Source organism: Roseiflexus sp. (assembly GCF_057785375.1).
In genome coordinates this window covers 57672-115342 of record NZ_JBYNRX010000035.1, presented here as the reverse complement: position 1 = coordinate 115342, position 57671 = coordinate 57672, and the positions used below count along the sequence as shown (strand labels likewise).

Genomic DNA, 57671 nt, shown 5'->3' with positions numbered 1-57671 from the left:
CGCACAGAGGATCTGGCGCGTCTCAAAATCAACATCGCGCGCAATGCCATCGAACCAGCGCGGGTCCTGTTCAACATCATTAACGATCTGACCGATGCCATTGGTTGCCACCCAGCCGGCAATGCCACGATCAAGCGGAATGTGAAACTCGCGCCGCTCACCGGTGTGCGGGTCGGGCAACTCCAGCACCAGTTCGCGGGTTTGCTCATCGAGCAGCATAATCGAGCAGCGCTCGGCGCCCATCGCCTCCGGCACCCGGCTGCGAATATCGTTCAGCAGGCTGGAGAGATCGAGGTTGCTCGCCAGCGCCTGCCCCACCTGGTAGAGCAAATGGAGTTCGCGCAGGTCCTGTTCGGCGCGGCGCAGGCACGCCAGCTTATCGGCTTCTCCGCCAATCGCGCGCACCAGCAGCATGGCGAGGTCCTCATCAGGCGCAGGAGATGGACGTTCCGTCTCGGCGTCGAGCACCACCAGGTGCAAAAGACCCACCGTCTGTGAACTGGTTGACAGCGGAAGTTCGAGCAGTTTCCGTTCATCGTCGAGCGTGTAGTATCCGATGGTCGGTTCACGCCCCTCTTCACGACGGGCGAACGTTTCGCGCGCCTCGGCTATCAGGGCGCCAGCCTCGTTGTCGATCACCCCGTGGTGCAGCCGAATGACTTCGCCGTGCGGCGCGTGGTAGAGCAACGCGCCTCCCTGCGCGGGCCAGAAAGCGACCAGCCGCTCCAGCGACGCCTGAAGCAATTCGTGCACATCCTGATATCCGCCAGCCGAAATAAGCTGACTCAGGGTTTGTAACTGACGCTGATCGACGAGCAGTGGCGCCATGGCGAACCTCACAACGGTAGAATTGCACGTACTGTACGGCATTGCCTGCCCTCTGTCAACGCAACGCCGGTGTTGCGTATATCATACATCATACCGGAAGAGTATGACACTGAACAATTCTTCATCATTCCCCTGGATACAGTCAATCGACACCTCCTTGCGACATGCTGTCAGACGGCACAATGGCCCGTATTGACCGCCTTGCGGCAGACGCTGGCTTCGACAGGCTCAGCCAACGCCCGCTGCTCTCCGTCCCTTGATTGTCCAGGTTTTGGTTGATCGCTCTATTGGCGAGGGCTTCACCCGAGCAATACGGCGTTTCGTGACCCATTATGACAGCACCTCACGCTCATACTCATGCGCGGTCATTTGGACCACACTGGTTTTTGAGCAAATAATCCGGCATCGCCCGGTGCAGCCCGCGCAGGCGGGCTTGACAACCGTAGCCTGCGGCTTCAGCCGGGCGGACTGCGGTCCACGACACGCCTGCCGGGGCGCGTTGACCGTTGCGCCTCGCCCAACGCGTGAACATCTGGTCTGACCGAACGTGATGGAGTATCAGATCCCCCACACGCCTCATGCTTCTCGTGGTATACTGAAATCATCTCTGATACCGACCGCGTGTCTGGCTCTTCCTAGTTCTCAGTTCTCGGTTCTCAGTTCTTGGTTCTCAGTTCTCGGTTCTCAGTTCTTGGTTCTCAGTTCTTGGCTCTCAGTTCTTGGCTCTCAGTTCTTGGTTCTCAGTTCTTGGCTCTCAGTTCTTGGTTCTCAGTTCTTGGCTCTCAGAAATCATCTCTGATACCGACCGCATGTTTGGCTCTGCGGTCAACACTCCGCACACTGACGCAACACCGGGTGAAGCAATGCCAGCATTATCATCTCATGTCGATGTTCTGATCGTCGGCGCCGGGCTTTCCGGCATCTGCGCCGCGTACTACCTGCAAACGCGCTGCCCGACGAAAAGGTACGCCATCCTGGAAAGCCGCGACACGATTGGCGGCACCTGGGACCTCTTCCGCTATCCGGGGGTCCGTTCGGATTCGGACATGCATACGCTGGGGTATAGTTTTCGCCCGTGGCGCGGGTTAAAATCAATGGCGGACGGGCCATCGATCCTGCAATATATCAAAGAAACAGCGCAAGAGTATGGCATCGACCGCCAGATTCGCTTCGGCTATCGCGTCCAGCGTGCGGTATGGTCATCGGTTGAGGCGCGTTGGACGGTAGAAGCCATGCGAATGTCGGATGGCTCACCGACGCAGTTCACATGCTCCTTTCTCTTCATGTGCACAGGGTACTACGACTATGCGCGTGGATACACACCCGACTGGCCTGATATTGATCGTTTCAGCGGACTCGTCGTTCATCCCCAGCAATGGCCCGACGATCTCGACTACGCCGGGAAGCGCATGATTATCATCGGCAGCGGCGCCACGGCAGTGACGCTGGCGCCGGCGCTGGCGGAGCACGCGGCGCACGTGACCATCGTTCAACGTTCGCCAACCTATGTGGCGGCCCTGCCTGCTGAAGACCCTGTCATGCGTCGATTGTACCGAAGATTGCCGCCTGGCATCGCCTATCGCCTCTCACGCTGGTGGTCGATTGGGGTTGGAATGTACTTCTATACGCTGGCGCGCTGCCTGCCCGACGCCACACGACGAAATCTGCTCAAGCAAGCTCAGGCGTACCTTGGTCCTGATTTTGACGTCGAGACCCATTTCAATCCTCGCTACAACCCGTGGGATCAGCGGCTCTGCGTAGCGCCCGACGGCGACCTCTTTCGGGCAATCAAAGCCGGCAGAGTATCGATCGTGACCGATCAGGTGGAGCGTTTTACCACAACCGGCATCCGGCTTGCTTCCGGCGCCGAACTCGATGCAGACATCATTGTCACAGCCACCGGTCTTGTGCTGAAACCGATGGGCGGTGCACAGATCGTCGTTGATGGCGTTCCGGTCGATCTCGGAAAAACGCTGACCTATCGCGGCGCTATGTTCAGCGATGTGCCCAACCTGGCGCTGGCATTCGGCTACACCAATGCATCGTGGACCCTGAAGTGCGAACTGATCGCGCAGTATGTCTGCCGCTTGCTGAACTACATGGATAAACATGGCTACGTTCAATGCACCCCGCGGCGACCAAACAGGCTCTTGCCCGTACAACCGGCAGTGACGCTGACTTCCGGCTATATCAAGCGCGCCCTCGACACTATTCCGCGCCAGGGGAGGCACGCCCCCTGGAAAGCGCATCAGAACTATCTCCGTGATATCCTGAGCCTGCGCCTCGGTCGCCTGAACGACGGATCGCTGGAATTCATCCGTCCAGGTCAACAACCGGCGCCTGCGGTACGAGGAGCACAATAGTGACACGGCGGATGCAACTGGCAAACCGGACGGCAGTCGTCACCGGTGCAGCGAGCGGCATTGGTCGGGCAATTGCCATGTCACTGGCGCGCCGCCGCTGTCACCTTGCGCTGGCGGACATCGACGAAGCGGGCATGGCGCACACAGCAGCCATGATCGCGTCGCACGGGATACGCGTCAGTTGTCATCACCTCGACGTTGGCGACGCAGAAGGGGTTGCCGCCTTGCCCGACGCTGTGCGTCGCGTGCACAACGGCGTCGATCTGCTGGTCAACAATGCTGGCGTGGCGATGTGGGGCGCCTTCGATCAGGTCAGCGACGCCGACTTTGAATGGCTGTTCAACATCAACTTCTATGGTCTCGTTCGCTTAACGCGCGCATTCCTGCCACTGCTGAAAGCGAGCGATGATGCGCGTCTGGTGAATATCTCGAGCGTCTTCGGGCTTGTGGCGCCATCGGGGCAGGCGGCATACGTCGCCAGTAAATTTGCAGTGCGCGGATTCTCCGAGGCGCTCCGGCACGAACTCGAACCCACGTCGATTGGCGTGACGGTCGTTTTTCCCGGCGGCGTGGCCACAGCCATTTCCGAGCGAGCACGCCGGCCAGCGGCAGTGCCCCGTGAAGCGATCGAACAGGGATTGGCGCGATCACGCCGATTGCTGAAACTGCCTCCCGAAGTCGCCGGCGAAACCATCGTCAAAGGGGTCGAGCAGCGCAAAGCGCGCATTCTGGTCGGGCGCGACGCGCATATGCTCGACCTGCTCGTGCGCCTGGCGCCCGTTTCGTACTGGAACATCATGCGGCGTGCGATGGGACGATAAGACCAAGGGTTAGCGATTCTTAACACTTCCCTCTTGCACTGCATCAGTTCACGTAGTACAATAGAACAACAGTATACGAAGATGTTAAGCCTCTGAATCATCATTCGTAGCCTGGAAAGGACGACAAACGTGGTTCATACCGTTTGCGGCCCTCACGGTTACGGAGACGCGAATACCGCCGTTGTTGTTCGTTGACGACAAATGAAGCCCTCACCCGCCTGACGGCGGTTGGGGGCTTTTTGCATCCTTCGCAGCAACGATGCTGCGCATCAACCGTTGTCGTCCGCCTGTCACAGGTACGGGCAGTGATGCAGGAGGTCAGTATGAACCTGATCGTAAACAGCCGCAATGGCAAACTCTCGGATCGCCAGCGCCAGCACATTGAGCAAAAACTCTCGCGCCTTGATCGGTACCTTGATCGCATTGACAAAGTGACGGTCGAGCATATGGAAGAGATGCGGCGCAACGAGGGGAATGTCCACCGCGTGCAGGTGACGGTTATCGGCGATCATGGGGTTCTGGTGCGCGCCGAGCGACGCGCGCCGGAATTGTATGCGGCGATCGATGAAGTGTACGACACGCTCCAACGCCAGATCGAGCGTTACAAGGATAAGCACTGGCGGCGCGGCCGGCTGCGCCGTCAGGGAGGTCAAATTGTCGAGGCGCTGCCGGAACCGACCGCCGCCGCTCCCGCCGAAAGCGTCGAGGAAGAGCAACGACCACACATCGTCCGCACGAAGGAGTTCCAGATCAAGCCGATGTACAGTGATGAAGCAGTCGAGCAGATGGAACTCCTTGGACACAGTTTCTTCATCTTCCAGGATGCCGAAACCGGGAAACTGAACGTGCTCTATCGCCGCCAGGACGGTAACTACGGGCTGATCGTGCCGGAAGTGACCGGCTGACCGCGCAGCGGCAGCGGAGAACCGAAGGGGCAGGTCTGAGACCTGCCCCTTTGGCTGGGCAGGTCTCAGACCTGCCCTTACGCTGCCAGTCCCGCCGACCTGCCCGGACCGGTCCCCGCGCTGCCGCCTGCCCCGCCGACCTGACAGGTCTCTTCCTGTGCGCTCCTCACGCTGTCTGCCAGATCGCCGCCGCTCCGTACCCGACGACCCACGGCGCATTGTGTTCGACATCGCCAGAGGTTCCGTAGTGCAGAATGGTGACCTGATCGGCGCCAAGAGCACGGCAAGCCCACAACACGGCAGCGATCGCGCCGCTGCCGCAGGCATATCCAACGCCTTCCAGCTCAGCGGCAATTACGGCATCGGGATCGAACGCCGCGACCCGCCGCAACAACTCCGCATCGAGCCGGCGCGCAACCGCTTCTGGTTCATAGTGCGAGAGGTCCGAACTAGCGATCAGCAGAACGTTTCGCCCCTGCACGGCTTCTGCCAGCGCCGCGCCGAGTGCAGCAGCCGTCGCTGCCCGCTGATCCGCCAGCATCACCGGCAGCAGGCGGAATGGTCCGAGGACGCACTGAAGAAACGGCAATTCGATTTCGATGGCATGCTCATCGTCGTAGCGCCGCCGCGCCAGACCAACCCCCAGTCGCGCGCGCAATGCGTGGTCGAGCCGTGCGACCGCATCAGCATCGACTTCGACGATGCCCAGCGGCGTCTCATACGCCGCGTGCCCGGCGGTGATCAGTGGTGTTTCACCGCCACGGTGCCACGGCGACGCAATCACGACAATATCCGGCGTACCGCCACGCACACAGGCGAAAGCCCATGCTGCAACCGGGCCAGAGTAGCGTAAGCCAGCATGCGGCGCCAGCAACCCCCACACCCTGCCCGGCAATGCGGGAGGGGTCGCCTGTTCCAGATAGCGCTCGACCTCGCGCCGTAAACGCGCCGGGTTCGAGGGATGCCAGCTGCCGGCAATGGGTGATGGTCGGATATCCACGATCACCTCCTCCGGGGAGCGGTTAGGGGTTAACCCCTCTGACCGTCACCTGCAACCTTCCCACCTTTGCATCCTCGCGCCTGCCCACGTGCAACGTGCCGCTACAACCACCCGCGCCGCTTGAAGATCGCAATCAGCAGCAGACTGACCGCCGCCATCAGACCGAGCGCGAAGGGATAGCCCCAGGGCCAGCGCAACTCCGGCATAATGTCGAAATTCATGCCATACACGCCAGCGATCAGGGCCGCCGACATCAGAATGATCGAGGCGATCGTCAATGTTTTGACAACCTGGTTCAACTGATTCGACTGAAGGGACAGGAACGCATCGAGGGCGCTTGACAGCAGATCGCGGTAGGTGTCGATGCTGTCGGTAATGCGAATCAGGTGGTCGTACACATCCTGAAAATAGGCGACCATGTCGCGCGGATAGATCGGCGCTTCGCGACGGATGAGCACATTCAGCACATCGCGTTCCGAAGCGACAATTTTGCGCATCAAAAGCAGTTCCCGTTTGAGTGCGAAGATCTCCTGGAGCGCTTCGGGACGAAAATGATCGAAAATCTGCGCCTCGACCTCCTCGACTCGCTCGATCAGGGCGTCCAGAATAGGGAAGTATTCATCAACAATGGTGTCGAGCAGATGATAGAGCAGTTCGGCGACATCCTCGTCAAAATCATGGTCATACCGCTGCCAGCGCCGGATTGTTTCGTCAATTGCGGTAATCGAGTCCTGATGGATGCACACCAGATAGTTCGATCCGATGAACAGACTGACCTGCTGCGAAGAAGCCTGCTTCTGCGTTTCATCATAGCGCAGGGCATAGAAGAGCAGAAAATAGTATCCGTTGTACGAATCGATCTTGGGACGTTCGTGCGAGTGGGTCGCATCTTCGATTGCCAGAGGATGGAACCCAAACTCCTCGGAGAGCAGCGCAAGATCTTCTGGGCGCGGATCGAGCAGATCCACCCAAACAATCTGATCCTTCTGCTGGATCAAGTCACTGATCGCAGCGGCTTCGACCGTGCTATCGAACCGCCCGTCGTGCTGGCAGACAACCAGATGGCGGACGGGGGCGCGAGATGTCGTTCGCTGTCGCGAGGTGCGGATCAGACGAGCCATACTACTGAAACCGCTCAGCGAGCAACGCTTCACGGTCGCGATATGCCAGGGCAATCACCTGATCACCCGCCTGGATAACCGTCTCTCCCGAAGGAAGAATGACATCATCGCCGCGCAGGATGGCCGTCAGCAAACAATCGGGCGGCAGTCGCAACGAAGCGACAGTCTTTTCCACCGCGCTCGACTCGGCTGAGACCGTGAATTCAATCAGTGAGATTCGCCCCTCACGCAGGCGAGTCAGTTGCACAATCGCGCCGAGGTTAATGTCGGCTTCCAGCCCACGCCCAATCGTCTGTGCTGTATCGATCGGCAGATCGACCCCCATACGACGGGTGAACAGCCAGGCATTCTTCGGATTATTGATACGCGCAGCAACGCGATTGACGCGAAACTCGCGTTTGCACAGCACCGCAATGACCAGATTGTCCTCATCGTCGCCAGTGACCGCAGCGACGGCATCAGCAAACTCGGCGCCCGCATCGCGCAGCACCGAAGGATCGCAGCCATCCCCCTCAACCACCCGAATATCCGGCAACATCCGCATCAGCGAATACGCCACCTGCTCCTGCTTCTCCACCAGAGTGATCGAATGGCGCCCCTCGGTCGTCAGGAACATTGCCAGATTACGCCCAATTTTGCCGCCGCCGACAATCAGTACATTCATGGCATTCCGCAGGGTTACTGGATCATCGAGTCGAGCAATCCGGTTGCGGTTGCAAGCACTGCAACATGCACCACATCACCATCTTCGAGCAGCACGCCGGGGGTTGGCAGAAATGCTCGCCCACGCCGCACGATAACCACCGGCATGATCTCGCCGGGCACCGACAGATCACGCACAAAGTGACCGACGAGCCGTCCACTGATGGTGACTTCTGCAATCTCCACTTCGCCGCTGCCGAATTGGACCGATGAGACGGTCTCATCACCGTGAAGAATCCGGCGGATTGTATGAACCGCCCAACTGGTCGAACTGATCGTGCGAATGCCGAGTTCCCGGTAGATCGCCTCACGCTGTGGGTCATAGATGCGCGCCACCACATTCGGCACGCGGAAAACATCGCGTGCGACCGTCGCGGTAATGTAATTCGAGTTGTCGCCGTTCGTCACTGCTGCAAGCGCATCGGCGCGTTCGACGCCCGCCTCGCGCAGCGTATCGCGGTCGAACCCGACGCCAAGCACCGTCTGGCCGTGAAATCCGCGCCCGAGACGCTTGAACGCCTGCGGATTCTTATCGACCACTGCAACCGAATGTCCCTCGGCAGCCATCTGCTGCGCCAGCAGACATCCGACGCGACCGCATCCGACGACGATCAGATGCATAGGCTTCCTCTACAATCCAAGCAGGGTCAGGATCAGCGCTTTCTGAACGTGCAACCGATTCTCCGCCTGCTCGAAGACCACCGACTGCGGACCATCGATGACATCAGGCGTCACCTCTTCGCCGCGATGCGCCGGGAGACAGTGCATAAACAGCGATCCTGATCGGGCGTGCGCCATCAATGCTGCATTAACCTGGTACGGTTGAAACACCGGCCGGCGTCGGGCTGCTTCGTGTTCCTGTCCCATCGACGCCCATACATCCGTGTAGACCGCATCCGCTCCGGCGACCACTTCCAATGGCGATGGCATCACCCGGATCGAAGCGCCATTCTCAGCGGCGCGCTGCTCCGCAAGCGCCAGAATATCCGGGTCGGGGCGATAATCGAGCGGACAACCGATACGCACGTTCACCCCCAGCGTTGCTCCCAGGAGCATCAATGAGTGCGCCACGTTGTTGCCATCGCCGACATACGCCAGCGTCAACCCTTCGAGACGGCCATAATGTTCGCGCAACGTCAGCATATCCGCGAGCGCCTGACAGGGATGCTCGCGATCGGAGAGCGCATTGATGACCGGCACAGTGGCATAGCGCGCCAGGGTCTCAACGGTTGCGTGGCAAAAGACGCGCGCTGCAATCGCCTGCACCCAGCGACTGAGGTTGCGTGCCACATCGGGAACGCTTTCGCGCCCGCCCATGTCGATGTCGTTTGCCGACAGGTAACTGCCATGCCCGCCGAGTTGGGTCATACCGGCTTCGAAGGCGACGCGCGTGCGCAGCGATGGTTTCTCGAACACCAGCGCCAGTGTTTTGCCCTGGAGCGGCAACACACCGCTCGCATCGCGCGCGTGCCCGCCATTGCGCCATTCCGCCTTCAACGCTTGCGCCCGATCCAGCAACGCCTCGGCATCGGCGCGCGTCAGATCGGCAGCGGAAAGAAAGTGTCTGACCATACCTGTTCTCGCCATCTATTCCGTGTCGAAGACCGCGTCAACACTGACGGTAAAACCTGCGAGCAGCGCCGATGTCGCCTGCGTGCCGCGCCCGAACGTCCCATGTTCCACATACGCATCGTCCGCCAGTCGCAAGACTGTAATGGTCTCGTCGCGCGGGTCGACGATCCAGTATTCGGGGATGCCCCCTTCGGCGTAATCATGGCGTTTTTCGACCACATCGCGCACAGGTTTATCCTGACCGACCACTTCCAGCACAAGATCGGCGCCGATCCAGAAGCGATCCTGCCGGCGCATATCACGCGCCGAACGCACCAGCAGCAGATCGGGTTCACGATACTTTCCCGAACGAATGCGAAGGCGCAATGGCGCAATCAGCACTTTGCCGCCGGCTAATTCAACCGCCGCGAAGAAGAGACGGTACAGAAAGAGAAGGATTGATTGATGACGGTCGGTCGGCATCGGCAACACTTCGATAGAACCGTCAGTCAATTCGATCAGCACGCTCACACGTTCGCTCAACCACAGATAATCCTCTTCGCTCCACTGCCCCTGACGCGGCGCAGCGTCGAGTACCAGGGCTTCGAGTTCTTCCTGCGACGCGGTGATCATCGACTGGCGGGAAACAGACATCATCCTGCGCTCTCGAATGTGGATGTGATAATGTATGTTTGTGCTATGCGCATTGTACCACAGGGTTCGGGGTTAGGGGGAGATCACTGAGCATGTTGGAAAAAGGCAATTGGGTGTTACTCATCCTGCTGCTGACCTCTTTTCCTTTTCGTGTACTATGACCTCGTCGTTCACCAAGAACCTGTGACTCTCTGGTTCTCATAATGCGCGGTCATTTGGACAATGCTAGTTTTTGAGACAAGAATCCGGCATCGCCTGGTGAAGCCCGCGCAGGCGGGCTTTGCAACCATAGCCCGCGGCTTCAGCTGCCGGGCGGACGGCGGTCCGCGGCATGCCTGCCGGGGCACGTTGACCGTTGCACCTTGCAAAACGAACGCTCGAACATCTTGTCTGACTGAACGCCACCTGGTATCAGTTCTCAGTTCTCGGTTCTCGGTTCTCAGTTCTCAGTTCTCAGTTCTCAGTTCTCGGAAGGAGAAAACCATGTGGGGAGGTCGCTTCGATGAGGGGATCGACGCGCTGATGGCGCGGTTCAACAACTCATTTCCGTTCGATCAACGAATGTGGCGTGAGGATATTCGCGGGAGCATGACATGGGCGCGTCAACTCGCGCAGGCCGGAGTCATATCGGCGGAAGAGCGAGACGCCTTACTGGCAGGACTCGAGGCGGTTTACGCCGAGTTCGACGAAGGACGCTTCGCAGCGCTTCCGGCTGATGAAGATATTCATACCGCCGTCGAGCGGCGACTGGGGGAACTCGTCGGCGCGGTTGCGGGCAAACTCCACACCGGACGCAGCCGGAACGATCAGGTGGCGACCGACGTGCGGCTCTGGACGATGGGCGCGATTCGGCGCATCGACGACGGCGTGCGCGCGCTGCAACAGGCATTGCTGGCGCAGGCTGAAGGCGCAGGCGATGCCGTGATACCCGGCTATACCCACCTGCAACGCGCCCAACCGGTGCTTCTCGCGCACTGGTTGCTCTCCCACTTCTGGCCCCTGCAACGCGACCGCGAGCGCCTGGCGGATTGTGCGAAACGAACGGCAGTGCTCCCGCTCGGCTCAGGCGCGATTGCCGGAACGCCGCTGGCAATCGACCGCACGGCACTCGCCGCTGACCTGGGGATGGCAGCGATTTCCCCCAATAGCATCGATGCCGTCAGCGACCGTGATTTCATTGCCGAGTTTCTATTCTGTGCAGCGTTGATCGGCACGCACCTCAGCCGCCTGGCGGAAGACATGATCATCTACAGCAGCGCCGAGTTCGGTTTCGTCGTTCTCGCCGACGCCTACAGCACCGGTTCGAGTCTTATGCCGCAGAAAAAAAATCCCGATTCTTTCGAACTGCTGCGCGGCAAAGCAGGTCGGCTCACTGGCGATCTGGTCACCGTGTTGGCGGTGCTCAAAGGGTTGCCATCCGCCTACGACAAAGACCTGCAAGAAGACAAAGAGCCGCTGTTCGACGCCGCTGACACGCTCGAACTGGCGCTGCCGGTTGCCGCCGGGGCGGTAGCAACGGCCCGCTTCCGCCATGACCGCATGCGTGCAGCGCTCGACGATACGATGCTGGCTACCGACATCGCCGATTACCTGGTGGCGCGCGGCGTCCCGTTTCGCGAAGCGCACCATGTGGTTGGCAGGCTGGTGCGTGAGGCGGAGCAGCGCGGGGCGCCGCTCTCGGCGCTGCCACTCGACGTTTTTCTCGCAGCGCATCCCGCCTGCAGCAACGACATTCTTCAGGTGTTAGACATTGATCGTTCCGTAGCACAGCGCCGTGTGCCCGGCGCAACGGCGCCAGAAGCCGTGCGCCAACAGATCACCCAGGCGCGGCGTTGCATCGAGGAACATCGAACGTGAAAAGCAGAGACGTTGCACTGCAACGTCTCGAAGCAGTACGGATTACAGGTGGTCGTTGAATGCTGCGTATCGAACGTTACACATGTACCAGGCGCCGGTTGCGTCGCGGCGCCCGCAAAGGAGTTGAAGGTATGAGGGTTCCCGGTAGAAGGCGGGAAAGGTGACGTTCAAAGGTTGAAGGGTGCAGGGGAAGAGAGAGCCGTTGAACGTGAAGTGTTGAATGTGGGCAGTCGGTTCTCATACGAACTTGCGGTCAGTCAGACAAGATGTTCGCGTGTTCATTGTTCAAGGCGCAACGGTCAACGCACAGCATCAGTCGGGGCGGTATGACCGCGCATCGTCATCAGTAGCCCCAGCGGGGCTTTCACTTGCGGTGAGCATGGTCGAACCGCGTGCGGTGAGCATGGTCGAACCGCGTCCTCAGCGAGGGCTTTCGCCCGCAGCGCCCCGGCAGTATTGTACGAATGACCACGCATCGGCATCAGTTCTCGGTTCTCAGTTCTCGGTTCTCAGTTCTCGGTTCTCAGTTCTCGGTTCTTGGTTCTCGGTTCTTGGTTCTCCTAACCCCTAACCTCTGCCAGCGCAATCTGCGATGCCTGCATGGGAAGCCAGAACGTCGCCGTCGTACCGCGTCCTGGCGCGCTCTCAATAGTCAACTCGCCACCCATCAACTGGCAGTAATGCTGACTGATCGCCAGTCCCAGCCCCACGCCACGTTGCTCCCGCCCGATATTCTGCTCGGCAATCGCAAATGGCTCAAACAAATGCACCATCTGTTCCGGTGCAATTCCCGGTCCCGTATCGGACACCTGAAACTGGATGCGTGACCGAGAATCATCACCTGTGTGCGCGATCCGCACCACCACTTCGCCGTCTGTTGTAAACTTGGCAGCATTACTCACCAGATTGAACAGAATCTGGCGCACCCTGGTCGGATCGCCCAACAGTTCCCCTGCCTCCTCGACACCCTCGAGCCGCAAGCGATTCCGGTTGCGTCTGAGCAACGGCTGCACCGTCATTACAACATCATGCACCACATCCGCCACATTGAATGGAACCACATGCAGATCGGACCGTCCGGTTTCGATCTGCGCCATTTCCAGCACGTTGTTCATCAGATAGAGGAGGTGACCGGCGGCAAGGTGGATCGCTTCAATATCGCTGCGCGTTTGCGCCAGGCTCTGGCGTTCGAGACCCGCCTCCAACAACTGGCAATATCCGATGATCGCAGTGAGCGGCGTGCGGATTTCGTGGCTCATATGCGCCAGAAAGGCGCCTCTGGCGCGGCTGCCCGCTTTGGCGGCGTCCCGTGCTGCGATCAACGATCGCTGCGCTTCCAGGAGATGCTCATTGTTGCGTTGCAGCTCCTCACGGATACGGCGCTCCTCGGTGACATCACGCCAGACGAACAGCCGCCCACGACAGACGCGCCGCGTGTCGTAGATCGGCGAGATACGCACATTGAACCAGCGCCGCGACTCGTTGACGTCTACTTCGAGTTCTTCCGCTATCTCGGTCACATCCTGATAGTGATCGACAACGTCATTCCAGCGCGTCAGCGCCTCGCGCGCGTGTCTGCCGAGAATCTGCGACACGGGCAGCCCGATCAATTCTTGCGCCGCGCGGTTTACCTCGATGATCCGCCCCTGGTCATCCACTGCGATAACGCCATCGACCATGCTTTGCAACACCATATCGCGCGCAATCGGACGAATATCGAGCAGACGCCACCGGAATGCACTCCACGCGAAAATCCCCAGCGATACAGCAAATGCCAGCGCCGTCAGATCAGGGATGCTCTTTGGAATGACGCCTGTCAAACGCAGCAGATTCACCGCCCACGGCACTGCAACCGCAATCAGGATGGCCACTGTTTGGAAGAAAAACAACCTGACCGTTTGCCGAGCAAAACGGACAATGGCATAAGCGCCAATAAACACACACGTATAAGAATAGGCAACATGCACCCAGAACCAGGGTCCGTATCGAGTGTCGATGCCGAGACGAAGTTGCTTAACTCGCGGAGTGATCGATGTCCAGAACAGCGAGTGATAATCGTTCGTCAGCAAAATCAACATCGTTATCGCCGGTATGATTGCCAGAAGCCATATGTGGCGGCGGTGGAGCCAGGGCAGCGAGCCGGTGTACTCAGCGGCAAACCAAAGCCACATGACTGGAAGAGCGACTATGCCAATGAACTCGAATCTAATCCACCAGATCATTGAGGCGAAGGTCTGAACGGTCAGTTCCATATGTTGACCAATCAGCCAGACTGCAACGCTCATGCTAAGGAAAGTAAGCGACAACGCGCCAGGCATAACCCGCCTGCGCCACGCATAGACGGCGATGGATATGGCAACGATACTGAGTAAGAGTAGGACGCCGGTGTAGAACGTGAGTGGTCGATCCACAGAAGTCTCACATTTTCGCCTGTAATATGGCTTTCAGATGCAAGAGCAGGGACTACTGCCTGCAACACGGTAACAAGGTCGGTCGCGCGCGATGATGGCTCCCATGCTCACCTCGTTGCAGACCCGTCGGTCAGGGCATGAATACGTCGCATCAGACGGTCGAAATCAATCGGCTTGAGTTCGTAGGCATCGCACCCGGAAGCCAGCCCTCGGATCCGATCTTCGGGCAATGCATAGGCGGTCAGCGCAATGATGGGAATGTGGCGCGTCGCCTCTTCGCTTTTGAGCTGACGGGCGACGTCCCAGCCGTTCTGCTTTGGCAACCCCATGTCGAGCAGGATCAGATCGGGCATGTTGGTGCGGGCAAGATGAAGCGCCTCCAATCCATCAACGGCGAGCGAGATCGTGAAACCTTCCCAGCGCATACGTCGCGCGATCATGTCGCGGTTCATGGCGTCGTCTTCAGCAATCAAAATGTGCATAAGATGCTACTTCCCGGTAGTATAGACAGCGGCTTGCATGCATCGATGCTGTCAATGCTTCTTCCTTGCAGTATTATACGTTCACTACATATCCAATTCGTTGCCAGGAAGATGAAGCTCTGTTCATTTCTGTAGTGCACACTATATGCCCTCGTGATACCTATGAAAAATGAGATCCTGATCCTGATCGTCGGCGCTGCCGACACCGGACGTGCGCCGCTCGCCGCCGCACTGCTTCGCCGACACCTGATGCACCGCAGCATCACTGCGCAGGTTGAGTCCGCCGGGGTGCTCGGGCACGACAACGATCCCGCCAGCCCGGATGCACTGGCAGTTGCAGAGCACATGGCGCTCGATCTCAGTGCGCACCGGGCGCGCAGCCTGAGCGATCACCTGGTTGATGAAGCGACACTGTTGCTGACAATCGACAGCGGAACCGCGCGTGTGGCGCGCCTGCGCTTTCCGACGGCGGCAGCGCGCATTCATACCCTGGGCGAACTTGCCGGACGTGATCGCGACATTCCCGACCCCTTCAAGATGCAGATTGGTCCCTGGCTGGTCTATGCCCGGGAAATCGACCAGATGCTGCAACAGGCGCTCCCTCGCATTATGACGTTCCTTCCCAAACCATCAGCGCCCCCGGTAGAAGCCGGAACTGAGAACCAGGAACCGACCCGCCTCACGCCACGCCTTCCCGAACTATCAGCGCCTCCGCCGTCATCCGAGATCGTTTCGCCGCCATCGCCGTCGGTAGCGGAAGAACGGCGCGCCGCCGCTGAACGGACTGCACAGATCCTCGACCTGATGATGCGCATTCCCGACATTGTCGAATGGACCGCAGCGCGCGAGCAGATAGAAGTCGCCATTTCCGTCGCACAGGCGCACCCTGCCGGCGCAACGGATCAGATCGCAGCGTACTGCGCGCTGCTGCGCGCTGCGCTTGCGCTAACGCCTGCCGCTCCGGGAGCAGCGCATGTCGCGGCGCTGCGCGACGCTCTTGCACGGCTCGATCAACCGGTTGGAGCGGGCGATATCAGTGCTCTGTCGGCGCGTCTCAGCGATTGGACATCGCTGCATTGAACAACCTTTCCTTCACATTCGTTACTCCTTGCGTTATAATGCAAAACAGTTCGTAAAACTCTTCCCAGAGATTCAGGTGATACACTTCACTATATCAGGGGTTGGACAACCAACCTCTCGATACAGTGAGAGCGAGAGAGTCTATGACTATGAAGTTCCGGCTCTTTGGTCGTCACCCACCGTTCCTGCGGCGCCTTCGGCACAACCCGGTTTCTGCACATTATCCTGGAACCTTTCGGTTTCGCATCAGCGAGATCCAGTTTATGTTTGTTGACCGTACTACCTAATCGAAATCTCTAGAAGGAAGCGATATGGCAGCAGCATTGACGCTTTACCGCACAACGATCGGCAAGAAAGCAGTGATGGCGATTACCGGCTTTATCGGCTACGGGTTCGTTATTTTGCACATGATCGGCAACCTGAAGATTTTCGAGGGCGCGGAAGGTTTCAATGAGTATGCCCACTTTCTGCGCACCGTCGGGTACCCGATGGTGCCGGAGCGCGGCATTCTCTGGGTCTTGCGCGTGGTTCTCCTGGCATCGGTGATCCTGCATGTCACTGCCGCCATCCAGCTGACGCGCCTCGATTGGGCGAGCCGCCCGAAAGGGTACCGCGAAACGCGACGGAAACAGGCGACCTTCGCCTCACTCACGCTGCGCTGGAGTGGTCTGGCGATCTTCCTGTTCATCGTCTATCACCTGGCGCACTTTACCTTCGGGCTCGGCATTCCCAACTTTGGCGGTCACGAAACGGCATACCAGAACGTTGTGGCAGGATTCTCGAACCCGATCAATGTTCTGCTTTACATCGCCGCTGTCGGCGCGCTTGGTACGCACCTGTACCACGGCGTCTGGAGCATGTTCCAGACCCTGGGGCTGAATGGCCCGCGCACCGATGGTCTCTGGCGCGGTCTGGCGGTTCTTTCGGGGATTCTGTTGTTCCTCGGTTTTTCGACCGTGCCGGTTGCGGTTATTACTGGACTGGTGCGCTGATGTGCGCAACGTATGCATGCGCCGTTTCGCAGTGAAGCACACTAGAAGAGAGGCAAACCTATGACCACCACGGATACCAGGCCAACAACAACCCGGCCCTCAACGGAATATCTCGACCCAAAACTCAATTCGAGAATCCCGGAGGGGCCTATTGAGCGTAAATGGGAGCGCCATAAGTTTGAAATGAAACTGGTCAGCCCGACAAACCGCCGGCGCTACACGATCATCGTCGTCGGTTCGGGCCTGGCGGGCGCCTCGGCAGCGGCAACTCTGGGAGAAGCCGGGTACAACGTCAAGTGCTACACCTACCACGATAGTCCCCGCCGCGCGCACAGCATCGCCGCGCAGGGCGGCATCAACGCCGCCAAGAATTATCGCAACGACGGCGACAGCGTCTACCGCCTGTTCTACGATACGGTCAAGGGCGGCGACTTCCGCGCGCGTGAGGCGAATGTACACCGCCTGGCGGAAGTCAGTATGGCGATCATCGATCAATGCGTCGCACAGGGGGTGCCATTCGCGCGCGAGTACTCCGGCTATCTGGACAACCGCTCGTTCGGCGGCGCGCAGGTGGCGCGCACCTTCTACGCCCGCGGGCAAACCGGGCAGCAACTGCTGCTCGGCGCCTACCAGGCGCTCAGCCGCCAGATCGGGCTTGGGCAGGTCAAGATGTTCTCACGCACCGAAATGCTCGACCTGGTCGTCGTCGATGGTCGAGCGCGCGGCATCGTTACGCGCGATATGGTCACCGGCAAGATCGAGTCGCACATGGCCGACGCGGTTGTACTGGCAACCGGCGGATACTCGAATGTCTTCTATCTCTCGACCAACGCCAAGGCGTGCAATGCGACCGCCATCTGGCGCGCGCATCGCCGCGGCGCTTTCTTCGGCAATCCATGCTTTACCCAGATCCACCCGACCTGCATCCCGGTCAGCGGTGACCACCAGAGCAAACTGACGCTGATGTCGGAGTCGCTGCGCAATGACGGGCGCGTCTGGGTGCCGAAGACGCCTGGCGATAAGCGCCCGCCCAGTTCGATTCCCGAAGATGAGCGCGACTACTACCTGGAGCGCAAGTACCCCAGTTATGGCAACCTGGCGCCGCGCGACATTTCATCGCGCGCTGCCAAGCAGGTGTGCGACGAAGGGCGCGGCGTCGGTCCTGGCGGGCTTGGCGTTTACCTTGACTTCTCCGATGCGATCAAGCGCCTGGGGAAGAAGGTGATCGAAGAACGCTACGGCAACCTGTTCGAGATGTATGAGCACATCACCGGCGAAAATCCATACGAGACGCCGATGCGCATTTACCCGGCGGTGCACTACACGATGGGCGGTCTGTGGGTCGATTACAACCTGATGAGCACCATCCCCGGCCTGTTCGTCATCGGCGAGGCGAACTTCTCGGACCACGGCGCCAACCGCCTGGGCGCGTCGGCATTGATGCAGGGTCTGGCGGACGGCTATTTCATTCTGCCGTATACCATCGCCGATTATCTGGCGTCGACCAAACTGCCGAAGGTTGATACGACCCACCTCGCCTTTCGCGAAACCGAGGCGGAAGCCGCCGACCGCATTAAGCGCCTGCTCAACACAAAGGGGACGCGCACGGTCGATATGTTCCACCGCGAACTTGGCAAGATTATGTGGGAATACTGCGGTATGGGACGGAACGAAGCCGGTCTGAAGCGCGCACTCGAACTGATCCCGGAACTCCGTGAGCGCTTCTGGCGCGAGGTGAAAGTGCCTGGCGAAGGCAACGACATCAATCAGGAACTGGAGAAAGCCGGGCGCGTCGCCGACTTCATGGAACTTGCCGAACTGATGTGCATCGATGCGCTCCATCGCGATGAGTCGTGCGGCGGGCATTTCCGTGAAGAGCATCAGACGGAAGATGGCGAAGCCGAACGTGATGACGAGAACTTCTCGTATGTGGCCGCGTGGGAATTCACCGGTTTGGGAACAAAGCCGGTACTTCATAAGGAGCCGCTGATCTTTGAGTATGTCAAGCCAACCGTTCGCAGCTACAAGTAATTGTCTGGCGTAGCGTCGGGGAAGGCGAGTTGCGCGCCACGACCGTCGCAGCATCTTTCCCGTGCGCTAGCGCCCTGGAATAGAGAGAACACACTATGAACCTGACGCTCCATGTCTGGCGACAGAAGAACCCGCAGTCGGAAGGTCGCTTTGTGACCTACCAGGCAAAGGATATCATCCCTGACATGTCGTTCCTGGAAATGCTCGACGTGGTCAACCAGGAACTTATCATGAAAGGCGAGGAGCCCATTGCATTCGAGCACGACTGCCGCGAGGGCATCTGCGGCTCGTGCGGTATGGTGATCAACGGGTACCCGCACGGCGGTCATCGAGGAACCACGGCATGCCAGTTGCATATGCGCCATTTCAAGGACGGTGACACGATCACGATCGAACCGTGGCGCGCGCGCGCCTTCCCGGTGATGAAAGACCTGATTGTGGATCGCTCGGCGTTCGACCGCATTATTCAGGCAGGCGGCTTTATCTCGGCAAATACCGGCGTGGCGCAGGATGCCAATGCCATTCTGGTGCCAAAACAGAATGCCGATGCTGCGATGGACGCAGCAGCGTGCATCGGTTGCGGCACGTGTGTGGCTGCCTGTCCGAACGCTTCGGCAATGCTCTTTACTGCCGCCAAGATTGCGCACCTCGGACTGTTGCCGCAGGGTCAACCCGAACGCCATACCCGCGTGGTGCGCATGGTCGAACAGATGGATAAAGAAGGGTTCGGCGGGTGCACGAATATCGGCGAGTGCGCCGCAGCCTGCCCGAAAGTGATTCCGCTCGATGTGATCGCCCGGATGAACCGCGACCTGCTCGTGGCGAAGATTAAGGGTGTATGAAGGTGACGGTCATCTGCACTCGGAGCGCTGCCCGGCCGCCCCCACGCCCCTGGCGCTGATAAGAACGCCGCAGTTGGCGTACTCCCCGCGATGAGGGTGCAGGCATGATTTGTCATGAAACGACGCGCCGGCTGCCAGCGATTGAAATCGCCCCTGATGGACCTGCGGCCGACCGTCCGCCTGCGCGGACAGGACGGCGGCGTCCACGCCGGTGGACGCCCGGCGGAACGCCCGCCCGGCGCGACTTCAGTCGCCAGCCCAGGCGCAGCGCCGCAGGAACGCGCTTGCTTGCCGTCTGACAATTCATGCCTGGACCCCCCGCGATGACCGTCACCTCCGCCCGCACCCCGCCACTTGAGTTCTGGGACATCGGTGCTATGATCTGTGCGCCATGACTCACACTGCGAACCATCGACGGAAATCCGACATCCCCGCCCGCCTGTTTGCCGCATGCGACGCGCTTGCCCACGGTCTCGGCGCGTTGCCCGACGATGAACGGCGCTCCGCAGCCGCGCTCACGCTGGCGCGACTGATGTTTCTCTCGTTCCTCCGCGTGCATGGCTGGTTCGATCAGTACGGTTGCTCCCAATCTCTGGAATATGATGACTGTTCTGGCGATGCCATGCTGCAATGCCTGCCACCCGGCATCATCACGATGCGTTCTCTTCCCCGCCCGGACAACGCTGCGCTGCGCGAGGCGCTGACGCTGCTTCGAGATGCTGCCTGGAGTCTCGACGACAACGAACCCGGCTGCCTGACGCCAGCAGCGATGGGATTCGTTTTCGAACGTTATGTCGAGCGAAAACAGAGTGGCATCTACTACACCGGCAATGACGTCACCACATATATTGTCAGTCGCACGGTTTTCCCGCGCCTACTTGAGACGCTGTCACCCCAAGCCGCACATCTGATCACCGACCTCTTGCGCCAGGACCCGCTGCGCTATGTTCCTGCGGCGCTGCGCCATGGCATCGACCGGAAATTGCCGCCTTTGATTGCAGCAGGTCTATCAGATGTTGCGCTGCGCCGCTCGTGGGACGCTACCGCGCCCGCTGCCTTTGCGCTGCCAGAGGAAACCTGGCGTGAAGTGATTGCCCGCCGCCGCCGTGTAACGGAAACGCTCGCCGCACTCCGTACCGGCATCGTCATTCCGGCGGACCTGGTGACCCATAATCTCGACCTGATACGCCTGATGCGCGACCTCTGTACGATCTGGCCTCCTTCCCGGCTGGATGACCTCGATACGGCACTGGCGCAACTGACAGTGCTCGATCCGACCTGCGGTGCGGGGGCGTTTCTCTGCGCCGCGTTCGACCGGCTGGCAGACCTTGCATGCATCATTGCCCAACGCCGCATATCCGGCGGGAATAGCGCCGTCAATCTCGCCCGACGCTTGCGCGCGATTGTCGAGCATAATCTGTATGGCGTCGATCTGATGCCGGAGGCGGTGGAGATCTGTCAGATGCGGCTCTGGCTACGCCTTGCTGCGCGTGTCGATCATCAGGATCACCTGTGCGATCTGCGGTTCAATATTCACACCGGTGATGCACTGACCGGCTCACTCGATCACGTGGACGACATCCGCCAAAACGACGGCGCTGAACGGCAGCGACCGTTGCACTGGCGGGTGACATTTCCAGGCATTATGGCAGCGGGAGGGTTCGATGTCGTGACCGGCAACCCGCCATATGTGGTGCGAAACGGATTAAGGGAGAATCCGCTTTTGCGTCAGTATCAGACAGCGACAACCGGCAATGTGTACGCATTGGTGATCGAGCGCGCACTGAACCTGCTCCGACCAGAGGGGTGGCTCGGCGTCATCGTACCGGTCGCGTCAGTCGCCACCGACAGCATGGCGCCGTTGCAGCATCTTTACACGCCGTTGCGCCAGTGGCACAGTCATTATGCCGTGCGACCGGGCAAACTCTTCCCGGATGTCGATATGAACCTGACAATCACGCTGTTGCACAAGACGCCGACCGCCGGAGAACGCTATGTGAGCGGCTATCGACGCTTTCGTTCCCGTGAGCGCAGGCATCTGTTCGATACCCTTGGCTACGCCTGCCTGCCTGTTTCGGAAACTATCAACGGAGCGCTGCCCAAACTTGGCTCGGCACTGGAAATCCGGTTGCTCCAGCGCATGCTGACGCATGGCCGTCGTCTGCGGGATTATACCGCACGAGACGGCGTTACGATCTACTACCACTCAGGGGGGCGTTACTGGCGCAAGGCGCTGCCGGAGAAACTATCGTCGCACTATAAGCCGCTGCGGGTTGAACCGACCGTTACTCCCATCGTGCTCGCGCTGCTCAACAGCCAGGTCTTCTACTGGTACTGGATCGCCTTCTCAAATTGTATGGACGTGGTTGCGCGCGAGGTGCTGGAGTTTCCAATGTTTCGTCTGGAAGACGCCGATCCGGCACCCTTTGCGAGCGCCGTGGATCGCCTGATTGCGCTCTACCGCGAGAGCGCCACGACGCGCGCGCGCCGCGGCGCGCGCATTCAGACCAGCGAAACGAACATTGACGCAGCACGAGCGCATGCAGTCATCGACACTATCGACCGACTGCTGGCGCATTGCTATGGGTTCGACGACGAAGAACTCGACTTTGTGCTCAATTACGACCTGAAGTATCGCCTGGGAACCCGACAGGCGCCTTACTGCTGACCATTCGCCAGGTGGCGCAGCACACCACGCGTATCGACGACGCGCCGTGCATGGCGCGCAACCCGTTGCCAGTCATACGCCGAGTGGTCGGTGACGATGATGACGCAATCGGCCACTCCGAGCGCCTCATCGAGATTCGGCTCACAGCGCATGCGCAGACCCTCAACCTGCACCTCGGGCACGTGCGGATCATGGTACGTCACCAGCGCGCCCTTCTCGTCCAGCAAGTGAATAATGTCGAGCGCCGGCGACTCGCGCACATCATCGACATCGCGTTTGTAGGCAACCCCCAGCACCAGCACGCGACTGCCCCGCACCGCCCGCCCGGCATCGTTCAGCGCGTCCTGCACCTTCTGCACCCAGTAGCGCGGCATATCGGTGTTGACCTCGCTCGCCAGATCGATAAACCGCGCCGTGTAGTTGAGCGTCTTTAATTTCCACGACAGGTAGAGCGGGTCAATGGGAATACAGTGCCCACCCAGTCCCGGTCCAGGCGTAAACTTCATAAACCCAAACGGCTTGGTCGCGGCTGCGTCGATCACTTCCCACACATCCAGACCGAGCTTATCGCACATGAGCAACACTTCATTGACCAGCCCGATATTGACGGCGCGGAAGGTGTTTTCGAGCAATTTGACCATTTCCGCAACCTCCGGGCTGCTCACCGGCACAACCCGTTCGATAGCCGTTTCGTACAGCGCCCGCGCCACGTCCAGGCAGGCAGGGGTAACGCCGCCTATCACCTTTGGTGTATTGTGTGTCGTCCAGTCGGTGCGACCGGGATCGACCCGTTCGGGAGAGAATGCCAGGAAGTAATCCGTGCCGACCTTCAAGCCGCTTGCGTCGAGGCGCGGCAAAATCACCTCGCGAGTAGTGCCGGGGTAGGTAGTGCTTTCCAGAACGATCAACTGACCGGGACGCAGACGATGCGCAATCTGTTCGGTCACCGCCAGAATTGCCGAGATGTCGGGATCGCGGGTTTTGCGCAGCGGTGTAGGAACACAGATGCTGATCGCATCAAGTTCTGCGAGCACATCGAAATCTGTCGTGGCATCGAGCAGGCCATCAGCGCGCAATTGGGCCACAACGTCAGTTGGCACATCGTCGATGTAACTGCGTCCGGCATTGATGGCAGCAACCCGTTCGGCGCTGGCATCGACGCCGGTCACGCGCAAGCCGGCGGCGCCAAAGACCGCAGCCAGCGGCAACCCGACATACCCGGCCCCCACGATGCCGACGCGCACCGAACGATCGGCAATGCGCCGCAGCAGCCAGTCTCTGGATGATAATGCAGTCATGGATGTGCTCCCTCGTGACGGAACCATGCGACCTGAAGTAGCGGCGCCCTGTGCTATAGTCACGAACGTGCTCCCTTGTGACGGAACCATGCGACCTGAAGTGCTATAGTCACGAACGTGCTCCCTCGTAACGGAACCATGCAAGTGTCCGCGCCAGACCTTCCGTTAGCGAGACGCGCGGCGTGTACCCCAGCGTCTCACGGATCGCATCAATGCTTGCCTGTGAATGCCGCACATCGCCAGAGCGCGGCGGGTGGTGATCTGGCGCAAGACTGCTGCCAAGCAAATGGTTGATCTGCGCCGCCAGTTCGAGCAGCGAGGTGCGCGCTCCCGCGCCGACGTTGAACACGGCTGAACAATCGGCGGGTGCATCCGCCGCTGTCAGATTGGCATCCACCACGTTCTCGATATAGGTAAAATCGCGCGACTGCAAGCCATCGCCGTAGATGATCGGCGGAATACCGCGCACCATCCGGTCGATAAAGCGTGGAATAACGGCGGCATATTCAGAATGCGGATCCTGCCGGGGACCAAACACATTGAAGTAGCGCAGTGCAATGGCAGGAAGACCGTAGACGATACTGAACGCCATGCAGTACTGTTCGCCTGCCAGTTTCGAGACGGCATAGGGCGAGAGCGGTTGCGGCGCCTGTGTTTCGACTTTCGGCAGCGTCGGCGTATCACCATAGACCGACGATGACGATGCGAAGACCACCCGCCGCACACCGGCATCACGCGCCGCCGTCAGCACGTGCAATGTCCCGGTGACATTCACTGCATTCGTGGTGACAGGGTCATCGACCGAACGCTGCACGGACGCCAGCGCTCCCTGGTGAAAGACGACCTCAACGCCGGCAACAGCGCGACGAACGGCATCTTCATCACGTAAATCACCTTCGATGATCTCTACATCATGACGAACGTGAGCAAGATTGTCGTACCGACCGGTAGAGAAATTGTCGAAGACGCGCACCTGATCACCGCGTTGCAGCAACGCTTCGACCAGATGCGAGCCAATGAAACCGGCGCCGCCGGTCACCAGAACGCGAGCCATACATCGTCCTTCACACTCAGGGAACGAAGCGATACTCCAGGCGTGGCGCGTGCGGCTGCACAATGGCGCGCAACCCCAGCGGATCAGCAGGTTGCAGGTTGCGCTCCAGATTTGCCTGCAACAACTCACGCAGCGTGTTGAACGAGCGATACCGCACGATCAGCGCATCGGTCAGACCTGCCAGTTCCTTGGCGCCGTTGATCGCATCGTCGAGATTTCCCAATTCGTCGATCAGTCCGAGCGCTTTTGCCTGTCGTCCGGTGTAGATTCGTCCGTCGGCGAGGCGGATCACCTCAGTGCGTTCCATCCCGCGCCCTGCAACGATGACATCGACAAATCCCTGGTACGCCTCATCGACCAGCGCGTTCCAGATCGCCTCTTCCTCCGGCTGTGGCGGGCGCAACGGCGAACCGATGTCTTTCAGATCACCGCTTTTATACACATATTCGCGCAAGCCAAGCCGCTCGAAGGCTTCGTCGTAGTTCAGCAGCGAGACAATCACTCCGAGACTGCCGGTCAGCGTATCCGGGTTGGCGTAGATCCGTTCGCCCGCCATCGAGATGTAGTACCCGCCGCTGGCGGCGACTGAACCCATCGAAATGACCAGAGGCTTATCCTTCTCGCGCAGTTTCTTGAGTTCAACGTACAACTCGTTGCTCGCGACAACGCTGCCGCCGGGGCTGTCCACCCGCAGCACGACCGCCTTCACGCGCGAGTCATTGGCAGCGGTGCGGATCTGCGATAGCAACTGCTCGTGGCTCAGACCAGTGCTGAACAATCCATCGTCGGCGCCGGCGCCAATTGTGCCGCTGACGGTAATGACCACGATGCGATCGTTTCCACGCCCCGAGATGACTTCCTCCTGCCATCTGCTGCCGGGAACCGTTGCTGCTGCGCCGCTCCCGCCATCAAACGCCAGCAGCAGCGCCATGCCGCCCAACGGCAGAATGGCGCATGCCAGGACAATGCCCAGAATGATTGAAATCACGATAATCCACGTCCGGTCCTTGCGTGGCGCCGGCTGCGCCGGAGGAACCGGCGGCGGGTTGAATGTTTCACTGCTCATCTATCTCTCCTCCTCGTATCGATCCAGCAGACGCCTGTAAGAGGCGCCCCCGCATTCGCGTTGCACGTGCGTTCGCCAGGAATTGACCGACGCCAGGGCCGGTTTGAGAAGGGCAGGTCTGAGACCTGCCCCAACCGCCGCCGACTATGATACCACATGCCGGTCTCGAATGCTCGTTGCCCTGCGATTCGTCGGCAGAGAGACGCGGTAAGGAGCGTGGCGGGTCTCATAGAACACAACCACAACTGGACCATCAAGGACGTGGAGCGGCGAACGTTGGCTTCGACAGGCTCAGCCGGCTTCGACAGGCTCAGCCGACGTTCGCCGCAAGACGGTCAACACGAGCACGTATTGGACAACATCCAGTTGATCGCTCTACGAGACGACTGATACGAGGCGGATGCTTGCCCAAAAATCTGCACTTGTGAGACATCCCCTTCTCCCCTTGTGAGAGCAGGGGGCAGGGGGGATGAGGGGAAAATGGCCAGAGGGACGCTGAAAACGCATGTTGCATCTCATCTGAACCTCGCCCCTCACGCCGCCTCCCCTTGTGGCAGAAGGGGGCAGGGGGGATGAGGGGAAAATGGCCAGAGGGACGCTGAAAACGCATGTTGCATCTCATCTGCGCCTCGCTCCTCACGCCTCCCATCGCGCTCAGCGACGAATCGCCGGCAGATAGACGCGGTGCACCTGCGCCAGAACGCGCAGCGTGACCGGCGGAAGCGCCGAGTTGCTGACCCGCACCTCCAGATCGCCGGCGCTCGCCACATCAGCTGCGGTCAATGTCGTGCGCAGTTCAGTGGCGCTCACAAACGTCGTCGAGCGTTCGACCCCGCCGATGACAATCTTGCTGCTCGCATCGAACCCGGCGCCGGAGACGATCAGGAGTGTTCCCGCTTCGCCGACGCCAACGAACGGCGGCATGAGCGCCAGCGCCAGCACCAGTTCATACGCGCCAGCATCGCAGCCGCCGCCCTGTGGCCGACTGATGCCGCGTTGGTCGATTGCCGGGCACGTCGCCGCCGCAGCACGGTTGAACGCCGGGCTTGACGCAGTGATGGCCATCGTCGGCGTGGGACCGCCATTGTTTGCCAGCGGCGCGAGTTGCGGGTTCTGGAAGAGGATTGCCGAAACCGGCGAGGTAATCAGGTTGTTGATGTCGTTATTGAAATCAGGCGCCTTGGTTCGCGGAAATTGAATGTTCCCACCGCCGTTGAGCAACGAGCGGTTGGTGTGATACCCCTGGAACTCGGTCGTGACCGGATTGGTATGGGTTGGATCGAGACGATTGGAAGCGAAGATCGAACTGGTCAGCGTCACTGCCGCTTCGTTACTGGCAAAGATCGCGCCGCCCTGAAACGTGACGAAGTTGTTGGCAAATGTTGCGTGGCTGATGTCGATCGTTCCCCTGCTGATAATCAGCCCGCCCCCCTGTCCGATAATGTTCGTCCCAGCAGTGGCGGCGCGATTGTCGAAAAACGTCGAGTTGATCACCCGCCCGCGACCGTTGACCAGCATCCAGACGCCGCCGCCCTGCCGTGCGGCATAGTTGCCGTTGAAGGTCGACTCGCGGATCTCGATGTTGTCCTCGTTCACGCCGCCAGCCCATTCGTCTTCGATGTGGTAGATGGCGCCGCCGTGACCTTCGGCGGGCGGCGCGTCGAGCACGCGATTGTTGCTGAACGTCGAGCGGGCATAGGTGGCTTTGGTGTTCAGGTTATCGGAGATCGTCACCTTGAGTGCGCCGCCGCCGCGCGTTGCGGTGTTGCCATCGAAGACGCTGCCGCAGACATCGACGGTGTTGCTGGTGATCGGGTTGAAATCGTTGCTGACGCCATCGAGATGAATCGCGCCGCCATGCCCGCGCACAACGCCGCCAACGGTTGCATCGGAGGCGCGGTTGTTCGTGAACCGCGAGTTGTACACCTGAAGCCCCGTGGCAATCCCGCCGAATGCGCCGCCGTTGCCCGCCTCGTTATTGATGAACACCGATCCGACAATAATTGTTTCGTAGATATTCCCGGCATAGATCGCACCGCCCTGGTTGTCTTCGTCGGTGATGCTGGTGGTGCGGTTGTTCTCGAAGACCGAGTTGATGACGTGCAGGCGCGTTCCGGGACTCGTCACCCAGAGCGCTCCGCCGCGCGCTTTGTCATCTTGTGTTTTCGTGGCGGCTGGCGCGCGCCCGTTGATGAAGCGCATATTCTGAATGACCAGATCGTTGCCGGAGGTCTTGTCGATGTGCGAACCGGGGGTGAACGGCTTTTCGACAATACGGGTGACACCGCCGCCATCGAGCGTGATCAACCCTTTGCCGTCGAGCACAATGTTGCGAGTCGCCGAGGTAACCAGCGGTGAGGTGATCGGAATCGTGACCGGATTGGGTCCACAGTCGAACATAATGTGCCCGCCGGCTGCAAGCGCCGTTTGCAGCGCCGCCTGCGTGCAACTGGTGATAACGGTCGGATTGACCAGCGTCACCGGCGCAACTGGAGGGTTGCAGGCGGCGGGAGGCGCACCAGAGGCGCCAGCAGGCTCTGATGCCATGCCGGGCAGTGGCGGAACCGTTATGACGACACAAACGATGGTCAGGCAGATACGCGCCAGCAGACGGCGCCAGCGACTGAACGGTCGTGGGTTGTTCATGGGCGAGTCACTCATCAATGGGAGAACACAACGATACGGGATCCCTCGATAGCATAAACCTTTCTTTGATCGTGCTCAATAGTACATCGTACCTACTTCCTTTCCAGGACCCAAAGCGAACAGAACCACGAGCAACGAGGCGTGCCAGTATGCGCACCGCGCATTTCGCGCCGCGATGCGCACGTTTGAGGAAGACGCTCATTCTGGAGATGTGATACCATATGAGGTGATGAGAACCCATATCGGACAGCATGCACGATGGCGCATTCTTCTGAGCATACTCCTGGTTGCAGTATGCGTCGCGTCGTGCGCTGCGCCTGCCAGTTCAGCGCCAGCAGCACCGGTGCGCGTCCAGGAAGCCTATTTCTACAAGCCGCCACGCGACGGAACCACAGCAGAAGCGCTGGCAGCACGCGCCGACCTGATCATCCTCACGCGCACCGATGAACCGTTTCGAGACGCAGTACGCGCTGCCGGATACCCCGGCATTATCCTCCAGTACATGCTGACTGCCGAGGTCAGCGGTCCGGTTGACGCTGTGCGCGCCGATGCCCCCTGCAACCCCGATCATCGCCCGTGGCGCAACCAGGCGGCGTTTCGCGTCGGCGAGTTCTGCGCCCTAATCCATCCCAATGACGACTGGTTCCTGCACAACGGCAGGGGCGAACGTCTCTACACGAACTGGCCCGGCCACACCGGATATTTTTACCATATGAACCCCGCCAGTCCGGGATGGCGCGCTTTTCTGATCGATCGACTCCGTCAGGCGCTTGAAGGCGACGACCGGGAACCTGCACTGGGGTACGATGGCATCTTCCTGGATAACGTTGCGCTTTCGCTGTGGAAACTGCGCCGACAAACGAGCGCTAGCGACGGTGTGGTGCGCGAGTTCGACTCGGACGAGGCGTATCGCACCGCCTGGATCGGGTTGCTCGCCGAAATATCCGACGCACTGCGACCCACGTGGCCGGTGTGGGCAAACCTGATCGTCGACTCAGGTCACGGTTGGAACGATTATTTGCTCTACCTAGACGGCGTTATGGTCGAAGCATTTGCGACAGGGTGGCAAAATCAGGTGCAACCGAACGAGTGGGAGCGCGGACTGGCGCAGGCTGAAGAGGTGCTGCGTCAGGAGAAGGGATACCTGGCGGTGGTACAGGCAAAGGACTCGTCGCTCCTGCCGTTCACACTGGCGTCGTATTTCCTGATCGCCGACGGTCGTCACGCCTTCTTCCGCTATGCCGAACGTGGCGACTACGCAATCTTTCCGCACTACGCGCTGCTCGACGCCTCGCTGGGCGCTCCAAAGGGACCGCGCTATCGGCAGAATGACGGAACCTGGCGCCGCGATTTTACAAACGGCTACGTCGTTGCTGATCCGGTGAACCGGAACGGGCAAATTGTTGTAAAATAGCCGCCCGACGCTAAAGCGTCGGAATGATTGCACCGGGGGCGTTGCTTCGCCCTTACCTGCGTTCCGACACTGGTTTTTCCCTCATCCCCCTGCCCCCTTCTCCCACACGGGTAGAAGTGGAGTATGGGCGCACCTCCGCCGCGTGCAGTCCCGCGCCAGCGGGACTTCGTTCTCGCCGCGCGGGCGTTCACGTTCGTGCGTTGGGTAGGCGAAGGCACTGCCTTCGCCTACCCATACTAACTTGCGGTCAGTCAGACAAGATGTTCGAGCGCCTGGTTCGCACGGCGTAACAGTCCACACCGCGCTTTGGCAGTCGTGGACGCATGACTGCGCCTCGGCATCAGCAGCCCCAACGGGGCTTTCACCTGCAGTGAGGGCAGTCGAACCGCACGCGGTGAGCACCGTCAAACCGCGTCCTCAGCAAGGGCTTTCGCCCGCAGCGCCCCGGCAGTATTGCACGAATGACCGCGCATTAGTACCAGGTCTGGTTCGCGCAACGCGGTCTCCGCCAGTCGAGTGAGACGGCGGCAAAGCGCGAAGCGGCAAATGCGGCGCTGAAGGTCCTGACACATCACGACGCACTGGTATAGCCGGAGCGCGTCTTCACACACTTTCGACGGTGGCAGTCACATCGAGCGCGCTGAGCATTTGCCTGATCTCATCGACGTAGAGCGCATTCATGACGATCACGACCTCAGGCTGATATGAACGCAGAAATGCCGGCACAACAACGTGTTGCCCGCTGCCGGCGACATATTTTCCCTGTTTGCGCGGATTGATATCAACCACATACTCAACAGCGCCCTGATCGCGGAAGACGTTGAGAAAGGTCACCCCCTTCGATCCGGCGCCCCAAACGACCACGCGCCTGGACTGCTGCGCCAGATCACCAAGCCGTGCGCGCCAGTGCGTCTCTTTCGCGCGGTAGTTGTCGCCAAACGCCATGACATCACGCTGCATGCCGTCGAAATCAAGCCGCGCCCGCGCCGAGAGCGATACACTGCCTGATGCCGGTCGCACCTCGATTGCCAGGAACTGCCCGCCGAACTCCTCACGCACATCGAGAGTCTCGAAGCCAGCAGTCTCGAACAGATACACCAGCGACGCCGGGCTGAAGTACGAACAATGCTCGTAGATGATGTCCCAGATGCCCAGGTCGCGCAGCGTCCAGAGTGCGTTGGGCACCTCAAAGTACACAACCGGCTGACGATGATCGCCGATCACGCGACGCAGGCTCTCGATGAAAGCACGCGGACGTTCGATATGTTCGAGCACATGGCGGCATACAATCAGATCAGCGGGTTCGTGGGCATACGCTTCGCTGAAGAAATCCACAACAAAGCGCACATTCGGATCGAGCGCATCGCGCTCCGGATCGGGCACAAAACTTTTGTCGAACCCGACGCCACGATTGTCACCGGCGCGACAGATCTGGCGCAGGAAATCACCCTTGCCACAACCAATCTCGACAATATCCTTGCCACGGAGGTTGTAACGCTCGATCAGGCGTTGCGTCAGATCGGTTGCATACTGCTGGAAACGCCCGGAAAAGTGGAGCGAATTTTCATACTCCTGCGAATAGTCCATAAGAGACGGATCGAAGGCATAGTTATACACATGACCGCACGCCGGGCAATAGCCAAGCACAATATCGCCGCGTGGCACCGAGAGCGCCGCTTCGCGCGTTTCCCACAGCACATTGCAATAGATCGGCGCCTGCTCTACCTCCATAAACCGATCCAACTCGCCCGAGTCGCAGATTGGGCACAAATGTACACCCATCGTCTGCCGGTCGCGGAACGGTCGTGGGATGGAATCGTTCATTGCGAACCTCGCTGCACGTGATAAGAGGCAGTCCGATCATCGGTGGGACGGGCAAGCGCCTCGCTCATGATCGCAATCAGCATACGCGCGTGATGCGTCACATTGAACTGCTGAAGAATATCCTGATGCGCACGCTCAATCATATGCACAATGTCCGGCTTGTGCGCAGGATCGAGCGCCCAGCGCAGCGCTTCGACGTAACTCTCGGGCGTGCCGTGCACAATCAGCCCATTGTCTCCGTGGCGCACATAATCGCGCACGCCCAGCGCATCATTGACGATCACGAGCTTTTTGAGCGCCATTGCATTCAGATAGGTCTGCTGACCGCTGGCGCGGTATGTTCCCATGCGCAGCGGCACAACAACCAGCGCTGCGCCGCGCAACAATCGAACATATTCATCGGTTGGGACCTGCCCTGCACGCACGTTTGGCGGAAGATTCGGGTGGTTATTCAGTTTGCGTGTGGCGAACACGAATGAATGCTCCGGCATCATCCGTGCAGCCTCCACCAGCGGCGCATAGTCGCGGAACGAATTGCCGCCAGCGAAAATGTACGTTCCCGCCTCGACGCACCCCTGCATATCCTCTTCGGTCAGCGAACACATGTAGGGAACGAAGCGCACCTTTGCTTCGTCGACGCCCCAGACGAGCGAGAAGAGGCGGCGCTCATCGTTGGAGAGCAATGCATAACGGCTGACCGCACGGTCAGTAAAACGCACAATAATGCGATCGAGCGCAGCGCGCCATCCGGTGTTGGGTTCCCACGCCTCGCCGCAAAAAACGATGGTCGGTCGCCAACGACGCGGCAGGAAACTCAAGAGAAACACCGCCAGCACTTCTGGCTTGAGCCGTCCCCGACCGGTAAACAATAGCAATCCCTCATATTTTGTCGCAGCCTGCAACACCCCCTTCAGCAGCGCGATCTCGTCCCACAGATCATAACCGGTTGCATACGTCCAGGGGGGCATGGTTACTTTCTCGAACACTGCCGCAAAGTCTGGAACACCCATCAGGTAATCCAGAGTTGTACCATATCTGTCTTGCCGCACTATTCGGGCAGTCATAGAGACTCTCCTTTTGCCAGAACACTGAACGCTAGGCGCTGCAACGGTTGATAGATGCTGCACCAGAACAGCTCTGCGTGTTTTCTACAGACTACGGAGTGGTCACCAACGGCAACCACATAGCCGGTCGAGGCGCGCCAGCGCCCGGCATCACGGTTGGCGTCGCTGTGACGCTTGCCGTGGGGGTGGACGTCATCGTGGCAGTGGGTGTGGCGCTCGCCGTGGGGCTAGGCGTCGCGGTTGGAGTTGCGGTCGGTCCTCCGATGCCGCCAATCGGTTGAACGGTGATGTTGCCAAAACTGGCATCGACGTGATGCGCCACCAGCAGCAGCGACCCGCGCGCCAGCGGTTGCTCCCCTGCCGGCGCCATCCCCTCCACCGTCCACTGCGCCGGCTCCGCCTCACTTGCGCGCCATACCTTCAGCCGGTACCGCTGCGCCCCTCCCGCCTCCGTCTCCACCCGCATCTTGAACACATACGTCTCTCCCATCCGCAACCGCATCCCGCTCAGGTCGCGCGCAAACACCGTCGCCGCTCCCGTGTCCAGGTGCAGGTGCATCACCCGCTGCGCCGAACTCCCGTCCGGATACCGCTCCAGCCGGTACCATCCCAGCGCTCCGAGCGGGTAGTACACCCAGCGTGGCTGCGTCTCCCATCCCGCCGGCGCGTCCCAGTGCCCTTGCCACCGCAACAGCACCCCCACCCCCGGTCCCCCGCTGTTCGGCCGCTGCCCGCGATACATGTCGATCTCGTGGATCGTCACTGCCACCGTCGCCTCGTAGTCCGTCCACGTCTCGTTTCCAAGCGCCAACAGCCGGTCGTACCCCGTTGCCGCCGGGCGCACACTCCCCTCCTCCAGCACCCACAACCCGTCCACCGCCTGCGCCACATCTCCCACGCGCTCCACCGTCCCCCAGTCAATCGCATCCGGCAACGGCCACGTCGCGCCGGGAGTGTACCGCACCGTCACCGTCTGCACGCTCGTGTTCCCCAGCCGGTCCGCCGCCGTGATTTCCAACGTGTTCTCTCCGGCATTCAACTCCGCCCGGTCCAGCTCGATGTTGAACTCCCCCGTCACGTACACCCGTCGCCAGTTCAACGAAGGATTCGTGTAACTCCCCGGTCCCAGCATCAGCGACCGCTCCGCCCCGCCGTTCAAGCGGTAGCGCAGCGGCCACGCCGCCGTGCCGAAATTGGCGATGGTCGTCTCGAACCCGTCGGCGTCATACACCCGCCCCAGCACATTCACCCACCGCTGCGGGTTGCCGCGCTGCCCGAACTGCTGCGCCGCCCCGCCCCACACGTCGATCACCGGATTGCTCCCCGCCGCCGTCGGCAGCGTCCGCACCACTCCGCTGCACCTGCTCTGCCGTCCGCTCTCATCCGTCACCGTCAACCGGTACCAGTAACTCGTCGCCGCCGCCAGCCCGCTCACCGTGAAGGCGTGCGTCCGCCCCAGCCCGCTCGTCAGCGTCCCCCCTGCCGCCGTGCGCGACCCGTAGCGCAACTCCGCCGTCGTCGCTTCGTCGCTGTACCCCGTCACTGCCAGCGTCGTCCCGCTCAGCGTATGCGGCGGGCACGCCAGCAGCGGCGCGTGCTGATCGGGAAACGCCTGCGGGTCGTCCGGCAGCGGCGCGCTCGCCACGTGAAAGTAATCCACTGCCGCCGTAAACGGCTGCGCATACCGTCCGCTCGCCTCGGCGTTCCCTGCAAACACCCCCACGCTCGTCAGGCTTAGCGTTACCGTCGCATTTGCGAACGTCGTCCAGGCGGCGCCGTCGAACGAATAGCGAAACTGCCAGGCCGTCCCGCTGCGCGTCATCCGCAGCCACACCGGGTGTCCCGGCGCGGGCAGCGTGCTGAAGCCGAAGGTGGTGGCGTTCGCCCCGCTCACCAATCCGGCGAACAGCCGCACCTGCTCCACCCCTGCGCTGTTCCGCTGGCTCGAGATGTCGAAGCGCACATACGTCGCATCGTCGGCCTGCGCCATCAACCCCTGGATGGCGATGTGCCCGCTCACCCGCGAGTTGAACTTGGCGATCACATCGAAGCCGGCGTCCGGCGCGGCTTGCAGCAGGCGCACCGCCGTGTTGCCGCTCGTCCACGGCTCGTGTGGCGGTCCATCGGGCACAATCAGGCGAATGTCCGTGCCGGTCAACTCATACGCCGCGTCGCCGCGCGGATTGACGAACGTCCAGGGACCGAGCCCGCTAGTGCGGTTGAAGTCGTCGGAAACGAGCGGACCGGAGGCGGGCGGCATCAGGGACGCCGGAGCGCCGAGTGCCGGCGCAGGCGTCGGGGTGGCCGCAGCGGTGGTAAAGGTCTGCGGCGACGAAAAGGCGTTGCTCCCGTCGGCGCGATAGGCGGCGACCCAGAAGCGATAGGTCGTCGCGGGTGCGAGGTCGGTGAGCAGCGCAGTATGGGACGTTCCATCGCCGCCAGCGGGGGCGCTTTCCGTCCAGGAACCGTCGGCGGGACCATAGAAGACCGCGCCGCCGGCGGGGAGCGAGGTCGTCCAGCGGATGGCAGCACTGCCGGTATTGACCGTCACCTGCACATCGGTGATAGTCAGCGCCGCCGGACCGGGCGTCGGATCGGCGGCGAATGCGCTGCCGATCGCCAATGCGGTCAGCGTGAGCAGAATGATGACAGTAAAGCGCATACGTCACTTTCGAGGTTTGATGAAAGCGGCGCGACTGCCGCTGCGAACCATATGTCAGAGGTCAGGATCGTTGCACAAGCGCCGGCGCCGCACGACTGAACATTTCCACGGTCAACACGTCTGCCGCCACACCGAGCGCCGTCAGATCGCGTTGAATTTCATCGCAATAGATCGGGTTCATGATAATGACCACATCAGGCTGATAGTCGCGTAAAAACGCCGGACTCACAATCTGTTGACCGGTTCCGGCCATAAACATGCCGTGCTTATTGGGATTAATATCAACAGTATACGTAATCTCACGCTCAATCTTCAGCGTTGTAAGGAACGCCACTCCTTTCGACCCCGACCCCCACAGCACCACCTTACGACCGGCAGCGTACTGCTGCGCCAGATACTCCCGCCAGCGACGCAACACCTGCGGCGCCTCGCGGCGAAACATCTCGACATCGGCGGCGGTGCGTTGCAGATCGTTCTCCACTTCGGGAAACGCCTGATCTCTTCCGCTGCCGGGTTGCGCTTCGATCATCAAATACTGATCGCCATAGTCGCGCCACAGATCGATTACATCAAACCCGCAGCGTCGGAACAGGCGCGCCAGCGAACCAGGCGTGAAATACGAACAGTGCTCGTAGTAAATATCCCAAAACCCGATTTCTTCCAGAACACGGGTTGTATCGGGGATTTGAAAGAAAACCGTGGTATTTGGACGACCATCGAGCGCGCGCCGCACCATGCCGACAAACGCCGCCGTCTCGTGAATATGTTCCAGGGTCATTTTACAGACCACAAAATCTGTGCACAGATGCGCATATTTTTCCGAATAGAAGTCGGTGATGAATCTCACACGCTCAGCAGGACGCGCCAGACTGCGTTCGGCGACATATGCCGGATCGATGCCAATCCCACGATTCCCGCCCATTTCGCAGAGCAACGTAATAAACTCACCCTTGCCGCACCCGATTTCGAGAATGTCTTTGCCATGCAGGTCATACCGTTCAATCAGATGTTCCGCCAACCGCCTGGCAAAAGCGTTGAACGTCGGCGAGTACCCCTGCGTCTCTTCGTAGCGATCAGAGTACTCGTGGAGCGACGGGTCGAAGGCGGTATTGCTGATAAAGCCGCATGTCCGGCAAAAACCGAGGCGAATATCGCCGCGCGGATAATTGACCGCCTCTTCGCGGGTTGGAAGCAGGAGGACGCTATGCGCCGGCACACGCTCCAGTTCGTAGAAGATGTCCATTCCCACAGCCCCGCAACCAGGGCACATTGTTGGTTTCATTACCCTGCCCTCCTATGGTCGTATGACCCGCGGCAACCAGATGGAGCGGGAAAGGTAAACGGCTCTCCCGCTCTTCAGACGACGCACGCTACACAATGACGGGACTGGGAATCGGAATAATGAACTTCCCGCCGCGTTGGCGATACTCCGCCTGTTGGCGCAGAATCTCGTCGGCGAAGTTCCACGCGAGCAGCAGAACGTAATCCGGTTGCTGCTCCAGCAGCGCGACAGGAGGGACAATCGGCAGATGATTGCCGCTCATAAACTTACCCTGTTTGTAGGGGTTGAGGTCGGCAACGAAATCGACCAGGCGGGTATCGATCTGGCAATACGCCAGCAGCGTCGTCGCTTTGGCGGCAGCGCCATACGCAACAATCCGTTTCCCCTGTCGCTTCAGATCATGCAGCAGCGTCGTCAATGCATCACGAATGGCGCGCACCCGTTCGGCAAACGAGAGATAGAAATCGATCCGATCAACGCCACGCTCGCGTTCCATCGCCAGCAACGAATGGACACGCTCGCCAACCGCCTCATAGCGCGCCACGAACAGGCGAAGCGAGCCGCCGTGGATCGGCGTGCGCTCGACATCGTTGAGGAATAGCCCATTGGCGCGGAACAATCGGTCGAGCGCCGTCACCGAAAAATAGCACAGGTGCTGGTGGTAGATGGTGTCGAACTCGCAGTGATCGACAAGATCAACTACATACGGGCACTCGATCACAGCAATGCCATCGTCTTTGAGCATGATGCGAATGCCGCTAACGAAGCCATTGAGGTCTGGCACATGCGCCAGGACATTATTTGCCAGAAAGACATCGGCGGCTTTGCCCTCACTGCGCAACTGCTGCGCCAGGTCGCGGGTAAAAAAGGTGTTGAGAGTCGGGATGCCGATCTTGCGGGCCGCCTCAGCCGGAGCGCGCGCCGGGTCGATCCCCAGCACCGGAATCCCGCGTTCGACGAAATTGCGGAGCATGTATCCATCATTACTGGCGGCCTCAACCACCAGGCTGTCCGGTCCCAGCGCGCGTGACGCCATAATCGCCTGTGCGCTCTCACCGAAGTGTTTCAGCAACGACTTTGAGACCGACGAGAAGTATGGATACTCAGCATAGAACAGCACTTCGGGATCGACCGTCTCCTGGATTTGCAGCAATGCCGAGTCCGGGCAAAAGACGAGCGTCAGCGGGGCAAACGGCTCCTCGCTGCCAATCTGATCCGCTGAGAGGAGTCGATCGGCAAGCGGCGTCACACCAAATGAGAGCACCGGCAGTAAATGAGGGGAACCGCTGGCGCGGCAGCGTTGTTCGACGCGGTAGAGCATGGTTCGTTCCTTACGGTGAATGGATATAATGGTTATGCCGCCTCAGCCGACGCCGCTCCCACCGCCAGCGCCTGTTCAGCGCGCCGGAGCGATGAGTCCAGGCGTCCCGCTGCGATCAGTTTCCGAATATGGTCGATACGCTTGTAGCGCGGACCTTCGAAGTCTTCGAGTTTCAGCCCAATGGTGCGGTAGGCGTCATACAATTCCTGTGCGCCTTTGCGAGCGTCCCAGGCCGGCTGAAAATCCGGCAGCACACGCCGAATCTTCGAGCAATCGACGCGGTAGTTGCGCTTATCCGGCTGCGCGCCTTCGGCGAACTGAATGCGACAACCGGGCACCGTCTCATACACAATCTGCGCCAGATCGCGAATGCGGTAGTTGTCTTCGTTGCGTCCGACATTGAACGCTTCGTTGTGGATCAATTCACGCGGCGCTTCCAAAACTGCAATAAACGCGCGCGCGATGTCGGCAATATGCACGATGGGGCGCCAGGGGGTGCCATCGCTCTTCAGGTACACCAACCCCGTCGTATATGCCCAGGCGACAAGGTTGTTCAGCACCAGATCGAAGCGCAGGCGCGGCGACACGCCATACGCGGTAGCATTCCGCAGGTAGGTCGGGCTGAAGTCGGCATCGGCAAGTTTCGCCAGGTCCTGCTCCACCAGCACTTTTGAGCGCCCGTAGGGAGTAACCGGGTTGAACGACGAGGTTTCATCGAGCATCTCATCGCCGGCCGCGCCATAGGTGCTGCACGACGACGAGAAGATAAAGCGCGTGATGCCCGCCTGCTTTGCCAGCATCGCCAGGCGCACCGAAGCCAGGTAGTTGATTTCATAGGTCAATTGCGGGTCGAGATCGCCAAGCGGATCGTTCGACAGACCGGCCAGGTGCATGATCGCGTCGACGCCTGCGAGATCGGCGGCTTCCACATCGCGGATATCCTTGCGGATCTCCGGCACGTGCACCGGCGCAGCGCCAAAGGTGCACTCCTCGAACAGATCGCTATCAAGCCCCACCACCTCGTAGCCGCGTTCCAGCAGCATGGGGGTCAGCACCGTTCCGATATATCCTTTGTGTCCTGTTACCAGCACGCGCATCGCCGAGATCCTTTCGTATCGAGTCTTAAGGTCTGTCATTGCCATTCGAGTCTGGCTAGTCCCAGATCTTCCAGGGCGCATTGCCACTCTGCCAAAGGCTTTCGAGCAGTTTCTTGTCACGCAGGGTATCCATACATTGCCAGAACGAGGCGTGCCGGTACGCCATCAACTGACCCTCACGCGCCAGCCGCTGCAACGGCTCGCGTTCCCAGGCGGTATCGTCGCCGTCGATATAGTCGAACACCGCCGGTTCGAGCACGAAGAAGGCGCCATTGATCCAGCCCTCGCCGGTTTGCGGCTTTTCATTGAATTCGGTAATCCGGTCGCCGTCCAGTTCCAGGTGACCAAAGCGCGCCGGCGGTCGAACTGCCGTCAGGGTCGCCAGTTTGCCATGCGAACGGTGAAACTCGAGCAATGCGTGCAGATTGACGTCCGACACGCCATCGCCCCAGGTCAGCATAAACGTTTCATTGCCGATGTACGGCGCCAGCCGCTTGATCCGGCCGCCGGTATTGGTCGGAATGCCGGTATCGATCAACTCGACGTTCCAGTCGGGGCGATAGCCGCCGTTCATCTCGACCGCACCGGAGCGCAGATTGACCTTCAGGTTGCTGTTGAGCGAACAATAATCGACCATGTACTTCTTGATGACTTCGCCTTTGTACCCCAGTGCAATGACGAAATCGTTGAAGCCATAGTGTGCATAGTGCATCATAATGTGCCACAGGATCGGACGTCCGCCGATCTCGACCATCGGCTTTGGCTTGACTTCGGTCTCTTCGGAAAGGCGTGAACCGACGCCTCCCGCAAGAATGGCAACTTTCATAGCGAGTTCCTCCGTGCGATTGTTGTGAACTTCAATGCGCGCATGCGACGTAATGCACGTCTTCCAATCTGGCGTCCCGCCTGCACGACATCATTACCCATTCGCGCCCAGTTGCGATCAGAGGCGACCCAATGCAGGAGCGCGCCATAGCACCGGCGCGCCTCATCAGGCGGAAGCGGCGTCTCGCGAATGGCTTTGATATATTCGTACAGCGTGCGAAAATGCGGCATCACGATTTTGCCCTCGTTGGCGGGGTCGAACCAGGCGGCGCGGGCGCGCAGTTTCGCAGCGCGCACCGATTGTGCCGGATGCCGTCGAGAAATGAACAGATGCTCAGGCGCCTCGTAGAACGTTCCCAGCAACCCCAGCCGCGCCAGCAGAATCCGGTCCGATGGCACATAGGCGCCGATCAGCGGCGTGCGCCGGAGCACATCCGCGCGGATAACCCCAAACACCTGAAAACAGGGATGCCCAATGCAGATCAGATCGTGGAAGCGCACGCTCGCAAGCGGCGCGTCGGTGCGCAACCGCTCATCATAGGTGTACAACGTGTTGCCATCAGCATCGACGACGCGGGTGCGGCTGAAGGCGAGCGCCACCTGCGGATCATGATCGAGCATAGTCACACACCGCTCGAGGAATGTCGGTTCGAGCATATCATCGTGGGCATGCCACTTGAAATAGACCCCGCGCGCCAGCCCGAACACATAATTGAAGTTCCACGCCGCGCCGCGATTAATATCGTGACGCACATACTGGATGCGCGGGTCACGCGCAGCGTAGTCACGACATATCTCAGGCGTGGCATCATTCGAGGCGTTATCGGAAATGATCACCTCAAAGTTGTGAAATGTCTGCGCCAACAACGAATCCAGCGCCTGACGGAGATACTGCTGCCCGTTGTAAACCGGCAAACCGATACTGACGCGCGATGCAACATTCATACCGATAACACCCCCTCGACTGTTGCCTGGAGCCTGTCTAAACACCGGATATCAGGCGTCATTGCGATCCGCTGCGCCACACTCGCGGCAGGCTCCGTGAAGCAATCTCCCCGCCCGCTAGAAGATCGCTCAGGGCCGCCATCACACCCCTGAGATGCGTCCTAGATGGATGGAACACCAGGTGGGCAGCCACCGAAAGATCGTTCAGCATCTCCCGCCGCGTTCGGCGCAACCACCACTGCATGTGTGCATAACAGAGCAGTCGATCGTGCCAGGTCAACGGCGCCCGGCCGATCACACGCAGCAACTCCCATACCCAGCGCCAGTGGGTCAATTCGATTTTGCCGCGATTCTGCGGGTTGAACCAGACCTGACGCATCTGATAGTCACGATTCGACTGAACCGATGCCGCTTCGTGATCACGGCGCAGGAAGAGATATTCCGGCACTTCGTAGAACTCGCCACGCAGGATCAGGTCAGCCAGCAGGATCATGTCGGATGACGAATAACTGCCGATCAGCACCGTTTTGCGCAATACATCCGTGCGCATGACGCCAAAAACAGCGTTGATCCAGTTCCGGGCTACGCGCAGATAGGCGTGATATCTGGCAAACACCGAAGGATGGCGAAAGTGCAGGCTATCTTCGTCGTAGCCGATGACCTGATCGTTCTCATCGATGAAGACCGTTTTTGAATGGCACAGAACAACACCGGGGTTGGCGTCGAGCGCAGCAACACAGCGCTCCAGGTATGTTGGCGCGAGCATATCGTCGTGCGCCATCCATTTGAAGTACGCGCCGCGCGCCAATTCAAATACTCGATTATAGTTGGGCGCTGCGCCAATGTTCCGTTCGTTACGAAAATACCGAATCCGATCATCGAGAGCAGCATATTCACGGCACATCTCAGGAGTAGCGTCTCCTGAAGCGTTATCGGAAATGATCACTTCAAAATCGTAAAATGTCTGCGAAAGCAATGAATCTAGCGCCTGACGCAGATAACGTTCTCCATTATAGACTGGAAGACCAATACTGACAACAGGCAGGTGATTATGATTTTTTGACATCATAAAACCATTTCTAGTTACAAATATTGTCGTTCTTCAAGAAAAAAGGATTCGTTCAACAATCTCACACACCACATGCGCAACTGTGATATGCACTTCCTGAATCCGCGCCGTATTCTGCGACGGGACGCACAGGCACAGATCAACATAACCGATCAGCAACCCGCCGGTCGCTCCCGTCAACCCGATCGTTGCCATGCCGCCGTTGCGCGCAGCACGCATCGCTGCGAGCACGCTTGCCGATGTGCCGCTGGTGCTGATACCGATCACTGCATCACCTGGCTGTCCAAGCGCTTCGACCTGGCGGGCGAATACGCGCTCATACCCATAGTCGTTGCCGATCGCGGTCAGGATCGAGGTGTCAGTCGTCAGCGCAATCGCGGGCAGGCCGCGCCGTTCACGGCGAAAGCGGCTGACGAATTCGGCTGCAATATGCTGCGCATCGGCGGCGCTGCCGCCGTTGCCGCACAGCAGCACCTTGCCGCCGCGCTGAAAGGTATCGACAATCCGCTCGGTAATCGCCACAATGACCGGCAATTGCGATTCAAGCGTGCGCCGCTTGAGATCGATGCTGGCCTCGATCTCTTCTATCGCCCAGCGGGTATACATATCACTTCGCGAGTCCATGGGGTCCCATCCTTCTTCCAGATCTACACCGGAGTGCGGACAGCGCTGGCATTCCTGCCGCTCAACAGGAGCTCATACATTGTCGCATAGCGCTGTGCAACGGCATCAATAGCGTACTGATCCTGAATGCGCCGGCGCGCGTGCACACCCCATACCCGTGTTGCGAGCGCTTCCGCCAATGCCCTCGCCAGAGCGCCAGCATCCTCCGGCGCGACCAGACGCCCGCCTATCCCATCCTCAATCACCTCCGCCGAACCGCCGGCGCGCGTGGCGACGCACGGCAAACCGCACGCCATCGCTTCGAGCAATGCCACCGGCATACCCTCAGTGCGTGAGGGTAGCACGAATGCGTCACAGGCTCGCAGATACGCTGCGGTATCATGTGTGCCGCCAGTGAACATGACAGCCTGTTCAATGCCCAGAGCCTGCGTCTGACGCACGAGATCGTCCCGCAACTCGCCATCTCCCACGATCACCAGCCGTACATCCGCCAGCGTTGCATCACGTTGCGCCCATGCATTCAACAGCACATCCAGCGCTTTGGCGATCGTCAATCGCCCTGCGAAAATGACCAATCGCCCATCCGGCAGACCAAGCCTGCGCCGCAGCGCCATCTGCTCATCGGGCGAGGCCGGCGTGAATCGGTCAACATCCACCCCGTTTGCAATATCCCATATACGCGCTTCCTGGACGCCCATCGTCCGCAACTCATCGTGAATATCACGCGAGATGGCGACGAAAGCGTCACCCCAGCGCAGCGCCGCTGCAACGCGCAATTTCCCGGTCAGCGGGCGCAGCCTGATGAGTTTTGCGACATCACCGCGCGGACCGCGCCCATGCGGATTGATGACCAGGCGTTTTCCCGGCAGCGCACGCGCCATCAGCGCCAGCGTCATTGGCGAAATCATCTGATGGCAGTGCAGAATCTGGTAGCGATGTCGCTCACGCACCAGGAGGGCGAGACCGGCAGCCAGGTAGCTCATGCCAGCAATCGCGCGCCCGCCCTTCATTCCGACGCGATACGTCGGAATGCCCTGAACCTCTTCATATGCCGGCGTTCCGGGATGCGGGCGGGTGACCGCTATCACGTCGATGCCGCGCGCCCGCAGCGCCCGGCTGAGCGCAAGTGTATGCGTTTGCGCTCCGCCGATGGATGGGTAGAAATCGTGCAGGATCATGGCGACGCCGATAGGCATGGCGATGCTCCTCACTGTTGATGCAGGCGAACAACCCGCGTTCGACCGCGTGCTACAGCCAGTGATGTGTATAACTCCTCGTGCCCATGCACATACTGTTCCAGTCCAAATGCACGGCGCACCTTCTCACGCCCGCGCTGGCCAAACAGGCGCTGGCGCTCAGGATGGTCGAGCGCCTCGAGGAGCGCCGCCGCCAGCGCCTCGACATCTCCTGGCGGAACCAGCCACCCCTCGACCCCTGGCGTCACCAGGTCACGGCAACCGCCGACATCGGTCAGCACAACCGGGCGCGCCGCAGCCATGGCTTCGACCGCCGTCACCGGCAAACCTTCCCAGAGCGATGAAAGGACGAAAACATGCGTTTCCGCCAGAATTGCCGGAATATCGTGCCGCAGCCCATCGAATGACACAGCGTGAGCGATGCCGAGCTCCTGCGCCTGCTGGCGCAGCGCCTCTCCTAGGCGCCCCTCGCCAACAAAGCGAAAGCGGGCTTCAGGGCGTTTGTTCAGCACCAGACGCGCAGCGGCGAGCAGCAGATGATGCGCCTTCTGCTCACTCAATCGCCCAATCGTCGTCACCGTCGGCGGAATATGATCGGCGACCCCTTCGGCGATTGCCAGATACGGCATCATCGGAACAGAATTATTGATGGCGACGATGCGTGATGCCGGAATCCCCCATTGGCGCACATACTCCTCGCCGATGCCTGGCGCGACCATCACCAGACGCGCCGCAAGAGTCCGGGCAGTCAGGCGTTGCAGCGCGCGTCGATGCCATTTCTGCTGATCATAGTCGTGTGGAATGTTGTGCATTGTCGAAACGACCGGCGTCCCGGTCAACGCACCGACGACTCGCCCCACAACATCGGCGCCGGTCAGGTGCGTATGGATGACATCGACCTGCCGAGTGCGCACCAGGCGCGCAATTGTCAAAACAACCTTTGGTTCATAGAAACGTCGTGCGCCCACAACGGTCAACGGCAGGCGGGCAGCTTCAAACTCCTGGCGCAGCGGTCCATCGTGCAACGCCACAATATGCCCTTCAAAACGCTGCGGATCGAGACCGGTCATCAACCCTGGCAACAGGCGTTGAGCTCCGCCCAGACACAGCGTTTCGACGATCTGGAGCACGCGCCACCGATCCTTCATACTATCGCTCTCCATTCTCCAGGCGTATGCTGCGCGCCACGCAATCGCAGTTTCTGCAACGGGGTGGCATCAATCAGAGACGTATACCGCTCCAGCCCAAGCAGCGCGCGTACGGCGACGCGCACTTTCTCACGCGACTCTCCGAACGGATAGATGAGCGCCCCTATGGCATGACGGATTTGAACATCTCGCGACATATTGAAATCGACCGCATACGTGGCACGCACCATTTCGATCATACTCCAGGCGCGCAACAGCAGGAGTGGGCGCAACCAGAACGGCTGAAACGCGCCGATCGCACGAAACGCAATCGCCTGCTGCCCGGAAAGACGGCGCCACATATTCTCATGCGCCAGACCGCTGCTGTGCCAGCGGTAGACGCAGAGCGGCTGATGAATGAACCCGATCTCTGCATGCGCTGCGATGCGCGTCCACAAATCCCACTCTTCCGCCCAGCGCATCGTCGTATCGAAGCAACCGGCGGATACCGCCGCCTCACGGCGCACCATCACCTGTGATGGATTGCCGACAATGTTGCGCACCATGACCTCACGGCGCGCACTGACACCCCAAGGCGGACCAAATCGTTCGACAGATCGCCGCCCTTTTTCAATCTTCCACGTCCAGCGATCACAACTGACGAGCGCCACTGCCGGGTGCGCCGCCAGATACGCCGCTTGCATCTCAGTCTTGGCCGGCAACCAGAGATCGTCAGCATCAAGAAAAGCGATCAATTCGCCCTTCGTTTCTTGAATACCACGATTGCGCGCTGAACCGGGACCACGATTCTGCTGATAGATGTAGCGCACCCCCTGTGATGCATAGCGTGCGACCACATGGGCGGTATCGTCCGTCGAGCCATCATCGACGACGACGATCTCATCAGGACGTCGCGTTTGCGCCAGGGCGCTTTCAATCGCATCGGCGACAAAATGCGCTGCGTTGAAGGCAGGAATGATAGCACTGACCCGCAGCTCGGGCATATTACCGAAAGCCATAGAATGTTCCTGCTCCGCAGACAGACAATCTACGAACGCGCCAGCGCATTCCGTACCGCCGTTGTCGCCTCGATCAGCGTTTCACGGCTGAACAACGCCAGCGCAGCGCTATACACCGCAGCGCCAACTAATGCCGGTACAATCAGACCAATGACATTGAGCGGAAGCATCGCAACAACGCTGGCAACCACCAGCGCCATAATGATGGTCGCAGCGACAATTGGCGCGAGCACACGCAGCATGCTGATGAAACGAAAACCGATCACGCGCTGCACGACAATGCTATCGAGCGCAGTAGATGCCAGCGAGAGCGCCACCATCCCCGCAGCCACGCCATTGATGCCCCATTGCGACGCCCCCCAGAGTACGGCCACCACGACCGGCAGCTTGAGCAATGTCAGCTTCGTCAAAATATCAGGACGGTTGATCGATTTGTAAATGATGCCTTGCACATATGCGACTGATGCAATCCCGATCTCGAGTGCAATCAGTTGCATCGGCACAATCGATGGTCGCCACTCTTCGGTATAGAACGTGCTAAAAAAAGCGGGCGCCAGCAGCGCAACCCCGGCTGCCGCCGGGAACGTGAACACTGCCAGGTAGCGCAGGTAACCGAAATACGCCATTTCCAGCTGCCGGGCATCCGCCTGTAAACGGGACAGCATCGGGAACGCTATCATCATGACTGTATCGACCGTGCTGCGAATAAAGAGTTCCGGAATCCGATAGGCGATGGTGTAATACCCGAGAGCGACCCCACCCAGCACACGCCCCACAATGATATAGTCGACGTTAACCATCAACGTGCCAAGCAACCCCACTGCGACAATATTCACGCCAAAGCCAAGCATCTCCCGCGCCACCTGATAGTCGAACATACGACTTGGACGCCATCGGACAATCGCCCACGGAATGATCACTTCTAACAATTTGTTAATCAGTTCTGCAACAACCAGACTCCAGACGCCAAATCCCTGCCATGCCATGCCAATTGCGACACCGGCTTTGATCACATTGCGCGCAATGCCAGGAAGCAGATACGCTTTGAAGCGCAGATCCCGCTGCAACATCGCCATTGGCACCGTTCCCACTCCTACCAGGAGCAACCCGATCGCCAGCACGCGCAGCAACGGCGTAACCTGCGGTTCATTGAAGAAATCGGCAATCAGCGGCGCCAGCGCCCAGGCGCCAGCATACAGCACAATACTGCTCCCGATACTGATGACGAACGCTGCATTCTGCGCCTCTTCGAGCCGATCCCTGCGTGCAATCAGCGCGTGACCGACGCCGACATTGTTGAGCAGGTCGAGAAAACCGATAACGATCGTGCAGTAGGCAATGACACCGAACTCTGCCGGCGCGAGCAACCGCGCCAACACAATCGTGGTGATGAATGTCAGCGCTTTTGTGCTGAGAAACGAGAGAAACGACCAGAACGTGCCACGCATGGCTCGTTTGCCGATCCCCTCGGATTGACCACTCGCCTCAGCCACCGGATCGCTCCTCAGCCCGCAACAGAACAAGCCAATGAACGCGCTTTCACAACCAGACGTCTGGTTGTGAAAGCGCCGGTTTCTGCGCCGTCACGACGTATGGCGCAGATACAGCCGTCTGCGATATCCATCCACGTATGCAATCCACGCACCTTCATCAGTGGAATGGAGATCGAGCGTATGCATACCGCATTCATTCCAGCCGGATCGCCCTGGCTCAAGGAGCGCCGTTGAACTGAATGGACGCTCTATGTAGCGCTCAGGCGTCAGTTCCATTATCTCGAACGCCAGCACCCGCCTGCCATAGTTCTGCGAACAATCCTGCGCCAACCGGATCAATCGTCCGTTATGGCACACCACCCGCCCTGCCGGACGCGCTATTCGCGCATCGCCTGCCACAATCGGGCTGCATGGATGCTCGCGCCAGGGACCATATGGCGTCGTAGCGCCATAGAGACGCAGCGTGTCATTGCGTTTGATGTTGGTTCCGGCGAACAGCCACCAGCGCCCCTGATAGAAGAACGGAGTCGGATCGAGATAATCGTCGTCCTCCAGCAATGTGGCGACATACTCCCAGCGGAATGGAAAGTCAATTGCGCGATACAGCCGCACCTGGCGCTGCGACGCTGTTTCGGGCGTCATATAGTAAGCGCCGTTCCACTCGAATACCAGCGGATACGACAGGTGGAACGGCTCGTCCAGCACAATCTGGCAATATTCCCATTCCCGCCCGTTACGACTGACCGCTACACCGATCTGCCCGCGACGCAGGGTTGCGTGCAACACCTCGAAAAACAGCCACCAGTGATCGTCGGTGCGTACCACGAACGGGTCAGCGACGAACAGCGCCGGCACATCGCGCACATGCGCCGCTGTGAGCACCGGATTGCGCATGCCGGGCAACGGCTGCAATCTATCCAGATCATTCCCGCCGTAGATGCCGATCGCCCAGTCATCTTTGCGCCGCACACGACGCAGCAATGGTAATGCTTTGCGGACGGAGGAGAGAAACGTCTGCATTACCGGTTCACTTTCACCGCCTGATCCGCACGCTCCGCTGCTTCACGCTGTGCAATGACAACCAGCGCAACCGCCATGCCAACCTGCAGCCAGAGCATGTAGCCATACGCGCCGTGCAGAAAGAGCGACGTCACCAGATACCCCAGAAAACCGACCTTCACGGCGACAGAGAGATCGGCCATGCGACGTTCGCCTGCTGCTGCGAAAAGATGTTCGGCTGCTCGTAAGCGCCACCACACTGTCAGCAACAGTCCAAGAAAGACGACCAGGCCGATTATCCCCTGTTCGGCAGCAACTTCGAGATACAGATTGTGCGCATCACGCTCCGTATTCGTGCCGGCGCCTTCGATCTCATTGATGTAATCGCGATAATGGAGACGGTAGTTGCCGCGCCCAACCCCAAAGATCGGATGGTCTGCCGCCATCGTGAGCGCAATCTCCGCTTTAACCGTGCGCCCCTGGATCGAGCCATCAGCATAGGCGCCTGCACTGTTTCCGGGCAACACCTCATCGAGCGTGCCAAAACGCGCGCGGAACTCCGGCGGAGCGACATAGAGCAGCGCGCCAATAAGCGGCAGGATGAGCACATAGCGCGCATCGAGCCGCAAATACATTGCGTAGACGCCGAGGACGATCACTGTTCCAAGATACGCGCCGCGTGAGAAGGTCAGACCAATGGCGGCAAGCAACAGGAGCAAAGTGGCTAATCCGAACGATTTGCCACGCCAGGTTCGCCCGTTCAAAGCCGCCCAGACCGCCAGCGGCACGAGCACGAGCAGCAACTGACCGAAATAATTGGGATCATTCACCGTACCAAACGCGCGCGCGCGGTCGTCCATGGTTGTCGAAATCTGGCGCACCGCCGCCTGCGCAAAGCCCCAGTAGTTGTTGTCGTAGGTTTTGGTCATCTCCTGATAGACCGTCAACGCACTCAACGCTGCGCCGACGATCAACAACCCCCACACGGCGCGCTCGAATGCCTGGCGCGTTATAAGCAGATTGAAGATCAACCCGGCGATGACACAGTCCTTAGCCGTATCAACCAGGCGACTCATCACCGCATCGGTGTCGCGCGCAAACCAGAGACCCGTCGCTCCGACGACCAGGTATGCCAGCATCCACCAGATCACCGGGTCGGACACCAGACCGCGCGGTCGCTCAGAGAGAAATCGCCGCGCCAGCAATACCACGGTCAGCAGGGCAACCATCAGTTTCACAACCGAAGGAATGCCGTGATACTTGATCAGAACGTCGTGGATGTTGCCCCAGTGGATGACCAGCAGCGTCGCCGCGACATACTCCGGCTTGATGAATGCAATCGCAACAACAACGATTCCCGCAATGCCGCCAAAGAGCAACCACACCGGAAGGTCACGCGATACGATCATCCCCGCAGCCATTGAGACGGCGACAACCACGCCCACTTGCAACCAGACATGCTGCCAGAGTTGAGCGGTGACGTGAAGCGGGTTCTTGAATAGACGTTCCAATTGCATACCACCCTCGCTGTGCTGAGTTATGCTATCGACGACCGTCTCAGATTCGAGACGGTGTCGAGCGTGCGTCCTGTTACGAGACCGAGGGTGCTACGTCACTCATCCGTTGACGATGCTGAAGGCGACATGGCCGCCTCAGCCGGTGAAAGCGCCGGCGTCTGCGTGGCGCTCACATCGATGCCCGGCAAGCCGACGCCGCTGCGCAGACTCTGGAGCGCCTGCTCCAGCAGCGCGAATGCCACACCCAGGATCAGACCAAAGACAAAGCCCAGCGTCAGCAAGCGCAGCGGCTGTGGCGCAATCGGCGACTTTGGCGGCATTGCCGGGTCGATCACCTCGACCGCAATCACCTTCTCGTAGTCTTGCCCCACCATATTTCGCGCGACGGTGTTTGCCACCAGCGCCGCAAACGCCGGATCGGCGCTCTGCGCGCGCACTTCGATCAGGTTCGTCTCCGGCGGCGTGATCGTGCGCACCTGCGCAGCAAGCACGGCCTCGACCGGTACGTTGAGTTCCCTCGCCACCTCTTCGTGCATCGACATACTGGTGGCTTTGCGTGCAATAGTGTTGATGACGTTGCGTCGGGTGAGCGCGTTGATCGTGTTCAGAATCTGGTTCGGATCCTCAAGCACCGCGCTCGGTTTCAGTTCGACAATCGTCGATGCCTGATACACTGGTTTCTGCATCAGCACGAAAATCGCCGTGCTCCCCACCGTCAGCGCTGTCGCCAGCACCACCAGCCACCAGTTGCGGATCAGGACGCGAATGAACGTTGACAGACTCATTGATCGTTCTTCCTTTCTTCTCTTCGTAATGTGACAGATTTACGCGGCTCTCTGCTCTGACACACTGCTCTCACGTTCGCGCCGCTGAACACGGTTCCAGAGCGAGGTATGACGTCCGGTTAAAAAACGATACAATCCAACCAGCGCCGCACGATTGCCGTTGACCAGAAAAGCCGGAATGTACAACACTTTGCCCACCATACCTCGACGTTCGTTGCGACCTCCCACCCATGCCAGCGTGTAGAACACCGCCTGCAACGCCAGCATGATCCAATTGAACGGGGGCGCCAGTCGCGCCAGGCCGCCCTGCGATGCCGGACGAACCACCGCCGCCAGATTAGCCAGCAGCGCGCCGATCATCACCAGCGGAACCAGCGGGCGCAGGTATTTATGCGACACGATCTGCCAGACCAGCAACGGATTTGTCAGCGGCAGCATGATGTGCGAATGCCGCATCATCACAAAGCGTTGCGCGACAATCCGCGCCCGGCGTTCCTGCTCATCTCGCGCCGAGGCGGACACCCGCTCGATCGAGCGCGCATCGGGTGCGTACACCACGCGATACCCTTGCTTGAGCACGTGCATGGCGATCGCCAGGTCATCGGCCATGAACCGCGCTTCCGGCGGCAACGGCTGTTCCAGCAGGAATCGCCGCACCGCCATGATTTCGCCCACCGCGCCGGTGCAACTGCCAAGCCGCGTTTCCTGGCGCTTGATGTACGACTCGTACTTCCAGTACAACCCTTCTGAGTCGCCGAGCGCCCCGTCGCCCTTCGCAATGACTTTGGCGCCGGTCACCGCCCCAATGTGCGGATCGACGAACGGCGCCACCAGCGCGCGCAACGCCCCGGCATCATAGAGATTATTGGCGTCGGACAGAACGACAATCTCGCCGCGCGCCTGCGGCAGCGCCCGGACGATCGCCGCCAGTTTTCCGGCGCGCTCCGGGCGATAACTCAGTTCGACGCCGCGATCGGCGAAGTCGGCGACGATCGTCGGCGTGGCATCGTCGGACCCGTCGGCGGCGACCAGGACCTGGAGTCTGTCGTGCGGATAATCGAGCGCCAGGCTATTCTCCAGTTTGGTTGCAATCACCCGCTGCTCGTTGTATGCTGCGATCAGCAGCGTCACCGCTGGCAGTTCGGCAGGCGGCGCAAACGACGGCGATGGACGCAACCGCGCCAGCACCGTCAGCAGCGCCGGATAGCCGGCGTAGACGTACCCGACTGTGGCCACGCAGAACCAGAACAATCGACCGCTCATTGCGCAACTCCCTGCCACCGGTGCAACGCCGCCCGATAGACGGCCTCGGTGCGCTCGAAAAAGCGTTGCCGGGTATACTGCCGCTCAACGGTGCGCAGACCTTCTTTGCCAAGGCGCTGGACCAGATCCGGATTGTCGAGCAATAGCGTGATCCGCTCTGCTAGCGCCGCGCTATCGCCCGCCGGAACCAGCAGACCATTCTCCATCGGACGCACATGTTCGGGAATGCCGCCGACGTTGGTCGCCACCACCGGTTTGCCGCAGGCAAACGACTCGGTAATGACAATCCCAAACTCTTCCTCCAGCGATGGCAGCGCGGTAAAGGTCGCCAGCGCCATGATTGCGACCGCATCGCCACGCGCGCCTGCGAAAATGACATGCTCCGCCACACCCAGCGCCTGCGCCTCTCGTTCGAGCGTTGCTCGTTCTTCGCCCTCGCCCACCAACACCGCCTGCACGTCAGGATGGCGTCGGATCACCTCAGGCAACGCCCGTATCAGGTAGACATGCCCCTTGCGCGACACCAGACGCCCAACGCTCACGATAATCGGCGCATCGCCTCTCAGGTGCAACTCCTTCAACAGTCGCTGACGCTGATCGTTGGACAACGGCGCCGGAATGGTGATGCCAATCGGAATGACCGTGACCCGATCCGGAGCGATGCCGCACGTTTCGACCACGAACCGCTTCATCATCGCGCTCATCGTGATGGCATGCGTTCCAAGGGCAAATCGCGTCAGACTGCGATTTCGCCACGGCACCTCTTGCAGGGTCGTCACCACCGGCACGCTGGTCAGGCGCGCCGCCAGCCGGGCAGCCAGCGCCGCAAAGCGATGGTGCGTGTTGATCAGATCGATCTGCTCGGCGCGAATAATGCGCGCCAGTCTGAGACCCGATGCCAGTAATCCCGGAATATTCGGCGCTCGTTTGCCGGCGCCAAGATAGGGTATCAGCGGCAGCCGATCATAGGATCGCGTGAACCCTGTAATGCGCCTGAGCCATTCGCCGCCACCCGATGCGACCACCACGTGATACCCTGCCTCCGCCTGACTCTCCGCCAGGCGGATCAGGTACTCGGTGGCGCCGCCAATCCCTAGACGCGGACGGACGTGCAGAACGCGCAGTGGATGATGTGGAAAATCTATCAGCATCACGATGCCTCGACGGGTTGCACAGACCGACGCTGTTCCGGCGAACGCCAGTCGCGCTCAAACAGGTCACGCAACTGCTGCGCACTGCGTTCGAGATTGAATTCCTGCAACACCAGTCGCCTGCCAGCCTCCGCCAACCGCTGCCCCAGTTCCCGGTCGGCGTACAGACGCTCCAGCGCGTCTGCCAGCGCCGCTGCATCACGTTGCGGCACGAGCAGACCGGTTTCACCATCGCGCACTAGTTCTGGAATGCCAGAGATCGATGTCGCCACGACAGGAACTTCAGACGCCAGCGCCTCCATCAATGCCACTGGAATGCCTTCCATCTTGCCGTTCGGCATCACCACGCTCGGCAACGCCACAACATCAGCCTGCCGCACCACCTCGCTGACCCGGTGGCGTGGCAGGGCGCCCATCAGGGTGACCTGCTGCTCCAGTGCCAGATGACGTATCTGCGCCTCCAGACGAGGGCGGTCGTCCCCCTCGCCGACCAGCAGGCAGCGGAAGGGAATCCGCCGGTCGCGCAGCCTGGCGCAGGCGTCGATCAGATACCGCTGTCCTTTGTAGCCGGCCAGGCTGCCGACGCAGACGATCGTGAACGGCTCACGCGAATCGCACTGCTCGCGCGGGCGAAAGAGAGTCGGGTCAATCCCGCAGTGCACCACGATGACCCGTTCTGCGGCAATTGAGCCATACAGGTCGATCAGCATCCGGCGGTTGAACTCGGAAATCGCCACGACAAAACCGGCGGCGGCGACCTTTTCGCCCAGCATCGGGCGCTCGACATAGAGATCGTGCGCATGCACTGTAAAACTGTACGGAATGCCGGTGAGCAGGTTCACAACATACGCAAACAGCGCCGGATGCGTCGCATAGTGCGCATGTAGATGATCGACTTCGAGCTCAACCATGCGGCGCGCCGCGTATGCCGCTTTGGGAACGACGACCAGCGCGCGGGAGAGAAACTTTGGCGACGCGAGATTGCCGCGCACCGCGTGCCACCATGCCCGCAGATACGCCGCCGGTCGGCGCACCAGCCAGTAGATCTGCGCATCGAGCGTCGGGCGCGACAGCAACGTGCAGTAATGCGCTCGCTCGACCATCGCCTGCGCGTCGGCATGCTGAACCGGCGCGCGCTCACAGATCAGCGGAAAGATTTCAATCCGCATCCCCTGGCGTTCGAGTGCGAGCATTTCAATCAGAATGAAGGTCTCCGTCAGCTTGGGAAAGCGCGACATCGTGTACGCAACGGTGCGTGGACGCTGCGGGATCCGGCTCATAGGCTCACTCATACTGCTCTCTGTCGTATCACGTTACCGCTGGCGCCGCTCTGTGACCGGAAGCGACTCAGTGCGCTCCACGCCCCTGAAACACTGCCAGGACGGTTCGGATCAGTATCTCCAGGTCCAACCTCAGGCAGCGATGCTCGATATACATAATGTCCAGACGCAATCGTTCATCGAACTCGGTGCTGGCGCGCCCGTACACCTGCCACAAACCGGTCAATCCCGGCTTCACGTCCAGGCGCGCCGTCTGCCAGAGTTGATACGTGCTGGCATCGAACGATGTCGGGCGCGGACCGACCAGGCTCATCTCGCCGCGCAGCACATTGATAATCTGCGGCAGTTCATCGAGGCTGGTCTTGCGCAAAAACTTCCCGACCCGCGTCACGCGCGGATCATTCGTAATTTTGAAATCGGGCCACTGCAATTCATTCAGGTGCGCCAGTTGCTTCTTCAACTCTTCAGCATTCGGCACCATAGTGCGAAACTTGTACATTTTGAAGCGTCGCCCGCCCTTTCCGGTGCGATTCTGCGTAAAGATCACCGGCCCGCCTGGCGACTCGATCTTGATCGCCAGGGCGATGAGCACAAACAACGGCAGAATGACGGGCAGCGCAAGTAACGACAGGCACAGATCCATCATGCGCTTGGCGCGCCGGTAAGCCCGCCCGCGCAACCACTGACGTTCAGGACGGTACCGTTCGATCCAGTCGAGCGTATAGACCGGGCGACTTCGTTTATCGACAATCGTAGCCATAACGTCCTCACACAAAGAACCTCAACACGTTGCTCCGGATCACGATGACGCCTGCACTTCCGGCGCATTCAGCACTTCCTGCGACGGTGGATCGAGCACCTTCTGCTGATCCTGCTTGAGATGACGTTCAGCGGTATCGAGCAGGTCTTCGAATGTTAACGAATGGTCAGGAAACGCCACCACGCCATACCTGGCGGTGATGCCCAACCGATCCTGCACCAGATGCACCAGGCGTTCCCCTAGCAGTCTGGCTTTTTCTTCCGAGGTTTCGGGGGTCACCAGGATCAGGCGACCGGGCTTGCCATCTTCGATGATCAGATCGGTGCGGCGCAGGTGGCGGGCAAGCACGCGCGCCGTTACTGCCAGGACATATCGTTGCATCATCGAGCGCTGCAAATCCTGGACGAAGTGGTGCATCATCATGTTGAGCGAGCGCGCATCGGCTTCGAGGACAATCACGCTCAACGGGCGATGCAAGCGGCGACTGGCGCTCATCTGCGTCTGCACCATTTCCTGCGCATCGTGGAGTGAGTGCAAACGGTCATTCTTATCGCGCAATGTCATAATCTCGACGGCTCGACGGAACTCTTCGAGCGCTTCACCTGCGCGATGAGCGAGCAACGCCGCACCCCCCACCAGAGTAAACTCGATAACGGTCAGATAGGTGTAGATGTCACCGAATTTCGGCGATGGATCAAGCACAAGCCCAATCCCCAACGCAACCCATCCCAACGCAACGACCAGGATGGCCGGGCGCTTCTGAAATACGCTGAACAACGGCAGCAGCACGACCGCCGCAATCACCACATACGTCATCGGTTCGAGATCCAGCGTATTGATGCTGCCCAGATCGAGGCGCTCGATATTGAAGCAGGCAATCAGCCAGAGAAGAAGCATGATGAAACGACGACGCAAACTGCTCATGGCGCATGTCTCTCTTTCATAGTCTGATCCTGCGGATCGGAACCCTGGGCGCGGCAGATATGGTAGGGGCGATCAACATTTGCCTGGTGATCGTCGGGATTGGTCATTCCGACACGCACCCGCAGCATCTGAACGTTGTAGCGCAGCCGATAGAGCAGATAGCGCACCAGTTCCCGCCATCCGCGCTCGAAATACCGGCCCGACGTCAAGACCGCCAGCCGTGGCGAACCGTTGTACACCACAGGCACATTCCTGGCACGCAACACGGGACCGATACTGAAGTCAGCCGGCAGGTACCCGGCATCGAATAACTCAATGAAGAGATCGCGATCAATGGCGAAGTTACTGCCGCGGATCGTCGGTATGCCCATCACCTGGCGCTTGAACCAGCGCGTCAGATGATGGATGGCAACCCGCGTCTGCGTGGCAGCATCGTCATTCAGATCGCAGAAGTTGACCGGCGTATACGCAGCGCGAGCGCCAGACGCAAACTGCTCGACATACCAATCCAACAGCGCCGTCGGATCCGGCACGCGACAATCGGCATCGATATGGATGGTCAGTCGAGACGCAGCGACGCGCGCGCCGTGGACCCGCGCCGTGACCGCCACCCGAATGCCCGGCAGACGGACATCCGGCTTGCTGACAACGCCTATCCCCGCCTGATGAAACACCGTGAGATTCGGAGGTTCATCAGCAGGATAATTGTTGACCATTACAATAATCTCGAACGTATATCGTCCCTGGTAGTCAAGCAGATCGTTGATGACCACCCAGACGCGTTCGAGATCGGACTGCGCATTGACCGGAATAATGATCGAGCCAGCGGGGCGACTCAACGGATCGCCCCGGAAGCGAGGCATCCTGAGCGTGTATATGTTATGTGCACTCATCACATCTTCCAACGCGTCGAAGAGAATATTTCGACGCTCGCAAGCCATAGTGCTTCCTTCTGTGCCGTCACTGCCGTTGTGGAACATAACGCTGCAACACTGCCGGGGAAATCAGGTGAAGTTTTATTTCTGACTACACATTCAGTCTAAAGGAGACAGTGAAGTAAGAGATGACATTCAGGATCGCTTTTATGAAACTTTGTTCATATCCTCGCCTGGACCCATACGCTCACTTGAGTGGCGCAGTCGCCTCACGGACTTCAGTTGCCGCAGGCACTGGCGGAACCAAAAACCACGCCATCGCACAAGGCGCGTCACTTGACTCTTTGACCGTGCTGAGGCACGATGAGAAGGAACAATCACCTTCGCCAGATGGAGACATGCATGGACACCTCGACGCTTCTTCAGGAGATCTACGAACAACCCGCAGCGCTGCGTCAGCTTATCAACACCGAAGGCGCTCCGGTCGTCCGATTGGCGCACAGGTTAAATGCTCGCAGATATCAATATGTTGTTATTGCAGCGCGTGGCTCATCGGATAATGCGGCGCGCTACGCGCAATACCTGATAGGCGCCGCTCTGGGTCTGCCGGTTGCGCTGGCAACGCCTTCGCTCCATACGCGCTATGGCGCGCATCTGCGTTTCGAAGGCGCACTGGTCATCGGCATCTCACAGTCGGGCGCGTCACCCGACATCTGCGCCGTCATCGACGACGCGCGCCGCGCAGGGGCGCCGACTATCGCAATTACAAACAACCTGGAGTCG

General features: G+C 59.9%; 48 protein-coding genes (2 of these 48 cut by a window edge). 12 read left to right on the top strand and 36 right to left on the bottom strand.

Going from position 1 to position 57671, the window contains the following annotated elements:
• A protein-coding gene (locus AC3EA7_RS06205; protein ID WP_488613167.1) for a GAF domain-containing sensor histidine kinase crosses the window boundary here: on the bottom strand, nucleotides 1-828 show its 5' portion. 807 nt of this gene lie to the left of the window's left edge; 828 of the gene's 1635 nt are visible here — the first part of the coding sequence; the start codon lies at nucleotides 826-828; its stop codon lies off the left edge, out of view.
• A gap of 863 nt (nucleotides 829-1691) precedes the next feature.
• Between AC3EA7_RS06205 and AC3EA7_RS06200 the strand changes: the two genes are divergently transcribed.
• From AC3EA7_RS06200 to hpf, 3 genes are all read left to right on the top strand, one after another.
• Nucleotides 1692-3191, top strand: coding sequence for a flavin-containing monooxygenase (locus AC3EA7_RS06200; protein WP_488613166.1), 1500 nt, complete (start codon nucleotides 1692-1694; stop codon nucleotides 3189-3191).
• Complete coding sequence (locus tag AC3EA7_RS06195; protein ID WP_488613165.1) at nucleotides 3191-4012, top strand: SDR family NAD(P)-dependent oxidoreductase; 822 nt, start codon at nucleotides 3191-3193, stop codon at nucleotides 4010-4012. The genes AC3EA7_RS06200 and AC3EA7_RS06195 overlap by 1 nt, the downstream gene beginning before the upstream one ends.
• Nucleotides 4013-4335: 323 nt before the next feature.
• Entirely contained in the window at nucleotides 4336-4917 is a 582-nt protein-coding gene (gene hpf / locus AC3EA7_RS06190) for a ribosome hibernation-promoting factor, HPF/YfiA family (protein WP_488613164.1), read from the top strand.
• Nucleotides 4918-5083: 166 nt separating this feature from the next.
• Here the strand turns inward: hpf and amrB are convergent, their stop codons facing one another.
• From amrB to AC3EA7_RS06160, 6 genes are all read right to left on the bottom strand, one after another.
• Nucleotides 5084-5917 (bottom strand): AmmeMemoRadiSam system protein B, encoded by an 834-nt coding sequence (gene amrB / locus AC3EA7_RS06185; RefSeq protein WP_488613163.1) that lies wholly within the window; start codon nucleotides 5915-5917, stop codon nucleotides 5084-5086.
• A gap of 101 nt (nucleotides 5918-6018) precedes the next feature.
• Nucleotides 6019-7038, bottom strand: coding sequence for a magnesium/cobalt transporter CorA (gene corA, locus AC3EA7_RS06180; protein WP_488613162.1), 1020 nt, complete (start codon nucleotides 7036-7038; stop codon nucleotides 6019-6021).
• A gap of 1 nt (nucleotide 7039) precedes the next feature.
• Nucleotides 7040-7702: a potassium channel family protein gene (locus AC3EA7_RS06175; RefSeq protein WP_488613161.1), complete on the bottom strand. Its 663-nt coding sequence runs from the start codon at nucleotides 7700-7702 to the stop codon at nucleotides 7040-7042.
• A 14-nt stretch (nucleotides 7703-7716) separates the two neighbouring features.
• Entirely contained in the window at nucleotides 7717-8361 is a 645-nt protein-coding gene (locus AC3EA7_RS06170; RefSeq protein ID WP_488613160.1) for a potassium channel family protein, read from the bottom strand.
• A gap of 9 nt (nucleotides 8362-8370) precedes the next feature.
• Nucleotides 8371-9312 carry an ornithine carbamoyltransferase gene (argF, locus tag AC3EA7_RS06165; RefSeq protein WP_488613159.1) on the bottom strand — a complete coding sequence of 314 codons (942 nt, stop codon included), beginning with the start codon at nucleotides 9310-9312 and terminating at the stop codon, nucleotides 8371-8373.
• Nucleotides 9313-9327: 15 nt separating this feature from the next.
• On the bottom strand, nucleotides 9328-9948 hold the full coding sequence (locus AC3EA7_RS06160; RefSeq protein ID WP_488613158.1) for a Uma2 family endonuclease: 621 nt from the start codon (nucleotides 9946-9948) through the stop codon (nucleotides 9328-9330).
• A 480-nt stretch (nucleotides 9949-10428) separates the two neighbouring features.
• Here AC3EA7_RS06160 and argH point away from each other — a divergent pair, with 480 nt between their 5' ends.
• Complete coding sequence (gene argH, locus AC3EA7_RS06155) at nucleotides 10429-11802, top strand: argininosuccinate lyase (protein ID WP_488613157.1); 1374 nt, start codon at nucleotides 10429-10431, stop codon at nucleotides 11800-11802.
• Between the two features lie 560 nt (nucleotides 11803-12362).
• On the opposite strand, the gene AC3EA7_RS06150 is transcribed toward argH, so the two are convergent.
• Both AC3EA7_RS06150 and AC3EA7_RS06145 read right to left on the bottom strand, forming a co-directional pair.
• Complete coding sequence (locus AC3EA7_RS06150; protein ID WP_488613156.1) at nucleotides 12363-14213, bottom strand: sensor histidine kinase; 1851 nt, start codon at nucleotides 14211-14213, stop codon at nucleotides 12363-12365.
• Between the two features lie 107 nt (nucleotides 14214-14320).
• Entirely contained in the window at nucleotides 14321-14695 is a 375-nt protein-coding gene (locus tag AC3EA7_RS06145) for a response regulator (RefSeq protein WP_488613155.1), read from the bottom strand.
• A gap of 162 nt (nucleotides 14696-14857) precedes the next feature.
• Between AC3EA7_RS06145 and AC3EA7_RS06140 the strand changes: the two genes are divergently transcribed.
• From AC3EA7_RS06140 to AC3EA7_RS06115, 6 genes are all read left to right on the top strand, one after another.
• Entirely contained in the window at nucleotides 14858-15775 is a 918-nt protein-coding gene (locus AC3EA7_RS06140) for an arsenate reductase/protein-tyrosine-phosphatase family protein (RefSeq protein WP_488613154.1), read from the top strand.
• Between the two features lie 311 nt (nucleotides 15776-16086).
• Nucleotides 16087-16767 (top strand): succinate dehydrogenase cytochrome b subunit, encoded by a 681-nt coding sequence (locus AC3EA7_RS06135; RefSeq protein ID WP_488613153.1) that lies wholly within the window; start codon nucleotides 16087-16089, stop codon nucleotides 16765-16767.
• 60 nt (nucleotides 16768-16827) lie between these two features.
• Nucleotides 16828-18798 (top strand): fumarate reductase/succinate dehydrogenase flavoprotein subunit, encoded by a 1971-nt coding sequence (locus tag AC3EA7_RS06130; RefSeq protein WP_488613152.1) that lies wholly within the window; start codon nucleotides 16828-16830, stop codon nucleotides 18796-18798.
• A gap of 95 nt (nucleotides 18799-18893) precedes the next feature.
• On the top strand, nucleotides 18894-19640 hold the full coding sequence (locus AC3EA7_RS06125; RefSeq protein WP_488613151.1) for a succinate dehydrogenase/fumarate reductase iron-sulfur subunit: 747 nt from the start codon (nucleotides 18894-18896) through the stop codon (nucleotides 19638-19640).
• Between the two features lie 104 nt (nucleotides 19641-19744).
• Nucleotides 19745-19939 (top strand): hypothetical protein, encoded by a 195-nt coding sequence (locus tag AC3EA7_RS06120; protein ID WP_488613150.1) that lies wholly within the window; start codon nucleotides 19745-19747, stop codon nucleotides 19937-19939.
• A gap of 92 nt (nucleotides 19940-20031) precedes the next feature.
• Complete coding sequence (locus AC3EA7_RS06115; protein ID WP_488613149.1) at nucleotides 20032-22308, top strand: HsdM family class I SAM-dependent methyltransferase; 2277 nt, start codon at nucleotides 20032-20034, stop codon at nucleotides 22306-22308.
• Here the strand turns inward: AC3EA7_RS06115 and AC3EA7_RS06110 are convergent.
• The 4 genes from AC3EA7_RS06110 to AC3EA7_RS06095 all read right to left on the bottom strand — a co-directional run bounded on the left by AC3EA7_RS06110 (nucleotide 22299) and on the right by AC3EA7_RS06095 (nucleotide 28372).
• Complete coding sequence (locus tag AC3EA7_RS06110) at nucleotides 22299-23606, bottom strand: nucleotide sugar dehydrogenase (protein ID WP_488613148.1); 1308 nt, start codon at nucleotides 23604-23606, stop codon at nucleotides 22299-22301. The genes AC3EA7_RS06115 and AC3EA7_RS06110 overlap by 10 nt on opposite strands.
• Before the next feature lie 109 nt (nucleotides 23607-23715).
• On the bottom strand, nucleotides 23716-24660 hold the full coding sequence (locus AC3EA7_RS06105; RefSeq protein WP_488613147.1) for an SDR family oxidoreductase: 945 nt from the start codon (nucleotides 24658-24660) through the stop codon (nucleotides 23716-23718).
• Between the two features lie 16 nt (nucleotides 24661-24676).
• Nucleotides 24677-25726 carry a signal peptide peptidase SppA gene (sppA, locus tag AC3EA7_RS06100; protein ID WP_488613146.1) on the bottom strand — a complete coding sequence of 350 codons (1050 nt, stop codon included), beginning with the start codon at nucleotides 25724-25726 and terminating at the stop codon, nucleotides 24677-24679.
• 654 nt (nucleotides 25727-26380) lie between these two features.
• Nucleotides 26381-28372 (bottom strand): choice-of-anchor Q domain-containing protein, encoded by a 1992-nt coding sequence (locus tag AC3EA7_RS06095; RefSeq protein ID WP_488613145.1) that lies wholly within the window; start codon nucleotides 28370-28372, stop codon nucleotides 26381-26383.
• 229 nt (nucleotides 28373-28601) lie between these two features.
• Between AC3EA7_RS06095 and AC3EA7_RS06090 the strand changes: the two genes are divergently transcribed.
• A complete protein-coding gene (locus AC3EA7_RS06090; protein ID WP_488613144.1) occupies nucleotides 28602-29786 on the top strand; it encodes a putative glycoside hydrolase in 1185 nt (394 codons plus the stop codon).
• A 603-nt stretch (nucleotides 29787-30389) separates the two neighbouring features.
• Here AC3EA7_RS06090 and AC3EA7_RS06085 read toward each other — a convergent pair.
• The 23 genes from AC3EA7_RS06085 to AC3EA7_RS05975 form a co-directional block, all read right to left on the bottom strand.
• A complete protein-coding gene (locus AC3EA7_RS06085) occupies nucleotides 30390-31610 on the bottom strand; it encodes a class I SAM-dependent methyltransferase (protein WP_488613143.1) in 1221 nt (406 codons plus the stop codon).
• Entirely contained in the window at nucleotides 31607-32674 is a 1068-nt protein-coding gene (locus AC3EA7_RS06080) for a glycosyltransferase (protein ID WP_488613142.1), read from the bottom strand. Before AC3EA7_RS06080 ends, AC3EA7_RS06085 begins: the two co-directional genes overlap by 4 nt.
• Nucleotides 32675-32765: 91 nt before the next feature.
• Nucleotides 32766-35336: a fibronectin type III domain-containing protein gene (locus tag AC3EA7_RS06075; RefSeq protein WP_488613141.1), complete on the bottom strand. Its 2571-nt coding sequence runs from the start codon at nucleotides 35334-35336 to the stop codon at nucleotides 32766-32768.
• 61 nt (nucleotides 35337-35397) lie between these two features.
• Nucleotides 35398-36618, bottom strand: coding sequence for a class I SAM-dependent methyltransferase (locus AC3EA7_RS06070; protein ID WP_488613140.1), 1221 nt, complete (start codon nucleotides 36616-36618; stop codon nucleotides 35398-35400).
• Between the two features lie 88 nt (nucleotides 36619-36706).
• On the bottom strand, nucleotides 36707-37939 hold the full coding sequence (locus AC3EA7_RS06065) for a class I SAM-dependent methyltransferase (protein WP_488613139.1): 1233 nt from the start codon (nucleotides 37937-37939) through the stop codon (nucleotides 36707-36709).
• 32 nt (nucleotides 37940-37971) lie between these two features.
• Nucleotides 37972-39036: an NAD-dependent epimerase/dehydratase family protein gene (locus AC3EA7_RS06060; RefSeq protein ID WP_488613138.1), complete on the bottom strand. Its 1065-nt coding sequence runs from the start codon at nucleotides 39034-39036 to the stop codon at nucleotides 37972-37974.
• 55 nt (nucleotides 39037-39091) lie between these two features.
• Nucleotides 39092-39862, bottom strand: a complete 771-nt coding sequence (gene rfbF, locus AC3EA7_RS06055) for a glucose-1-phosphate cytidylyltransferase (RefSeq protein WP_488613137.1) — start codon at nucleotides 39860-39862, stop codon at nucleotides 39092-39094.
• On the bottom strand, nucleotides 39859-40806 hold the full coding sequence (locus tag AC3EA7_RS06050) for a glycosyltransferase family 2 protein (RefSeq protein WP_488613136.1): 948 nt from the start codon (nucleotides 40804-40806) through the stop codon (nucleotides 39859-39861). The genes rfbF and AC3EA7_RS06050 overlap by 4 nt, the downstream gene beginning before the upstream one ends.
• Nucleotides 40807-40864: 58 nt before the next feature.
• Nucleotides 40865-41872 (bottom strand): glycosyltransferase family 2 protein, encoded by a 1008-nt coding sequence (locus AC3EA7_RS06045; protein ID WP_488613226.1) that lies wholly within the window; start codon nucleotides 41870-41872, stop codon nucleotides 40865-40867.
• A 36-nt stretch (nucleotides 41873-41908) separates the two neighbouring features.
• Complete coding sequence (gene gmhA, locus AC3EA7_RS06040) at nucleotides 41909-42499, bottom strand: D-sedoheptulose 7-phosphate isomerase (protein WP_488613135.1); 591 nt, start codon at nucleotides 42497-42499, stop codon at nucleotides 41909-41911.
• A 23-nt stretch (nucleotides 42500-42522) separates the two neighbouring features.
• Nucleotides 42523-43695, bottom strand: a complete 1173-nt coding sequence (locus AC3EA7_RS06035; protein ID WP_488613134.1) for a glycosyltransferase family 4 protein — start codon at nucleotides 43693-43695, stop codon at nucleotides 42523-42525.
• 11 nt (nucleotides 43696-43706) lie between these two features.
• Nucleotides 43707-44843, bottom strand: a complete 1137-nt coding sequence (locus tag AC3EA7_RS06030) for a glycosyltransferase (protein WP_488613133.1) — start codon at nucleotides 44841-44843, stop codon at nucleotides 43707-43709.
• A complete protein-coding gene (locus AC3EA7_RS06025) occupies nucleotides 44840-45841 on the bottom strand; it encodes a glycosyltransferase family 2 protein (protein WP_488613132.1) in 1002 nt (333 codons plus the stop codon). Before AC3EA7_RS06025 ends, AC3EA7_RS06030 begins: the two co-directional genes overlap by 4 nt.
• A 29-nt stretch (nucleotides 45842-45870) precedes the next feature.
• On the bottom strand, nucleotides 45871-47334 hold the full coding sequence (locus AC3EA7_RS06020; protein ID WP_488613131.1) for a lipopolysaccharide biosynthesis protein: 1464 nt from the start codon (nucleotides 47332-47334) through the stop codon (nucleotides 45871-45873).
• Between the two features lie 90 nt (nucleotides 47335-47424).
• A complete protein-coding gene (locus AC3EA7_RS06015; RefSeq protein ID WP_488613130.1) occupies nucleotides 47425-48354 on the bottom strand; it encodes a glucosamine inositolphosphorylceramide transferase family protein in 930 nt (309 codons plus the stop codon).
• A complete protein-coding gene (locus AC3EA7_RS06010; RefSeq protein ID WP_488613129.1) occupies nucleotides 48354-49850 on the bottom strand; it encodes an O-antigen ligase family protein in 1497 nt (498 codons plus the stop codon). Before AC3EA7_RS06010 ends, AC3EA7_RS06015 begins: the two co-directional genes overlap by 1 nt.
• Nucleotides 49851-49945: 95 nt before the next feature.
• A complete protein-coding gene (locus tag AC3EA7_RS06005; RefSeq protein WP_488613128.1) occupies nucleotides 49946-50635 on the bottom strand; it encodes a YveK family protein in 690 nt (229 codons plus the stop codon).
• A 39-nt stretch (nucleotides 50636-50674) separates the two neighbouring features.
• Nucleotides 50675-51898 (bottom strand): glycosyltransferase family 2 protein, encoded by a 1224-nt coding sequence (locus AC3EA7_RS06000; RefSeq protein ID WP_488613127.1) that lies wholly within the window; start codon nucleotides 51896-51898, stop codon nucleotides 50675-50677.
• Nucleotides 51895-53049: a glycosyltransferase family 4 protein gene (locus AC3EA7_RS05995; protein WP_488613126.1), complete on the bottom strand. Its 1155-nt coding sequence runs from the start codon at nucleotides 53047-53049 to the stop codon at nucleotides 51895-51897. The genes AC3EA7_RS06000 and AC3EA7_RS05995 overlap by 4 nt, the downstream gene beginning before the upstream one ends.
• Nucleotides 53049-54329: a glycosyltransferase family 4 protein gene (locus AC3EA7_RS05990; RefSeq protein WP_488613125.1), complete on the bottom strand. Its 1281-nt coding sequence runs from the start codon at nucleotides 54327-54329 to the stop codon at nucleotides 53049-53051. Before AC3EA7_RS05990 ends, AC3EA7_RS05995 begins: the two co-directional genes overlap by 1 nt.
• A 67-nt stretch (nucleotides 54330-54396) precedes the next feature.
• Nucleotides 54397-55089 (bottom strand): sugar transferase, encoded by a 693-nt coding sequence (locus AC3EA7_RS05985; protein ID WP_488613124.1) that lies wholly within the window; start codon nucleotides 55087-55089, stop codon nucleotides 54397-54399.
• 39 nt (nucleotides 55090-55128) lie between these two features.
• The gene (locus AC3EA7_RS05980) at nucleotides 55129-56013 is read right to left on the bottom strand and encodes a nucleotidyl cyclase domain-containing protein (protein WP_488613123.1); all 885 of its coding nucleotides are present in this window, start codon (nucleotides 56011-56013) and stop codon (nucleotides 55129-55131) included.
• A complete protein-coding gene (locus AC3EA7_RS05975) occupies nucleotides 56010-56876 on the bottom strand; it encodes a hypothetical protein (protein WP_488613122.1) in 867 nt (288 codons plus the stop codon). The genes AC3EA7_RS05980 and AC3EA7_RS05975 overlap by 4 nt, the downstream gene beginning before the upstream one ends.
• Before the next feature lie 414 nt (nucleotides 56877-57290).
• Between AC3EA7_RS05975 and AC3EA7_RS05970 the strand changes: the two genes are divergently transcribed.
• Nucleotides 57291-57671: the 5' portion of an SIS domain-containing protein gene (locus AC3EA7_RS05970; protein ID WP_488613121.1), read on the top strand. The gene runs 663 nt beyond the window's last position; the window shows 381 of its 1044 coding nt (coding positions 1-381); the start codon lies at nucleotides 57291-57293; the stop codon falls past the right edge of the window.

Bases quoted from the DNA above. Each gene is read 5' to 3' on its own strand.
- AC3EA7_RS06200 (WP_488613166.1), top strand. From the start codon at position 1,692: ATGCCAGCATTATCATCTCATGTCGATGTTCTGATCGTCGGCGCCGGG.
- hpf (WP_488613164.1), top strand. From the start codon at position 4,336: ATGAACCTGATCGTAAACAGCCGCAATGGCAAACTCTCGGATCGCCAG.
- corA (WP_488613162.1), bottom strand. From the start codon at position 7,038: ATGGCTCGTCTGATCCGCACCTCGCGACAGCGAACGACATCTCGCGCC.
- AC3EA7_RS06175 (WP_488613161.1), bottom strand. From the start codon at position 7,702: ATGAATGTACTGATTGTCGGCGGCGGCAAAATTGGGCGTAATCTGGCA.
- AC3EA7_RS06170 (WP_488613160.1), bottom strand. From the start codon at position 8,361: ATGCATCTGATCGTCGTCGGATGCGGTCGCGTCGGATGTCTGCTGGCG.
- argF (WP_488613159.1), bottom strand. From the start codon at position 9,312: ATGGTCAGACACTTTCTTTCCGCTGCCGATCTGACGCGCGCCGATGCC.
- AC3EA7_RS06160 (WP_488613158.1), bottom strand. From the start codon at position 9,948: ATGATGTCTGTTTCCCGCCAGTCGATGATCACCGCGTCGCAGGAAGAA.
- argH (WP_488613157.1), top strand. From the start codon at position 10,429: ATGTGGGGAGGTCGCTTCGATGAGGGGATCGACGCGCTGATGGCGCGG.
- AC3EA7_RS06145 (WP_488613155.1), bottom strand. From the start codon at position 14,695: ATGCACATTTTGATTGCTGAAGACGACGCCATGAACCGCGACATGATC.
- AC3EA7_RS06140 (WP_488613154.1), top strand. From the start codon at position 14,858: ATGAAAAATGAGATCCTGATCCTGATCGTCGGCGCTGCCGACACCGGA.
- AC3EA7_RS06135 (WP_488613153.1), top strand. From the start codon at position 16,087: ATGGCAGCAGCATTGACGCTTTACCGCACAACGATCGGCAAGAAAGCA.
- AC3EA7_RS06130 (WP_488613152.1), top strand. From the start codon at position 16,828: ATGACCACCACGGATACCAGGCCAACAACAACCCGGCCCTCAACGGAA.
- AC3EA7_RS06125 (WP_488613151.1), top strand. From the start codon at position 18,894: ATGAACCTGACGCTCCATGTCTGGCGACAGAAGAACCCGCAGTCGGAA.
- AC3EA7_RS06120 (WP_488613150.1), top strand. From the start codon at position 19,745: ATGATTTGTCATGAAACGACGCGCCGGCTGCCAGCGATTGAAATCGCC.
- AC3EA7_RS06115 (WP_488613149.1), top strand. From the start codon at position 20,032: ATGACTCACACTGCGAACCATCGACGGAAATCCGACATCCCCGCCCGC.
- AC3EA7_RS06110 (WP_488613148.1), bottom strand. From the start codon at position 23,606: ATGACTGCATTATCATCCAGAGACTGGCTGCTGCGGCGCATTGCCGAT.
- AC3EA7_RS06105 (WP_488613147.1), bottom strand. From the start codon at position 24,660: ATGGCTCGCGTTCTGGTGACCGGCGGCGCCGGTTTCATTGGCTCGCAT.
- sppA (WP_488613146.1), bottom strand. From the start codon at position 25,726: ATGAGCAGTGAAACATTCAACCCGCCGCCGGTTCCTCCGGCGCAGCCG.
- AC3EA7_RS06095 (WP_488613145.1), bottom strand. From the start codon at position 28,372: ATGAACAACCCACGACCGTTCAGTCGCTGGCGCCGTCTGCTGGCGCGT.
- AC3EA7_RS06090 (WP_488613144.1), top strand. From the start codon at position 28,602: ATGAGAACCCATATCGGACAGCATGCACGATGGCGCATTCTTCTGAGC.
- AC3EA7_RS06085 (WP_488613143.1), bottom strand. From the start codon at position 31,610: ATGAACGATTCCATCCCACGACCGTTCCGCGACCGGCAGACGATGGGT.
- AC3EA7_RS06080 (WP_488613142.1), bottom strand. From the start codon at position 32,674: ATGACTGCCCGAATAGTGCGGCAAGACAGATATGGTACAACTCTGGAT.
- AC3EA7_RS06075 (WP_488613141.1), bottom strand. From the start codon at position 35,336: ATGCGCTTTACTGTCATCATTCTGCTCACGCTGACCGCATTGGCGATC.
- AC3EA7_RS06070 (WP_488613140.1), bottom strand. From the start codon at position 36,618: ATGAAACCAACAATGTGCCCTGGTTGCGGGGCTGTGGGAATGGACATC.
- AC3EA7_RS06065 (WP_488613139.1), bottom strand. From the start codon at position 37,939: ATGCTCTACCGCGTCGAACAACGCTGCCGCGCCAGCGGTTCCCCTCAT.
- AC3EA7_RS06060 (WP_488613138.1), bottom strand. From the start codon at position 39,036: ATGCGCGTGCTGGTAACAGGACACAAAGGATATATCGGAACGGTGCTG.
- rfbF (WP_488613137.1), bottom strand. From the start codon at position 39,862: ATGAAAGTTGCCATTCTTGCGGGAGGCGTCGGTTCACGCCTTTCCGAA.
- AC3EA7_RS06050 (WP_488613136.1), bottom strand. From the start codon at position 40,806: ATGAATGTTGCATCGCGCGTCAGTATCGGTTTGCCGGTTTACAACGGG.
- AC3EA7_RS06045 (WP_488613226.1), bottom strand. From the start codon at position 41,872: ATGTCAAAAAATCATAATCACCTGCCTGTTGTCAGTATTGGTCTTCCA.
- gmhA (WP_488613135.1), bottom strand. From the start codon at position 42,499: ATGGACTCGCGAAGTGATATGTATACCCGCTGGGCGATAGAAGAGATC.
- AC3EA7_RS06035 (WP_488613134.1), bottom strand. From the start codon at position 43,695: ATGCCTATCGGCGTCGCCATGATCCTGCACGATTTCTACCCATCCATC.
- AC3EA7_RS06030 (WP_488613133.1), bottom strand. From the start codon at position 44,843: ATGAAGGATCGGTGGCGCGTGCTCCAGATCGTCGAAACGCTGTGTCTG.
- AC3EA7_RS06025 (WP_488613132.1), bottom strand. From the start codon at position 45,841: ATGGCTTTCGGTAATATGCCCGAGCTGCGGGTCAGTGCTATCATTCCT.
- AC3EA7_RS06015 (WP_488613130.1), bottom strand. From the start codon at position 48,354: ATGCAGACGTTTCTCTCCTCCGTCCGCAAAGCATTACCATTGCTGCGT.
- AC3EA7_RS06010 (WP_488613129.1), bottom strand. From the start codon at position 49,850: ATGCAATTGGAACGTCTATTCAAGAACCCGCTTCACGTCACCGCTCAA.
- AC3EA7_RS06005 (WP_488613128.1), bottom strand. From the start codon at position 50,635: ATGAGTCTGTCAACGTTCATTCGCGTCCTGATCCGCAACTGGTGGCTG.
- AC3EA7_RS06000 (WP_488613127.1), bottom strand. From the start codon at position 51,898: ATGAGCGGTCGATTGTTCTGGTTCTGCGTGGCCACAGTCGGGTACGTC.
- AC3EA7_RS05995 (WP_488613126.1), bottom strand. From the start codon at position 53,049: ATGCTGATAGATTTTCCACATCATCCACTGCGCGTTCTGCACGTCCGT.
- AC3EA7_RS05990 (WP_488613125.1), bottom strand. From the start codon at position 54,329: ATGAGCCGGATCCCGCAGCGTCCACGCACCGTTGCGTACACGATGTCG.
- AC3EA7_RS05985 (WP_488613124.1), bottom strand. From the start codon at position 55,089: ATGGCTACGATTGTCGATAAACGAAGTCGCCCGGTCTATACGCTCGAC.
- AC3EA7_RS05980 (WP_488613123.1), bottom strand. From the start codon at position 56,013: ATGAGCAGTTTGCGTCGTCGTTTCATCATGCTTCTTCTCTGGCTGATT.
- AC3EA7_RS05975 (WP_488613122.1), bottom strand. From the start codon at position 56,876: ATGCCTCGCTTCCGGGGCGATCCGTTGAGTCGCCCCGCTGGCTCGATC.